The organism is Methylocystis sp. (assembly GCF_051061285.1).
GTDB lineage: Bacteria > Pseudomonadota > Alphaproteobacteria > Rhizobiales > Beijerinckiaceae > Methylocystis.
This window is the reverse complement of record NZ_JBPFEA010000015.1, coordinates 1-56,020: the sequence shown is the minus strand read 5'-3', so window position 1 is coordinate 56,020 and position 56,020 is coordinate 1. Positions and strand designations below refer to the sequence as shown.

Here is a 56,020-nt window from a genome sequence, read left to right as displayed (position 1 = left end):
ATCTGCGCGACCGCCGCGGCAAGTCCGCTCGCATCGCCGAGCGCATCGACACCAAGCCGAAGGCGGCCGCAGGTAAATAACGACAGTTTTCGCAGAATGCCGCCGTCCGCAGCCGCCCGGTTTCGGGCGGCTTTTTTTAGGTCTCCAGCGGCGCGTTGAGGATCCAGCGGTGGCCGAACGGGTCGCGCAAGGAGGCGTAGCGCGTCCCCCAGAAAGAATTGGTTGGGGCCGTCTCGACTTTGCCGCCGAGCTTGGTGGCGCGGGCGCAGATGTCGTCGACGTCCTGCGCCTTGTCGTATTCGAGGCTGATCGAAACGGTCACGTGTTCGCCGGGCATGGGCACGCGGGTCTGGCCAAATTCGGGAAAGATGTCGGCAAGCATCACCGAGCCGCCGTTGATCAGAAGTTCGCAGTGGGCGATGCGCAGCCCGTCGACCGACGGCATGAGGGCCCGCTGCTGCGCGCCGAAGGCGCCGGTGTAAAAAGCGATGGCTGCGGCGGCGGGGCTGACGGTCAGATAGGGCGCGACCCTCGGACGTGGCTGTTTCATCAAATTTCCTCCGCCGGGGCGCGCAGCGGATCGCCCCAGTCTTTTTTCCTGATCTTTTCGTAGCGCGCCTTGTCGCGCTTGGGAATGAATGTCTCTTCGAATGCTTTATCAGCGCAGAGCCTTAGGGAAATTCCGGCCTTGCTGACGCGGGGCGGGGCAATGACGCGCGCCCATGGCCGCGTCCCGCCGGTCCGCCCCGCGACGAGATAGGCGAACTTCTCGTCCTCGAAGGGCGCGTCGGCGCCTTTGACCAATTTGTGCGCGCGCCGCCGTGGCAGCCGGACCGAGAAATGGCACCAGTCGTTCGCCGGCAAAGGGCAGGGCGCCTGGTGCGGACAGGGCGCGAGAATATTCGCGCCGAGCGCGATCAGCCGGCTGCGGACGATCATCAGCCGGGCATGGTCGCGAGGCGTCCCCGGCTCGACGATGACAAGCGCGCCGCTTGTGCGCGACCAAAGCTGTTCGATGACGACGGGGAGGTCGGATTCGGCGATTTCAGTAAGCGCGTAGCCGACGACGACGAGGTCGAAAGGGGCGTCTTCGCCCGCCTGCGGCTTGGTGAAATCGGCCAAGATCGCCTCGACCGCTGCGGCGACGCCGCTTTCCTGCATCAGACCGGTCGCGAGGTTCAGGAAGAGCGCGCTGCGGTCAATAAGCGCGATCTCGGCGATGCTGGGCCACACTGTCGCGGCGGCGTAGGAGCCCGCGCCGAGACCGCAGCCAACGTCGAGCACCCGCTTTGGCGCAAATTCGGGGCGCTCCTCGTCGAGCCGTCCGAGCGCCCTGACGATGGCGGCGTAGGTCGCGGGCATCCGCGTCGCCGCATAGGCCAGGGCGTCCGCCTCGTCGCGGATCGTTTCGATTGTCGGTTTGCGTGACCGATAGCGCTCCGACAGTTGTCTGGCTCTGTCGCGCAGCATGCCTTGTGCGCGGCCCTCAAGCCGCGCCTCGATCGCCGCCGAAAGCGGCGCAGGAAGCTCTGGGGAGGGCAGGCTCATCGCTTATGGGCTCGGGGAGGGCTGCGCCTTGAACTCTCTTCCATGCAGCTTGCGTTACGGGTAGAAGAGCCTCAATTCAAGGGAGACGATGAGAGGCGGCCAATTGCAGTCGGCCTCATGCTGAAGAGGCCGGAGTGGTCTCGAAGCACGAGGGCGCCGCCCGTGATGTCCTTGTCCTTCGAGACGCGGCCTGCGGCCGCTCCTCAGGATGAGGAAATCACATCAGCGAGCCGGATCGCGAGAAGCCAGCAAGAGGAAGAGATAAATGTCCAAAGCCGCGCCCCGCACCGTTTACGACAAGATCTGGGACGACCATGTCGTCGAGCGCCAGGATGATGGCGCGTCCCTGCTCTATATCGATCGCCACCTCGTGCATGAAGTGACGAGTCCGCAGGCCTTTGAAGGTTTGCGCATGATGGGCAGGTCGGTGCGCGCCCCGCAAAGGACGCTCGCGGTCGTCGATCATAATGTGCCGACCACCGATCGCTCTTTGCCGATTGAAGATTCCGAGAGCAGGGCGCAGGTGGAACAGCTCGCGCTGAACGCGCGCGAGTTCGGCGTCGAATATTACGACGAGCACGACCGGCGCCAAGGCGTCGTGCATATCGTCGGCCCGGAGCAAGGCTTCACTCTGCCCGGCATGACGATCGTCTGCGGCGACAGTCATACTTCGACTCACGGCGCTTTTGGCGCGCTTGCGCATGGCATCGGCACGTCGGAAGTCGAGCATGTGCTCGCAACCCAGACGCTGATCCAGAAGAAGGCGGCCAATATGCTGGTGCAGGTCGACGGCAAGCTCGCCGACGGCGCCACCGCGAAAGACATCATCCTCGCGATCATCGGCAAGATCGGCACGGCCGGCGGCACCGGACATGTCATCGAATATGCAGGCGAGGCGATCCGCGACCTGTCGATGGAAGGCCGCATGACCGTCTGCAACATGTCGATCGAAGGCGGCGCCCGCGCTGGGCTCATTGCGCCGGATGAGAAGACTTTCGCCTATCTGAAGGATCGCCCAAAAGGTCCAAAGGGCGAAGCGTTCGACATGGCCCGCAAATATTGGGAGACGCTGTATACGGACGAGGGCGCGCATTTCGATAAGATCGTCAGGCTCGACGCGAGCAATCTGCCGCCGATTGTGACCTGGGGCACGTCGCCCGAAGACGTCGCGACCATCGATGGATTCGTGCCCACCCCCGACAGCGCGAAGACGCCGCAAAAGCGCGCCGCCATCGAACGCGCGCTCGACTACATGGGGCTGAGGGGCGGCGAACGCATCACCGACATCGAGATTGATCGCGTGTTCATCGGCTCCTGCACCAACGGCCGTATCGAAGATTTGCGTGCGGCGGCGAAGATGGTCGAGGGAAAGAGCGTCGCCGATCGCATCAACGCGCTGGTTGTGCCGGGATCGGGTCTCGTAAAGGCGCAGGCGGAAGCGGAGGGTCTCGACAAGATCTTTACCGCCGCCGGCTTCGAATGGCGGGAGCCGGGCTGCTCCATGTGTCTGGCGATGAATCCCGATCGTTTAGCGCCGGGCGAGCGCTGCGCGTCAACGTCCAATCGCAATTTTGAGGGGCGACAGGGCTTCAAGGGCCGCACGCATCTCGTTTCGCCGGCGATGGCGGCGGCGGCGGCGATCGCTGGACGCTTGGTTGACGTTCGCGGCTGGCGATAAGCTGGCGACTCTACCGCAAACGGGATCAGTCCTTGTCCAGACCTGTCCCTTCTTCGTCCCAATCGGGATTGCGGCGCCACTCGTCCTCGCTCCACGGACGCGGATCGCGCCAGGAGGGACCGCCGCGACCCCACCACTCGCCCGGGCGCTGCTGATCAGCGCGCTCGTCTGTCTGGTCCTGCTGGCGATCGTCCGCCTTCTGCGCGACGCGTTCGGAACTTAGCGGCAGGCGGCCCAGGGCTGGAGCGAAAGTTGCGGAGCTCACGAAGCCGACGCCGCCAAGCGCGAGCGCAGCGATCAAGAGCTTGTTCATGAGTATCTCCTCCAACAATGATACTTGCCTGAACATTGCATCCCAGCAGATTGTTCCTGCGCAGCCGCGCGGTTTCGCGCGCAAGGTGACTGACGATGACTCGACAGGAATGTAGTCGTCTAAGAGCGCCGACGCTTGCCGATATCGAAGCGCTCGCCGACGCGGCCTACGCCGCTCTGCCGCAACGCTTCACGCGACTGTGCGAAGGTCTCGTCATCCGCGTCGAGGATTTCCCTGACGATGAAACGCTCGACGACATGCAATGCGAAAGCGAATACGATCTTCTGGGCCTTTTTCGCGGGCGCGGCCTGACGCAGGGGGCGCATCTTTCCGAGACGGGCGAGCAGCCGAATATGATCTGGCTCTATCGACGGCCGATACTCGACTATTGGGCCGACAGCGAAGACACGCTCGAAGCGATCGTCACCCATGTGCTCGTGCATGAGATCGGCCATCATTTCGGATTGACCGACGACGATATGGAAGAGATCGAACGGCGCGCCGGATAGTTAGGGCGCGGGTTCGGCGAGCAGCGTTCCGATGATGGCGCCGAGCGCCATGTCGTCCTCTTGTCCAAAGCCGTGATGACGAATGCCGCCGTCGCGGCCGATCAGGATCGCTGTTGGCGTTCCGCGCATGTCATAGCGCGCCATGGTGAGGGGAATCGGCTCGTTCTCCGCGGGCTGATCGACGCCGATAGGAAATGTCAGCCGATATTCATGGATGAAGGCTTCGAGCGACACGGGCGTCATCGCCGCGTGATGTTCGAACACCGTGTGCAGGCCGATGACGGCGAGGTCGGAGTCGCGGAACAACGCATGCGCGCGCTGCGCTTGCGGCGTGCCATGCGCGACGCAACCGGGACACAGCATTTGAAAGGCATGCAGCATGACCACGCGCCCGCGGAGCGCCGCGAGCGTGATCGGCGCCGGCGTATTGAACCAGCGCGACACAGCGAGTTCCGGCGCTTGCACTGATGCCTCCTTTGCGCGCTCGTCTTAGGGCGCTTTTCGCGCAGTGATAAGACGATCACGTCCGACGATCGTCATCCAGGTCTTTTCCGATTTCGCTTTGGCGGCGCCGTCCGCGCTTCAGCTCGCAATGCCGTCGATATTCCGCTTGCGCATTGCCGCGATTGCAGAGGCGCATAGATATTTGCTTTCAAGACGCCCGCCATGGGGTTCTCGATAGAAAGATCAGAGCGTTCCCCGATGAGTCCCACAAGCGTCCTTAGGGTCGCGCTGAGCAGCGTCGCGTTGTCGTTCTCGTGCTGCGTCCTTCCCGCAATCAGCCAAGAAAGGATCAGCCAAGAGAGGATTGTCAACGTTTTGGGCTGGGGGGACTACGTCGATCCCCGTGTGCTCGCGGATTTCACCCGGTGGACTGGCATCCAGGTGACATACGAAAGCTATAGCTCTGACGAGAGCTTAGAAACAACGCTTCAGCCCGGGAACCGCGCTTTTGACGTCGTGATCGTATCGAGCGGCGTGTTGCGAAAGCAGATCGCCAGGGGGCTCTATCAGAAGCTCGACAAGAGCAAGCTTCAAAACGCCGTCAATCTTTGGCCAGAGATTATGGAGCGCCTTGCCACCTATGACCCCGGGAACGAACACGCCGTCAATTATGCGTGGTTCGCGATGGGGGTCGCCTACGACGTCGGAAAGGCCAGGGAGCTCATGGGCAAGGCGCCGCCGTCGGCGGATTTCTCGTTCGACTCATGGGGCCTGCTTTTCAAGCAGAAAAATTTGAAGAAATTGTCGAGCTGCGGCGTGGGAATACTGGACAGTCCTGAGGATTTGTCTGCAGCCGCGCTGCAATATCTGTGGTCCAACTGGCGACTTTCGCCGGGTTTGGATCGACGCACGGACGTCGTGCGCGCCGCCGAGCTTTTGACTGCCCTGCGGCGCGACGGCAAACGCCTTGACTCTCGCGACTATGTCAACGCGCTGGTCAACGGCGACGTCTGCGTCGCGGTCGGCTATTCCCTGGATAGCCTGCGCGCCCGCCACACAGCCGGCATGGTGGAGGAATTCGTCGAGATCGACTTTTTCATCCCCCGGGAGGGCGCTCCTATTCGACTCGACAATCTCGTGATACCGACGGACGCTCCACATGTCGAAGAAGCATACAAATTCATCGACTTCCTGCTGCAGCCTGAAATCGCGGCCCGCAATACGAATTTCATTGGCGTCGCCAACGGCGTCCTCGCCTCGAAATCCCTGGTTGATGGGAGCATCTCAAGAAACAAGTCGATATACCCGGACGCCGCCATGATGAAGCGTCTGGTCGCGCCTCAATTTGACGACGGCGCGCCCGCGACCGGACAGACGATCAGTCGCGAAGGAACGCCGATCGGAAGGGGAGTCACGATGTGGGGATTAGGCCGGCGTGTCTCCAAGCCGGCCAAGTCAGCTACCTTCTAAAGGCCAGCCACGCCGTCATCGCCTACCGGCCTCAGTCGGCTGGTTTTTCAGCACTCTCCGCGGGTTTTGGCGCCGATGTCGAGAGACACATCGTTGGACGAAGCTTTTCGATCGTCACGATGGCCTTCTGCGAGGCCTGCATTTTCTCGTTGAGATCGAAAATCTGTTGTCTTGTGGCGGCGACATCCTTCAAGTCAGCCTCAAGTGTGTCGTTCATCGACTTCAATATGTCCGCCGAGTGGGGCATATCGCCCAGATTCACCTGTTTCAAATTTTGCTCGATTTTCATGGCGCAGCTGATGCGCCGGTCATATTCGGTTCTCAAGTCCTTAAATCGAGCGGCGAAAGTGCCCGCCTTTGTCAAATCCGTCGAAAGCGCGTCGGGCCTGATGCGACAGATCGCATCGACGCTGCCGACCGCGGGATATTTAGCCTCGATGATGTGTCCGTACTCGCTGTTGAGCTTTTTGGCTTCATCCAAGAGCGTATTAAGGCTGCAAACGAATTGCTCGCGTCCGCGATAGCAGCTGTCCAATCTGATCGCGCCCTTGGCGCCTGGCAACGTTAAGCTTGCCGTTCCATTCGAGTCCTTTTCGCAGGAGGCCAGCGCGGCCGCCAGAGCCCCGCTGTTGCTTGCTGAGTTCACGTCTTCTGGGGCTTCTTCATTAGCTCCATCCTCGGACGGCGAACGGCGTACGCCATGATGGCGATATTCGCGCCGAGCGATCTGTTGCGGCTCATAGGCCGGTTCCAAAGCCCAAGCGGCGCTTGGCCCGCGTTCGGCGGACGGAGGGCCGATCAGCACAAGAAGAGCGGTTCCCGCCACGAGCTGCGCCGCCTCAAGAGTTTTTCTGTTCAGAATGGCCATCATCGGGCCCTCTCGCATTTTCAACGCCCGACGAACTCAGGCCATACTGCAAACATCGTCTTGCTCCAGCAAATGGCAACACATCGCGCTTGCGCGAACCAATTGATATTGCCGTCAAAGGACGTGTCCCACATCCAAAGATTTTTGCCGCCGTGTCCGGGGAGAAGCGCAGGGCGCGTTGAAATCAGCCCGCGAGGCGGCTCCATCGCTGGGACGGGCGCGACGCCACGATGCCGGGCAGGCGCTCGCCTTCGAAAAATTGAAGTTTGGGAAGCGGCTCTGCTGTCCGCCGGGCGCCAGGCCTGCGCATCAGGACCAAGCCCTACGGATGCGCAGGGCAGAGCCTAGGGCGGGGACGCCATTCGCGTCACGCCGCGCCTAACCGGCGAGGCGGATTTCCTGCGTCGAACTGGCGGAGCTGAGAACCCCGCCGCCCGATTTCACAAGTGATGGTGATGATGATGGTGAAGATTATGATGATGGTGGTGATGATGATGGACGACGCCAGCCGATCTCGCCATCGCGGGAGCCGGTGAAGGGGTGACAGGCATAGCCGTAGTCTTTCCCGTCACGTTGTTGAGCACGTTCGTAACTGCCAGTCCCGCCTCGGCCCCCACGCGATTCACTCCAGAGGCAAGCTCTGAAATAGGATTTTGGGCTCTCGCTGCTTGAGCAGTGAGAGCAAAGCCGACCATCAGGCCAAACACCAACCCAGCGTTCTTAAAGCACGCCATGCGAACCTCCCTGTTTCTCTCTGCAAAAGGGTCCTCATCAATAGTTGGCGGCCGCGGCCGAGCCAATGCCTTTGCGCCGGCGACGACCGAGTTTTTTTGCGAGCCGCTGGCCGAGCGCATTTCACCGCGCCGGTTGGCTTACCTCGGCGGAGCTTAGCGAAGGATATTCGCGCCTAACCCACAATTTTCAGGGGCGAAACGAAGGCTGGCTGAGGTCTGCGGAAGGTCTTCTGGCTCCCCGAGTAGGACTCGAACCTACGACCTAGCGATTAACAGTCGCGTGCTCTACCAGCTGAGCTATCGGGGAATGCGGTCCCGCGTATACAAGGCGGGCGACGGTTTGCCAAGCCCGCCTCGGCGACTCCGTCGTGCATAAATGTCGGCGTCGTTCGGGCGGATTGGGTCGCCGCGACGGATGGGCTCAAACCGGGCTGAGCGCGTCCGCCGGCGCAAAGGCCGCGAGCGCCGCGGCGACGTCGTCGGGGGAGGGCAGTCCCGCCTCATTGCCGAGATGCTGGATTTTATGCGCCGACGCCGCGCGGGCGAATTCGAAGTGTTCCCGCCAGGGCGCGTCCGGCCGCTCGAGATAGGAGGCGCAATAGGCGCCGTGAAAGACGTCGCCGGCGCCGGACGTATCGACGATGAGCTCGTGCGGCACGGCGAGCGAGGCCATCTGCGAAATCTCGCCCTCCTCATCGTACCACAACATGCCCTTTTCGCCGGTCGTCACCCCGCCGATCCGGCAGCCCTTGGATTTCAGCCAGCCAAGCATGTCGAGCTCCGACAAGGACATTTGCTCGCAGAGCTTTTCAGCCACCACCGCGACGTCGACGTAACCGGTCAGCTCCTCGATGCAGGGCCGCAGCGCGCCGCCGTCAAGCGAGACGAGAGCGCCGCGCGCCCGAGCCCCCTTCGCGTAATGGAGCGCGGCGTCGGCCATATGCCCGTCGAGATGCAGAAGTCGCGTTTCCGAAATGTCGAGGCGCGGAACGCCCTGCAGATACGTGTCGTCGCGCGCGCGCAGGATCGCCCGCTTGCCGTCATTGGGCCAGACGAACGACAGCGACGAGCGCGCCACCCGTCGCGGATGGACATCGATCCCATAGGTATGGGCCATGTCCATGAACATGTGGCCGAGCCAGTCGGGCGCGAGCGTGGTCAAGAGATCGACGGGATGGCCGAGCTTGGCGCAGGCGAAGCCGGCGGTGACGGCGTTGCCGCCGAAACTCACCGCATAGTCGCGCGCTAACGCCTTCTGGTCGCCCAAAGGCATGCGCGGGGCGCGCATGGTGACGTCGATATAGGCATGGCCGATAAAGAGAGCGTCCAAGGCTGAAACTCCCAAGATGGCGCAGAGCGCTCGCCGCACGACTCCGCAGCAGCGTGGCGCACGCCCGCAACCGAGGCTGTGGCGTCAGACTGAAAAGCTGGTGCCGCAGCCGCAGGAGGAGACGGCGTTGGGATTAACGACACGGAAGGACTGTCCCATCAGATCGTCGACAAAGTCGATTCTGGCGCCGACGAGAAAGCCTATGGACGCGGGGTCGATCGCGACCCGGGCGCCAGCGTGCTCAAGAAGAGCATCCTCCGCGCCCGGGGCGGGCTCCACGGCGAAATGATATTGGAAGCCGGAGCAGCCGCCGCCCTCGACTGAAACGCGAAACACCGCGCCGGGCGACTCATTGGCGAGGATCGCGTGAATGCGCCGCGCCGCCTGATCGGTGAGCGCGATATCGCTTGCCGCCGTCGTCATCCGTTTCTCCGTCACTTGCCTGCGCGGGCCGTCGCGAGTTACTGCGGGCGGACGCCCGATCGAAAGAAACTCGCCCGAAATTTTAATTTCGGCATATCCCCTCTACGGCGGCCCGGCCGCTTGCGGGATATGCTGCCTGTTGCAAGATAGGTCCAAACCTGAGGCGTTTCAATGAAAGGCGCGCATATGGCGGTTCGTGGCCCTCTCGCGGCCTACGCCAGCGACGCCGCGCGCTCGCGCGGCCGACTTTACGCGGAGGCGCCATCGCCGACGCGCAGCGAATTCCAGCGCGATCGCGACCGAATCATCCACTGCACCGCCTTTCGCCGCCTCGCGCATAAGACGCAGGTCTTCGTGCCGCTCGACGGCGATCATTTTCGCACCCGCCTCACCCATACGATCGAGGTCGGGCAGATCGCCCGCGCGCTCGCCCGCGCGCTGCGCGTCGACGAGGATCTCGCGGAAGCCGTGGCGCTCGCCCATGACCTCGGCCATACGCCCTTCGGCCACGCCGGCGAGGGCGCGCTCGAGGCCTGCATGGCGCCCTTTGGCGGGTTCGATCACAACGCTCAGGCGCTGCGCGTCGTGACGCTGCTCGAGCGCCGTTACGCGCGCTACGATGGTCTCGATCTGACCTGGGAGACGCTCGAAGGCATCGTCAAGCACAATGGGCCGCTCTTGAAGCGCGATGCAGATCCCGATCCATCTTTCCCTCATCCTGAAGAGCGAGCGAAGCTCGCGTCTCGAAGGACGAGGGAAAGAAGCCATTCAGAATCGGAGGGCTCCTCGTCCTTCGAGACGCGCCTTTCAGGCGCTCCTCAGGATGAGGAGCCCGCGGCTGACGTGGCGCATCGTCATCGGCTTTCCGGCTACATCGCGGCGTTCGACGCCATCTTTCCGCTCGATCTCTCGACATTCGCCGGCATCGAGGCGCAGGCTGCGGCGCAGGCCGACGATATCGCCTATATCGGCCATGATATCGACGACGGCCTGCGCGCCGAACTGTTTTCGCTCGACGACATCGCGCGCACGCCATTCATTGCGGGGGTGCTCGCGCATGTTCGCGGCGAATATCCCGGCCTCGAACGGCCGCGCGTCATCCATGAGCTGGTGCGCCGCGTCATCACCGCCTTCGTCGAAGATTCGATCGGCGAATCGCTGCGGCGTTTGGCGCGCGCGTCGCCGGCGAGCGCCGATGAAGCGCGGCGGGCGGGCGAAGCCCTTGTCCGTCTCTCGCCGCCGATGGCCGAAGCCGAGCGCGACATCAAGGCTTTCCTCTTCGCCAACATGTATCGGCACGAGAAGGTCATGGGCGTCTGGGAGCGGGCGCGCGACGCGATTTCTCGGCTCTTTCCTGCCTTTTTTGAGAGCCCTGAGCTGATGCCGGCGGAATGGGCGGCGCAGGCGGTGGCCCTGGAGGACGCCGATCGGGCTGTGGTGGTCGCCGATTATATCGCCGGCATGACGGATCGATATGCGCTGAATGAAGTGAAGCGGGTGTTTGGGGGGTGAGGTCGACCATAAGAGCCTCCGCTCGTCGAGCCCTGCGGACGGGGTGATTTCCCCGGCCCAAGCTGTTAAACGGGCGGCCGACCTTGTACGCCCGGACCTCCATGAACATTTTCGACGACTTTCACGCTCGCATCGCCGCCATTCTCGATCGCATCGCCGCCGACGGCCGCCTGCCGAAGCTCGATCACGCGCGCTTCGTCGTCGAACCGCCGAAGGACGCGACGCTCGGCGATCTCGCGTCGAACGCCGCCATGGTCTTCGCCAAGGAGGCGAAGCCGCATTTCGCCTCTCCGCGCGAATTGGCGATCGAAATCGGCTACGCGCTTGCGCAATCGCCGGACGTCGCCGCGACCGAGGTCGCCGGGCCGGGTTTCATCAATATCCGGCTGAAGCCCGAGATGTTCACGCAGGTTCTGCGCGCCGTGTTGCGCGATCCGCAGAATTTCGGCCGCGTCGCCAAGAGCCGGTCAAGCGCTCTGCAGGGCAAGGTGAATGTCGAATATGTCTCGGCCAATCCGACGGGGCCGATGCATGTCGGCCACGGCCGGGGCGCCGTCTTCGGCGACGCGCTGGCAAATCTCTTGGCCTTTTCGGGCTGCGAGGTGACGCGCGAATATTACATCAATGACGCCGGCGCCCAGGTCGACGTGCTGGCGCGCTCCGTTTTTCTTCGCTACCGCGAGGCCCTGGGCGAGGCGATCACGATCCCCGAGGGGCTCTATCCGGGCGACTATTTGAAACCCGTCGGCGAGGCGCTCGCCAAAGCGCATGGCGCGGCGCTCGCCGGCGAGGCGGAGAGCCAGTGGCTGCCAAGCGTTCGCGCCGCCGCCATCGACGCCATGATGGAGATGATCCGCGGCGATCTCGCCGCCTTGAACATCACCCATGAGACGTTCTTTTCCGAACGGGCCTTGCACGCGGAACAAGACGGCGTTTCGGCGATCGACGCCGCGATCGACTGGCTGCGGGCCAAAGGCCTCGTCTATGAGGGCCGCTTACCCCCGCCAAAAGGGCAATTGCCCGACGACTGGGAGGATCGCGAGCAGACGCTGTTCAGATCGACGCTGTTTGGCGACGACGTCGACCGCGCCTTGAAGAAATCCGACGGCTCGCCGACCTATTTCGCGGCGGATATCGCCTATCATAAGGACAAGATCGATCGCGGATTCGACACGCTTGTCGACGTCTGGGGCGCCGATCACGGCGGCTATGTCAAGCGCATGACGGCGGCGGTCGCCGCGCTCTCGGACAAGCGGGTGACGCTCGACGTCAAGCTTTGCCAGCTCGTGAAGCTGATGCGCGCCGGCGAACCGGTCAAAATGTCGAAGCGGGCCGGGGACTTCGTCACTTTGCGAGAGGTCGTCGAGGAGGTCGGCGTCGACGCCGTGCGATTCATGATGCTCTACCGCAAGAATGACGCGCCGCTCGACTTCGACCTTGCCAAGGTCATCGAGCAATCGAAGGACAACCCGGTCTTTTACGTCCAATACGCCCATGCGCGGGGAAAGTCGGCGCTGCGCCAGGCGCTCGCCGCTTTTCCCGACATTGACCTCTCGGCCGTAAGCTTGGCCGAGGCGAATCTGGCGCTTTTGGCGGACGAGGGCGAACTTGCTTTGGCCAAGATGATCGCTCAGTATCCGCGGGTGATCGAGGCGGCGGCGGCCGCGCATGAGCCGCACCGGGTGGCCTTTTATCTGCATGAACTGTCGAGCGTGTTCCATTCGCATTGGAATCGCGGCAAAGATCAGCCGCACTTACGCTTTGTTAAGTCTGAAGAGAGAGAGTTAACCATCGCTCGGGTTGCGTTGGTTAGCTCTTTAACGATCGTCCTGGGGTCAGGCTTGAGGCTGCTCGGCGTGAGCGCCCCCGACGAGATGCGCTAATCGACGCCTTGAGCGGCCACGGCCAGGCGTAGGACGCGCTTATCAATTTGCTTCGCGCCCCCCAGGAATCAATGAGCGAGGTGCATCATGCGCGAGACTTCCGTTAGAGGCCCGGCGATCGATCTCGGCGAATTCGAGCGGCGGCTGCGTGGGTCCGAACGCGCCCCCCGAGCCGACGATCCGCTTAGCGAACTCGCGCGGCTGGTCCATGCCGAGGACCGCGTCGCCACGGATCCTTACAGCCAAATTCTCGCGGAGGCGCGCGACGCTCGCGTTCAAGCCGCTGAACTGCGGGGATCCTATGACGCCGCGCCGCCAGTGGCGGCTGAACCGCCCTATTATCCAGAGCCGTCGATGGAGCAGCCTTTGGAGCCTGCTTATCCGGTGGATCCCGACTATCGCGATTTGCCGCCGGGCTATAGCCCGCAGCAAGGGGCCGGATACGAGTCCGCCTATCAGGAAGCCGAGGCCGGCTGGAGCGATGATTCGCAATATCTCGATTATGGCCAGAGCGATGAATATTATGAGGATTCTCACAGCTGGCGGTCCTGGTTCCGGCCGTGGCACGCCGTCGTCGCGATTTCGCTCGTGGCCGTTCTGAGCATCGGCTTCGCTTTCTGGCATCGCAGCGGCTCCAATAGCTCACGCGAGATCGCAACCATCGTCGCGCCGGAAGGACCGGTGAAGGTAAAGCCAAGCGTCGAGGCCGAAACTACGGCGCCAGACGCCAGCGCCGCTGTCGTTCTGGACCGCAGGGAGCAGGCGCCGGTTCAGAAGCTTGTCACCCATCAGGAACAGGCGGTGGATCCATCCGTTACGCCGCATGCGGCGCGGCTCGGCGACGGGCCTGTCAATTGGCCGCATGAGCCTCCGGCTCCCGCCACGGCCGCGCCAAGGAGGGTGAAAACCGTCACCGTGCGGCCGGACGGCAGCCGGGTGGAAGATGGCGCTCTGCCGCCGGCCGTCGCCATGGCAGGCCGGCCCGCTGCCGAGACGGCGGCGCAGCCAGCCGTCCCCGGCGCCATCGGCGCGGCGACCGCGACGCCGCCGACGCAGGCGAAGCCAACGGCGACGCCCCCGCGAATCGCCAAGCCGAAGCCTGCGGCGCCGAAAGTCGCCGCAGTAGAAGAGTCGCCCGATGCGGACTCCGATCAGGCGACGCCCGCGAGCAAAGGCGGCTTCGCCGTGCAATTTGGCGCCGCGGACAGCGAGGCCGCCGCCCGCGAACTGCTGAAGACCGTCGTCAGCAAATATCGCTCACAGCTTGGCGGCTTGAAGCCGACCTTCAAAATGGCGACCGTGAATGACAGGACCGTCTACCGCGTGCGCGTCGCGGGGGTGAGCAAGGAGTCCGCGAACGCGATCTGCAGCAAGGTGAAAGCGACCGGCGGCGCCTGCTTCGTCGCGGGCAATTGACGCGACGACATGCGCGCCTTCATCTGCGGATTAAAGGGCCTCACGCTCGAGGCGGAGGAACGTGCGTTCCTGCGCGAGGCCGCGCCTTGGGGCGTGATCCTCTTTCGCCGCAATGTCGACGCGCCCGAGCAGATCACGCGGCTGACCGCCGAAATTCGGGACGCTCTCCGCCGCCATGCGCCTGTTCTGGTCGATCAGGAGGGCGGCCGCGTGCAGCGTCTGGGTCCGCCGCACTGGCGCGCCTATCCGGCCGCGGCGCGCTTTGAGTTGGCGGCCGCCAACGCCGGGCAAGCTGAGCGACTCGCTTGGCTCGGCGCCCGGCTCATCGCCCATGATCTGCGGTCAGTCGGCGTCGACGTCGACTGCCTGCCGGTGCTCGATGCGCCCGCTGAGGATTCCCACAGCATCATCGGCGATCGCGCCTATAGCCGCGATCCGGCGCGCGTCGCCGCGATCGGCCGCGCAGCCGCCGAAGGGTTGATGGCGGGCGGCGTCGCGCCGGTGATGAAGCACATTCCCGGCCATGGGCGCGCCCGCGCCGACAGCCATTTGGAGTTGCCGGTGGTCAAGGCGAGCCGCGAGGACCTGGAGCTTATGGATTTCACGCCGTTCAAGGCGAACGCCGATCTGCCGATGGCGATGAGCGCCCATGTTGTTTACACCGCGATCGATCCAACGGCGCCTGGAACGCTCTCGAAGGCGGTGATCCGCGACATCATACGTGGCCATGTCGGCTTTGACGGTCTCCTCATGACCGATGACCTTTCGATGAAGGCGCTTTCCGGGAGTTTTCGCCAGCGCGCCGAGAACGCGATCGGCGCCGGATGCGATATCGTGCTGCATTGCAACGGCGACCTTGCGGAAGCGCGGCCGGTCGCCGAAGGCGCGCCGCCGCTTGAGGGCGCGGCGCTCGCGCGCGCCGAAAAGGCGCTCGAATGCGTGCGGCGGCCCGTCGAACCCTTTGATGTCGCGGAGGCGACGCGCGAGTTCGACGCGGCGATGCGGGCCGTAGCGTGAAAATGCCCGATGGCTTCAGTCGCTGAGGCCGCTGTCGCGTAACGCGCGCAATTCCTCACGACAGGCTTGTTCCAGCAGGCCAAGATCGATCCGCGCCAATTTCCATATGATGGGAGCGGCGACGCTCTCATAATCGTGACGCAGCACATTGCCGATGCCGGCTACCTTTTTCCAAGGAATTTCGGGATGCCGAGTCTTGACCTCATCAGAGAGGTGAGGGCTGGCCTCCGAAACGATCTCAATGCCGCGCTCGACGACCCACTGCCTTTGCCAATCCGTCTCTTAGGCGTCGAGCGATAGGTCCGCCATTACGATTTGCACGCGCTCAATCGCTTCGATTATGTCCAGCAGACGGAGAGCAGACGAGCGCGGGTTCATTAAAAGACGCGAAGCGCTGTCGCCTCAATCTGCGGCCTTAGGCGCTTATGCAGGCTGTCGCGCGTCATGATGTCAACGCGGCCGCCGAGAATGCGAGCCGCAAATTCCTTCACGTCCATCAATTCGAAGAGGCCGAAGCGGCCTTTTTCATAATCGAAAAACAGATCGACGTCGGAACTCTCTCCCGCACGGTCTTGAGCGGTCGAACCAAACATATACAAACTCTTGACGCCAAGCTTCTGCAAATCGGGCTGGCGTTTCCGCAATCGATCCACCGCGTCTTCACGTTTCATACGCGGACCATAGCAGCTTGCTGCCGGGTCCTCTATGGGAGGCTTTCCCGCTCTCCTGTGGACTGGCCTTCCCAAAGCGCCGGCTGCGCTTGCGATAGCGGGCCATCGGGGCCACTCTCGCGCCGAAACGCTCGGCCACGCCGATTCGTAAAGGAAACAGGCGCAATTCGGGAATGGCCCAGGAACTGACCTTCGAGCTGGATGAGCCCCGCGGCGACGCCGAAGAGGCCTTTCTCGTCGATGTTGACGGGTTCGAAGGCCCGCTCGATTTGCTGCTCGAGCTTGCGCGCCGGCAGAAGGTCGACCTCGCCCGCATTTCGATCCTCGCGCTCGCCGAGCAATATCTCGCCTTCATCGAGGCGGCGCGCCGCGTGCGCCTCGAACTCGCCGCCGACTATCTGGTGATGGCGGCCTGGCTCGCCTTCCTGAAGTCGCGGCTGCTGCTGCCGGATCCGCCAAAGGGAGACGAACCCTCCGCCTCCGATCTCGCCGCCGCGCTCGCCGAGCGCCTGCGCAGGCTGGAGCTCATTCGGCGCGCCGCCGACAGGCTTACCGAGCGCGCGCGGCTCGGGCGCGACATGTTTTTGCGCGGCGGCCCGGAAGGCGTTGAGACGATCTCGCACCCCAAATTTCAGGCGAGCCTCTACGATCTTCTCTCGGCTTACGCCCGGCAACGCCAGAAGACCGCGACGTCGCGGGTGGTGATGCGGCAGCGCGCGGTCTGGTCTTTGGCCGAGGCGCGCGAAGCCCTCGAACGGCTCGTCGGCGTCGCGACGGAATGGACCGTGCTCGACGATTTTTTGCTGCATTACTGTGTCGACATGCAGACGGCGCGCACCGTGCGCGCCTCGGCCTTTACCGCTTCGCTCGAAATGGTGCGCGAGGGGCGATTCGACATACGTCAGGACCGGCACTTCGCCCCGCTTTGGGTGCGGCGGCGGGCGCCTGAGGAAGCGGAAGAGACCGCGGGCGCGTCATAGCCCCGGAACTATAGGAGGCGTCCGGTGGCGCAGGCTGCGGAGAAGATCGAACTTTTTGACGTGAACAGCGACGACCAGCTTGCGCGTCACGAGGCTCGGCTGCGCGAAGCGGAGCGCATCATCGAGGCGCTGCTCTTCGCCTCCGCCGAGCCGCTTGACGAAGCGGAAATGGCGCGCCGCATCGAGGAGGGCGCCGATCTCGAGCGCGTTCTTGAGCGGCTGCGCGCCCATTATGCGGGCCGCGGCGTCAATCTCACCCGCGTCGGCAAGAAGTGGTTTTTCCGCACCGCCGCCGACCTCAACTGGATTCTCGCGCGCGAGCAGGTCGAGGAGAAAAAACTCTCTCGCGCCGCGCTGGAGACGCTGGCGATCATCGCCTATCACCAGCCGACGACTCGCGCCGAGATCGAAGAGATTCGCGGCGTCGCCATTTCCAAGGGCACGCTCGACGTGCTGCTCGACACCGGCTGGATCAGGCTGCGCGGCCGCCGCAAAGCGCCGGGCCGGCCGATCACCTATGGCACGACCGACGCCTTCCTGATGCATTTCGGGCTTGAGCAGATCGGCGATCTGCCGGGGCTCGACGAACTCAAGGGCGCTGGCCTTTTCGATGGCCGGCTGCCGAAGGGCTTCGGCGTGCCGCAACCTTCTGATGACGCCGCGTTGCGCGAGGATGAAGAGCCGCTTGAAGACGACGCGCCGGAGCTTCTCGAAATGGAGTTCCCGGACGAGCCCGAGGCGCTGGAGACGCCCGAGGCCGCCGACGACGAGGAGTTTTGACGGCGCCGCCGAGCGGCTCGGTCAAGTGACGCGAATTTCCACGTCCCTTAAGGAGTCCGCGGCGTGCATCTGCGCGCCAGCGTCCTTGTTTTTAAGGCGAGGGGCGCATAGTTTCCGGGCAAACGCCGGTTGACCCGGCTTTCTCTTTACGAAGGGTGCGCGCCATGGGCGGTTTGTCGATCTGGCATTGGATCATTGTCGGCGCGGTCGTCTTCATTCTCTTCGGCGGCAAGTTCAAGATTTCCGACGTGATGGGCGACGTGGCCAAAGGCATCAAGGCCTTCAAAAAGGGCATGTCGGACGACGATGTCGCGGCCGATGTGAAGGAAACGCCAAAGACGCTGCAGCATCAGGCGGCGGAGCAAGGCGACCAACAGAAGTCTTCGGAAACGAAAAAAATATAGCGCGGATACCCTCCCCTCGAGGGGGAGGGTCGCGCTGAAAGCGCGGGGTGGGGTGAAAGCGCCCCTGCACCTCGCCGTCGTCACCCCACCCCGAAGCGCTTCGCGCTTCGACCCTCCCCCTCAAGGGGAGGGTGCAGGGCGCCCGAGCAACACGAATGTTCGATCTCGAACCCGGCAAGCTCATCGTCATCGCCATCGTCGCGCTTATTGCGATTCCCTCGAAGGATTTGCCGCGCGTTTTGCGCTCGCTTGGGCAGTTTTCCGGAAAAATGCGCCGCATGGCGGCGGAGTTTCAGGGACAATTCATGGAGGCGATGCGCGAGGCCGAACTCGATGATTTGCGCAAGGAGGTCAGCGAGATGAGGGACGCCGTCAAGGAGAGCGTGAAGCTCGACGGCGCTTTCGATCCGATGGCCGAAGCGCGCAAGCAGATTACGAATGCAATCGAGGGCGAGAAGCCGTCGCCTGTGCAACCGCCTCATGCCGAGGAGCCGCGTAGCGGCGGCGTCCAATCACCTCATCCTGAGGAGCATGAGGACGCGCCAACCGCATCCTTCGAGACGCGGCCTTCGGCCGCTCCTCAGGATGAGGATTCTGGTCTTCCTGTCGGCGAGCAGGTCGATTCGCCGAAGAAGGCCGCCACATGAACGAGGCCGACGAAGCCGAAATCGAGGCCAGCAAGGCGCCGTTGATCGAACATCTGATGGAATTGCGCGAGCGCCTGATCAAAGCGCTCCTCGCCTTTCTCGGGATGTTCGTGCTCTCCTTCTTCTTCGCCAAGGATATCTACAATCTGCTTCTCATTCCCTACACGCAGGTCGCAGGCCCTGAGGCGCGGCTGATCTACACGGCGCCGCAGGAATATTTCTTCACCCAGATCAAGGTCGCGCTGTTTATGGCGGCGTTTTTCTCCTGCCCGATCGTGCTGTCGCAGATCTACGCCTTCGTCGCGCCCGGGCTCTACAAGCATGAGCGCAGGGCGTTCCGGCCCTATCTTTTCGCGACGCCGATCTTCTTCGCCTTCGGCGCGCTCGTCGTCTATTTTCTGGTGATGCCCAATCTGCTGCGTTTCTTCATGGGGATGCAGCAGGCGAATGAACCGGGCAAGGCGCAGATCGAACTGCTGCCGCGCGTCTCCGAATATCTTTCGCTGATCATGACGCTCGTGCTCGCCTTCGGCATCGTGTTTCAATTGCCGGTGGTTTTGACGCTGCTGGGTCAGGTCGGCATCGTGACGTCGGATTTTCTGAAAGAGAAGCGGCGCTACGCCGTCGTGCTTGTCTTCATCGTCGCGGCGGTTTTGACGCCGCCGGACGTGTTCTCGCAGCTCGCGCTCGCCGTCCCCGGCGTGCTGCTCTACGAGGCGTCGATTTACGCCGTGCGCATGATCGAGAAGAAGCGGGCCGCGGCGCAGCAGCCCTCCGCTTGACCCCTTCTCCCGCTTGCGGGAGAAGGTGGCGCGCGGAACGCGCGACGGATGAGGGCGGTTCGTCACGCGCTTTTCCGTCTTTTCCCTCATCCGACCCCGCTTCGCGGGGCCACCTTCTCCCGCTAGCGGGAGAAGGGAGCGGCGGATCGTTCACTCATGTACGACATCAAATGGATTCGCGAGAACGCCGAAATTTTCGATTCTGGCCGCGCACGACGCGGGCTGGAGCCGATCTCAACGCAGCTTCTCGCCTTTGACGATTCGCGGCGCGCGGCGATCGGCGAATTGCAGCGCGCGCAGGAGCGACGCAACGCGGCCTCGAAGGAAATCGGCGCGGCGATGAAGGCGGGCGACAGCGCCAAAGCCGAAGCGCTCAAGGCGGAAGTCGCACGGATCAAGGAAAACTGGCCGGCGCTCGAAGAGGCCGAGCGCTATGCGATCGCCGAACTCGACAACGCGCTCGCGAGCATTCCCAACACGCCGCTCGACGAAGTGCCCGATGGCGCCGACGAGAACGACAATATCGAAGTCGCGCGCTGGGGCGAACCGCGCACATTCGACTTTACGCCCAAAGAGCATTTCGAAATCGGCGAAGGCCTTGGGCTGATGGATTTCGAAACGGCGGCGAAAATTTCCGGCGCGCGTTTCGTCGTCAACAAGGGCGGTCTGGCGCGGCTGGAGCGCGCGCTCGCGCAATTCATGCTGGATCTGCATACGAACGAACATGGCTATATGGAAGTCAGCCCGCCGCTGCTCGTGCGCGGCGACGCCATGTTTGGCACTGCGCAATTGCCGAAATTCCAGGAGGATCAGTTCGCAGTTTATGCAGGTCCAGCCGGCAGCTATGGTTTTCTTAAGCAGATCGCGACTGCTGGAAATGTTGGTGAAGACGCGGTGATCGCCAATCCGTTTTGGCTCATCCCTACCGCCGAAGTGCCGCTCACCAATCTCGTGCGCGAGTCGATCCTCGACGAAGCGCAATTGCCCATGCGCATGACCGCCGGCACTTATTGCTTTCGCGCCGAAGCGGGCGCGGCGGGCAAGGATACCCGTGGCATGATCCGCCAGCATCAGTTCTACAAGGTCGAGCTCGTCTCGATCACGACGCCGGAGCAATCCCTGGAAGAGCACGAGCGCATGACCGGCTGCGCCGAGAAGGTGTTGCAGCTTCTCGAATTGCCGTACCGCAAGGTCGTGCTCTGCGCCGGCGACATGGGCTTCGCGAGCCAGAAAACCTATGACCTCGAAGTCTGGCTGCCGGGGCAGGGGAGATACCGCGAGATTTCCTCCTGCTCGGTCTGCGGCGACTTCCAGGCGCGGCGCATGAACGCCCGCTATCGCTCGGCCGAAAGCAAGGGGCCGCGTTTCGTCCATACGCTGAACGGCTCCGGCGTCGCGGTCGGCCGCGCGATGGTCGCGGTCTTGGAGAATTACCAGCAGGCCGACGGCTCAGTCGACGTTCCGCGCGTCCTTCGGCCTTACATGGGCGGGCTCACGCGCATCCCGAACTGAGCGCCGTCGGTGGACGCAGCGCCCGCGTCTCGCAGGCTCTTCACAGTAGGGCTCGGGCGACGTCCCAAAAAACGGCGTCCAGCCATAGCCGTAGTCGACGCGCGGCGCATAGCCGTCGCTGAGCAGATCGCGGGCCGCGACAGGCAGCGCCACGGGAGCGGCCAGAAATCCCAAGAGGCCGGAGCCGGGCGCGGTCGGCGGCGCGCCGGGGATGACAAGCGGCGCCGGGACATAGCCCATGGTCCCGCCATATTGCACCTGACACCAGCGGCCGCAGCCCAGGACATTGAAGGGAATATTCGCCGCCATGGTCGTGACGGGCCGCGCATCCGAGCTCGGGCTCACGCGCAGCGGCATCACCGCCGCCACATAGGCCTCAAAAGCGGCGGCGCAGCCGGGAAGGGCGGCGAGCGACGCCGCCGCGAGCAAAAGCGCAAGTCGTAAGCGCATCAAAATTCCTCCAGAGAATGGGGCGAGCCGATATAGGGTCATTGTGGACGTTCGGCGTCGAATCGTCCAAAGAAACTCGGGCTTCCTCAGGCGCCCGTCCACTCGAGGCGAACCGCTGTAAGCATGCGCATTCTCATTACCAATGACGACGGCATACACGCGCGCGGCCTCGCCATCGCGGAGGCGATCGCGCGCGCATTCACCGACGATATTTTCGTCATCGCGCCGGAATTCGAGCAGTCGGGCGTCTCGCACTCGCTGTCGCTCAACGATCCGCTGCGGCTGCGGGAGATTTCGCCCCGCCACTTCGCCGTCAAGGGAACGCCGACAGATTGCGTCATCATGGGCCTGCGCAAGCTGATGCTCGATCATCCGCCCGATCTTCTCCTTTCCGGCGTCAACTGCGGCCAGAATGTCGCCGAGGACGTCTCCTATTCCGGCACCATCGCCGGGGCGATGGAGGGCACGATTCTCGGCGTTCCGTCGATTGCGCTCTCCCAGGTCTATGATTTTTTCGCAGACCGCCGGACGGTCCACTGGGAATGCGCGGCGACGCACGGCGCCGAGGTTGTGCGCCGCCTGCTCGCGGCGGGCATTCCCAAGAACGTGTTGATGAATGTGAATTTTCCGCATTGTGCGCCCCAGGACGTCGCGGGCGTCGCGATCACCATGCAGGGTCGGCGCAGCAGCGACATCATGCGGATCGAGGACCGCAAGGACGGCCGCGGCAATCCCTATCACTGGATCTCCTTCCAGCGCGGCGACTTCAAGCCGGGCCAGGGCACCGACCTGCTGGCGCTCGAAGAAAAGAAAATCTCCGTCACCCCGCTGCAGCTCGATTTCACCGATCACCCGACGGTGACGCGCCTCGCAGCGGCGTTCGAGGGCAAGGAATGACCGAGGAGGCCGGCGCGCGCCAGGCCAGCCAACAAATTGAGGAGCGCGCGGCGCTGCTGCTGACGCTGCGTCAAGCGGGCCTGCGCGATCTTTCGGTTTTGCGCGCGATGGAGGCGACCCCGCGGGAGGCGTTCGCGCCCTACCGCTTTCGCGATCTCGCGAATCGTAATCTCTCGCTGCCGATCGGCTGCGGGCAGACCATGTCGCGTCCGGTCGAACTTGCCAGACGGCTCGAGGCGCTCAAGATCGGCCGCGGCCACCGGGTGCTCGAGGTCGGGGCGGGGTCCGGCTATGGCGCGGCGGCGCTCGCGCAGCTCGCAAACGAGGTCGTAAGCCTCGAACGCTTCGAGACGCTCGCCATCGAGGCCTCGCGCCGGTTGGCCGCCCACGGCGCTGCAAACGCCAAGGCGATTTTCGCCGACGGCCTCGATCCGCCTCACGAGCTTGGACGCTTCGATCGAATCATCGTCCAGGCCTCGGTCGGCGCCGCGCCTGCTGCGCTCATCCAAATGCTCACGCCGGGCGGCGCGTTGCTCTTCGCCCGAAGGGAGCACGCGAAGGCCGGCGCGCGCGCAAAGGAACGATTGATTAAGCTTGATCGCAATGAGGACGGCGAACTGCGGGAGACCGATCTAGGCCCGTGTCGCCTGGGGCCGGCGATCCCCGGACGGGCGCAGGCGCTCTAAGACATCGTGACCGAATGCTGAAAATTTTCACGGCCGCGCGCGCTTTGCGTTCATCTTAAACGGCTCCTTAACCGCCGCGCTGTTACCCATAAAGCCGTTCAATGTTGCGTTCGGGTGGGTCGCGTCATGGTTACCAAGCATCATATTGCTTATTCCCGCGCCGCAGTGCGGTTCTTGGCGGCCGTTGGCGTCGCCGCCCTTGTCGCCGGCTGCTCGGACGCCTCCCGCTTCGGAGGCGATACCTTCTCCGATCCCTTCACCGACCCCTTCTCAGGATCGGCCAAGACCGCCTCGCACGGCGTCGACCGGGCGCCTGTTGGCGCGATCGCCGACGCGCCGGCGCAGAGCCCGTCCTCCACGACGGTGGAAACCCGTCCATTGCCTGCCCCCTCGGCCAGCGCGTCCGCTCAGAGCGGCGGCGCTTCCATGGCGCGGACCTCTACGCCAGCAGCGCAGCCGTCGCCGACGCGCGTTGCAGCCGCCGGCGCCAGCGGCCACTGGAGCGCCGAAGGCGGCACGCCAATCGTTGTCGCCCAGGGCGAGACCGCGGCATTGCTCGCCACCCGCTACGGCGTGCCCACTGACGCGCTGCTGCGGGCCAATGGCTTCAACATTGCGTCCCAGGTTCAGCCAGGCTCTCGTCTGGTGGTTCCAGTCTATCGGGCCGGCGGCGCTCCCGTCGTGGCGACGCGCGTCCCCGCCGGTCCGGCCAAAGCGGCAGCCGCCGTCCCAGCCGCGAAGCCTGCGCCGCTGGCGAAGACCGTGGCCGCCGCCAAGCCGGTGGAACAGGCGAAGCCGGTGCGCAAGACCGAAGCCGAACCCACGAAAACCAAGCCGATCGATAAGTCGAAGGCAGTGGCCAAGACTGCGCCGGAGAAGACGCTCGTCAAGGCGGAGCCGCGCATCGCCGCGACGACGCCGGCGCGCGCCGTCAAAACCGAGCGGATCGCCCGTGGGCCGTCCTCTCACGAGGCGTCGGAAGCGGAGTCCAAGATCGCGGACGCGCGCAGCAAGCCCGTTGTCGCCGAAACGCCGAAAGAAACGCCTAGCGCCCGCAAGGTCGATACGACCGCGACCGCCTCCATTCCCCCGGCGACTGACGCGAAAGCGGTGGCTTCCGACGAAGGTCGGCCCGAGTTTCGCTGGCCCGCCCGCGGCCGCATCATTCAGGGCTTCACATCGGGCGGCAACGACGGGATCAACATCGCGGTGCCTGAGGGAACTCAGGTCAAGGCGGCCGAAGGCGGGGTCGTGGCCTACGCCGGGAGCGAGCTCAAGGGCTACGGCAATCTCGTGCTCATTCGGCATCCCAATGGCTTCGTTTCGGCTTACGCCCACAATGGCGAACTCGACGTCAAGCGCGGCGATCAGGTCAAGCGCGGTCAGACGATCGCCAAATCCGGCCAGTCGGGCAATGTCGGCTCGCCGCAGCTTCACTTCGAACTGCGCAAGGGTTCGACGCCCGTCGATCCCACCCGCTATCTGGCGGGGTTGTAGGCATCGACGCGAGAACGCTCCGGCGTCCGCGAGACAAGGCGCTGGAGACTTCGGGGCGGCGGGTCCAAAGAAAGGCCCGCCGCTCTCGTCTTTTGGCGCCTCACGGGCCGATCAAAATGCTATATGGCGCGGGTCGTAACCGGAGATCCCGCGCCAGTGAAGCATCGTCTAGCTTTCGTTTTCCTGCTCGCCGCCACGCCGGCTTTCGCGGTGGATCCAACCGGCGTCCCGCAGTGCGACGCGCTGCTCAAGCGTTATGAGGCCTGTTCGGGACACCTGCCGCCGTCTCAGGTGCATGCCGCGCAAAAGGAGCTGCTCGATGGCGCGGTCGGCATTCGCTCCGCGGCGACCGATCCAGCGAAACGGCCGGATCTCGAACGCTATTGCGCCGATCGGTTCGAATTGATGAAACGCGCCAGCGACATCAAGGACTGCATGTCGAAGCCATGAGCGCGGCGCGGGCGTCGATGTAATCTTTGCTCCGCATTTCGATCAGGCGCGACGCCGCGCGCTCGAATTCGCGCGCCTCGGCGCCAAAGCCCGCGCGGTAGAGTTCGGAAGGCTCCGCCGCGGCGGAAACGACCAGCAGGATGCGCGCCTCGTACAGAACGTCGACCAGCGTGATGAAGCGGCGCGCTTCGTTCCGCTGTTCTGGCGCCAAGGCCGGAACGTCTTCGACGATCACCGCGTCGAATCTCTCAGCGATCGCCATATAATCCGCCGCTGACAGCGGTTGACCGCAGAGCGCCGCGAAGCTCAGACGCGCGACGCGGCCCGCCGTTTGCGGGATCTCGATGCGGCGTCGCTTGACTTCAATTGTCGCAGGCCTTTCCCCCGCGTCGCCGGCGAGCGTCGCATAGAGCGCGTCAATCGCTGATCTCGCGCGAGAGTCGGCTGGCGTGAAATAGACCTGTCCGAGATCTTCGCGCCGTTGCCGATAGTCATTCGGCGCGTCGAGACGCAGGACGTCCATTCGCTCCTGCAAGATGGCGATAAAGGGCAGGAACAGATCGCGATTGCGGCCGCCTTCATAAAGCCGCGAAGGCTCGACGTTGGACGTCGCGACAATGATGACGCCCGACGCCAGCAGTGAAGAAAATAGCCGTGCAACGATCGAAGCGTCCGCGACGTCGTGCACGGCGAACTCGTCAAAGCAGAGCACACGGGTTTCTTGCGCGATGTCCTGCGCCACGCAGCTCACCGGATCGGCGTCGCCACGATGCGGCTTCTGACGCAGCCGGTGCAGCCGATCGTGCACGTCCGCCATGAAAGCGTGAAAATGCGCGCGCCGCTTCTTTTCGACAGGAAGCGCGCCGAAGAACAGGTTCATCAAGAAGGTTTTGCCGCGCCCGACCGATCCCCAGAGGTAGAGGCCGCGCGCCGGCTGCGCCCGAGGGCGAAAGGTCGCAAGGAGCGCTTGCGTCACGCTGGCGCTTTTCGGCCTGCGGCCTGCGAGAGCGTCGGCGAGCGCTTGAAGCTTCTCGATCGCCGCGCGCTGCGACGCGTCGCGCTCCAACGCGCCTTGCGCGACGAGCGCGTCGTATTTCTCGACGATGCTCTGCGCGCGCGCAATCATATGCGCCGCATCCTGCCGCTCGCCTCCGAGAGCGCGCCGGGGCGGAGTTCGCAATAGAGCAGGCGCTCCGGGTCCACGGGACCGGGCATCGTGATTTTGCCCTGCGGCACGGGCGCGAATCCCAGCCGCGCATAATAGTCCTCGTCGCCGACGAGCAGGACCAGCCCATGGCCGGCGTCGCGCGCCGCGTCCAGCGAATATTTGACGAGCGTCTCGCCGACGCGCTGCTGGCGAAACGCCGGCTCGACAGTCAACGGACCAAGCAGAAGCGCGGGCGTTGACCCGACGAGGATGGGCGTCATGCGGTTGGCGCCGACAAGCAGCGTCCCGATCCGCGCGACAAAAGACAGCGAGCGGTCGGGCTCGACGCCTTCGCGCAAGCGATAGGCCGTACGCGCATATCTGCCCGGACCGAACGCGCGTTCGTCGAGCTTTTCGAGATGCGCGTCGTCTGCGGCGGTCAGCGGCGCAAATTTTACGGCGAGATCGATCATGTTGTGGCTTGACCCTGGGCGCAGGCCATATCACGCGCCGTCTGCGCGGCAAAACCTCTCGTTGCGCCGCGACATGCCGCCATGCGACGCTATGGGCGGAGAGGGGCCAATGGCGGAGTATCGCTTGCGCCGGGCAAGCATTGAGGACGCCCGATCGATCGCCGAACTCCACGCCAAGGCCTGGCGGGAGACCTACCTTGGGGTGATGCGCGCGGAGGCGCTGGCGTCGATTGATCTCGACGATTGGACGCGGCGCTGGCTGCAGCGGATAGGCTCGAGCGAAGGCGCCCAGGCCGTGTTCATCGCCTGCGAGGGCGAGACTCCGGTTGGTTTCGCCCGTTGCAGTCGCCTGTCCAGTCCAAAGCTCGTTCCGCTTGGCTTTGCGGGCGAAATCGCGTCGATTTACCTGCTGCTGCGCGCCCAGCGCCGGGGACTAGGCAGGCGCTTGATGGAGCGGCTCGCGACGCATCTGATTTCCGCCGGCTGTCCGAGCGCCGCCGTTTGGGTCTTGCGCGACTCGCCGAAGGCCCGCGGCTTTTATGAAGCGCTTGGGGCGGAGCCTGTCGGCGTCGAGGGCGTGTGGGAGATTGAGGGCGTCGTCCTCCCAGACATCGCTTATGGCTGGCGCGATCTGCGCGCTTTGAGCGCCGGAGCCGCCTCCATCACGCGTTCACCAATAAGGTGAAACAGGCGTGTTCTGCAGCGCCTCGGACAGCCGCGCCCGCGTCCCTGCGGTCGTATCCGCTGGCAGAGCGTCGAGCGCGAAGAAGTCCGCCTCTGCGATCTCGCGATCAGGGGGGCGCGGCTGCGTGAGGCGGAACGCGCGCACGACGTAAAGCGCGACGTGGTCGCGCATCGAGAACCGCCGATTGAAATACATGCCGAACAGTTCAGGCGGCGCATCGAGCAGGACATTCGCCTCCTCGCTCAGCTCGCGCTCGAGCGCCTCGACAAGCGTTTCGCCGCTTTCGACGCCGCCGCCGGGCAGATAAAAGCCGTCCACATAGGTATGCCGGACCAGCAGCACGCGGTTTCTTGCGTCGAGGACGAGGCCGCGCACGCCCAGGGTCATCGGACGCTGAAAGCGTGCGCCCAAAGCGATCAGTCGCGACGCAAAACGCGTGCGCGTCGATGGCGCCGCGCGTCCTTCTTCAGGCTTCGTCAAAACCGCCTCCGATCGCCCGAAACTATGGCAAATGATGCGCGAAAGCACTAGTGTCGCTGACCCATCCCGATGCGGAAAGCGCCGCGCGGCGCACTCGGCCGTCAGAGAGGATTCTTGAACTTCCGGCTCGCCCATCTTTCCGACGCGCATATCGGCCCAATTCCTCGGCCCAATCTCGCGGAGCTCCTTGGCAAGCGCGTCACGGGCTATGTGAACTGGCTTTATAAACGCGGCGATCAGCACGATATGAGCGTGCTTGGCAAGATCGTCGCGGACATCAAAGCGCAGGCGCCTGATCATGTCGTCATGACCGGGGATATCGTCAACATCGGACTTCCCGGCGAAATCGCGCTCGCCAAAGACTGGCTCGCCTCTCTGGGCGCGCCTGGCGACGTGAGCTTCACGCCCGGAAATCACGACGCTTATGTGGCGAGCGTGACGGATCTCGTTCACGAGGTTTTCGCGCCTTGGATGAGCAGCGAGAGCGAAGGCGCCGGTTTTCCCTATTTGCGCCGGCGCGGCGGCGTCGCGCTGATCGGTCTAGACACCGGCGTGCCGACGGCGCCTTTCGTCGCTTCCGGGCGGCTCGGGGCGACTCAGCTGGCGGCGCTCGCGGATCTGCTGGAACGCGCGAAAGCGCAAGGACTTGCGCGCGTCGTCTGCCTTCACCACCCGCCGCATGTCGGCGGCGCGCGGCGGCTGCGCGGGCTCGAAGACGCGGCGGACTTCGAAAGCGTCATCGCGCGCCATGGCGCCGAGCTCATTCTGCATGGGCACAATCACAAGCCCAGTTTGCATCGTCTGACGGGGCCCGGCGCCGCGACGCCGGTCGTGGGCGTCGCGTCGGCTTCGGCCCGGCCCGGCGGGCACTATCCGGGCGCCGCCTATAATCTTTATCAGATCGAGCGCGAAGCTGACGGCGTCAGGATTTCGCTGCGCAGGCGTGGATTGAACGACGCTGGCGAGGTCGTTGAACTCGAATCCGTTGAGCTGTGAAGCCTAGAGCGCGCTCTAAACTTTGGGAATCGATCACGTCATCTGCATTTGGGCGATTTCGCCCAAATGCAGCGTGATCTAGCCTGCGAGATAGGCGCGATAGATCCATGCCGCCAAGACCGCCAAGAATGCGAAGAAAGCGGTTGCGCCAAAAAACTCGGCGATGAACGCGGCTGCGCGAGTCGTTTTTCCGGTGACCGATTTGTCGTTTTCGCGTGCGTTGGCCCTCTCGCGCGCCGCGGCGACCTTGACGCCAAGCGCCTGCGCCGCGCCGCCGCTCGCGTAATCCACCGCCAGCGCCTTTTCGCGCTCGATCAGGCGATGCGCGATGTAGCTGGTGATCGCTTCGACGAGGTCGTCGATGCTGTCGCTTTCGCGAAGCGTCACCCGGCCGTGGCGCGTATCCTGGAGAAAGCGATAGATCCGCCTGTCGCGATCCATCTCGACGAAGCCGATCTGGTCGATGAACAGGCGCGGTCGCTCCGCCGGCGCAACGCCAACGTCGAAAATATCGCAATCGCGCGGCACCTGCGCCAAAACCGGCGACAGAGCCTCGCCGAGCATCTCCAGCCGGGCGATTTCCGCGGCGCGTAGATCAAAAATCGCGGCGGAGCGCTCCGCGTTCTCGAGGCGCGCGCGGCGCAGCGCGCCGGACAGACTGGCCATACGCTCGTCAAGCGAACCTGCCGGTCCCTTGCGGGCGACTCGCTCGCGCTCCACAAGAAGCGATAGACGCTCGGCGGGCGTTGTGGACGCGTGTGGCTGGTCGGCGTCGCGAGTGTCGGCTGGCGGCGCGGGCAGGGGCTCTTCCATGTCGTCCACTCGCTGTGGCCCTCGCTGCGCGGCCGGGGCATTAAAGCATTGTGGACTATAGCGGCTCTCGGCGGCGCTGCGAAGCGCAAGCGCGACGAAGTGAGGCGGGAGTCGACTTTTTCTCCCGCCTCCGGCAAGGGATTCCATACGATAGCCGCTGATTCCGGCCATTAACGTTAAAAAACGCCGGATTCAACAAAAGGCGCGGAGGAAATCCATGGCCGTCAAACGCGGCGAATCGGACGTCAACAGCGCATTGTTCGAGCGCATCATGATCGGCATGGGCTTTGCGGTCTTTGCGGCGCTGGAGGCGGCTGGCGGCGGCGAGCACGCGATCGTGGCCGGGTTTTTCGCTGGGGCGACGATTTTCGTGCTCCGCCGCTCCTCGGAAAGCGCGCGCCAAGCGGCCGATTTCGCCGTGGATTTCCTCGCTGTCGCGACTTTTACGCTGCTGTGCGACCGCGCCGGCCTGTTGTGGCGATCGCCGGAAACCTTCGCCGAACTGTTTCGGCTCTCGCCGGTCGGCGCGGCGACCGCCACCCTTCTCTACCTCGCCGGGGTCGTCACGCTGAGAGCGCGTTCGCGCATGGCGGTGCGCGCGGCGCTTTTCGTTTTGCCGCTGCAGTTCAGCCTGTTGATCGCTCTCGGCTCGCCGCCCGTCGCCCAGATTGGCGGCGCGCTGCTCCTTGGCCTCGACGTTCCGGAGGCCTTCAGAAAAATCGTCGGGCATACGCTGGTCCTGTTTCTGCTCAACGAATCGATCGTCGTCGGCATCCCCCTCGCGCTCGGTCGTTTTCTGCCCCGACAATGGCGTCCGCATAGCATTCTGCTCGCTTCGGCCTTCGTCGCCTCGCTGACGCCTTACATCGCGACCTCGGTCTCGTCTTTCGTCGCGCCTTATTTGCCCTATCCGGTGACGGCGCTGGTCGCGACGGTGGCGGCGGCGCTCGCGCAAGCAGGATTATGGGGCCAAACCTATCTCGTGACCCAGGCGATGGCTGGCCTTTTGCGCGCGACGCCGTCGCTGCAGGTCGTGGTGTTCCATGATTGGCGGACCGGCGCCGAAAAGGGCGCCGTCTATGGCTTCGTGTTCATGGCGCTGCTGCTCGCGGCTGGACTGGTCGTGTCTTTTGCGCCGGCCGTCGCCGTCATTTCAGCCTCCGGCCCGATCGGCGGCGCGCTGATCGGCGCCGCGCTGTTTCCGCTCGCGCGCGCCATCGTGGAGAGCACCGATTCGACTCCGCCCTTCTTTGCGCGCGTCGAAGAACTTTATCTGCATCCCTCCAACTATTTTCGCGGCGCGGTCGCCGGCGCGGCCATCGGATTGGCCCTGATGATTGGGCTTCCCGAGGCGAGTGGGAGCGGGCGGTTTCTGTTCGGCGCGGTCGCGGGAGCGCTCGCCTATGCCGGCGTCGATGCGGCGTTTGATTTCGCGGCGCTGACGCAAGGGCGCCGGCAGCATCTGCGCAGTTGGCGCGTCTATTCGCTCGGCGCGCTTCTCGGCGCGCTCGTCGCCGGCGCCGTCGCTTGGTATCTCGACGCGGGACAGGTCGAGAACATCACGGCGAAATTCTTCGCCTACACGTCGCTCGACTATGGCGCGGACGGACGCCCCATCACCGAATATGTCATTCGTCCGCTCTTCTCGAAGTGGGGCGCGACGGATCTCGGCAGGGTCGACGGCGGCGTGAGGCTGCTGTTCGACGAGTCGCTCTCGGGCGTTATCCAATGGGTGTTCGCCGCGCCGCTCTTTTCGATCAATCTTTTCTTCCTTACAGCGCTCGTTCAGCGCAGCCTGCAGCCGCTTCGCCAACTCGCGAGCTGGCAAGGCCTCGACATGCTCATTGAAAACGCCGTGCGCGTTTTGCGTTGGGGCCTGTGGATGGCGCCAGTGATCTATTCCTTCCTGAAAGCTTCGCCCGACCCCGCCTGGTACAATCAGGACGGACTCATCCGCACCGGCGTCGCGAGCTGGATGAGCTACATCCTGCCGGACTCGGATTTTCGCGCCTGGAGCCTCGATATCTTCACCGCGCTTCTCGCCTATGACGCGCTGCGGGTGCTGATCTGGTTCGACCACATGGGCTTGCGCGTGGCGACGCTCGTCAATCTGTCCTTCGTCGGCGGCGACGTCGCCGATGAGAAAGCCGCGCGCTTCCTTGGAAAGGCGCAAACAAGCCGCGCGATCCCCGAAGGCATCCGGCGCTTTGGCACCTGGGCGCCGCTGCTGTTGCCCTTCTATATTCCGCGCGGCGCCGAATGGGACAAGGCGTGGAGCGCCGCCGAGCAGATGTCGCAGACGCGGCCGCCGTCCTACGCCTATCTGGTCAGCGGATATCTCATCTACGCCGGCGTTGTCGCCTTCGGCCTTGTCCTCTTCCTTCTCGGACGGCTTGCGCGCGCGCAGAAAGTGACGATTGAAGGCATTACCGGCGCGGGCGGCGTGCCGGGCTCGCGGCCGTTGAAACTGACCAACGGGCTGATGATCAGCGAGTGGTTTCAGGACGGGCAGGGGGCCATGCGCATTGAAGGCGTGGCGCGCGGCGGCCCTCCGATCGACTTGACGCGACGCCCGGACGATCACGCCCACCCGCGCGGACGTTTCCTTTTTCTGCGGGAAGACGGCGGCGAGCTGTGGTCGATCGGCGAGGCGCCGACGCGCTGCAGAGCCACTCAGGCGTCGCTCACCGACGCCGGCGAGAACTGCCTGTTCTTCATGGCGGAGCGCAATGGATTCGCGATCGAAGCGCGAGTCTCGCTCGCCGCCGACGAAGCGGTCGAGATCACCCGACTGAAGATCGTCAATCTTGAGCAGCGCCATCGCAAATTGATGTTGGCGTCGCTGCGTGAGTGGGTGCTCAACGAGACCGGCGTCGAGCTTCGCGACGCCGCGTATAACGCGATTCACATCGGCACTTGGTACGTCCGATCGCTGAACGCGATTTTCGCCCAGAACCGTTTGCTCAAGGGCGGGGCGCGGCGCCAATCCGATCGCCGGCTATCCCCGGAGATCGGCTTTCACGCTATCGGCGCCGGCGCTGACGCGAAGATCTCCGTCGTCGGCTATGAGGACGTGAAGTCGCGTTTCTACGGCATGGGATCGACCTATGCGCCGGACAGCCTGCTTGGACTGGCGGCGCCCCGTGATCCGAAGGACGAAGGTCTGCTCTATGGCTTCGAGCCCTGCGCCAGTCTGCGCGTCGAAGTCGAACTCGCGGCCGCCGGCGCGACGGAACTGATCATGGTCGACGGTTGGGCGCGCGACATGGGACGCGCGACGGATTCCATTGCACGGCATCTGGGGATCGCTCCCGTTGCGCCGGAGACGCTGAACAGGGCGTTGTCGCGCCGCCGCGGGCTCATCCTGCCGCCCCCGCCCAAGAAGCCGCGCTACGCCTTTTCTCAAGACGGCCGGAGCGTCGCGCTTGCGCCCGGGACTCCGCGTCCCTTCGGCCACGTCATCGCCAATGCCTTCGGGCAGGGCGCGGTGCTCACGAATGACGGCGAAATTTTTTCCTTTCACGGCAATTCGCGACTGAACAGCCTCACCCCGTTTCGCATGGGCGAGGGGCGGATGGCGCCGGCCGGGCAAAGGATCTACGTCTATGATCTCGCCCGAACCGACGCGCATAGTCCGACCTTCGTTCCGCTGCGCCGTCGCGACGCGGAATATCAGGTGACGTTTTCGCCGGGCGTCGCCGTCTATCGTTCCGAGCGCGATCATCTTCAGCTCGAGATGACGGTATTCGTCAGCCCCACGCAGCCGATCGAATTCAAGATCCTAAAGATCCGCAACAAGAGCGACCACGAGCGTCTGCTGCAGATCACGCCGTCAATGGAAATCGTGTTGGCGGAAACGCCGAACGAAAGTCTCGGCCTGCTGGAATCGATCATCGACGAAAATGTGCATTCGATCTACTTCCGCAATCCTCGCAACAATTTCGTGCAGGGCTGGGCCTTTGTGACGACATCGATCCCGGCGGAATTCGCCGAGACGTCGCGTCGCCGCTTCTTGGGGCATGAGAGCCGCGACCCTTACCTGCCTTACATGGTCGAGCACGGCCATCCGGACGCGGGCGCGCCCGCGCATGAACGGAAAGTCGCGGCGTTCAGCGGCGCGATCGACGTGCCGGCGGGAGAAGAAGCGGTCGTCGTCGTGGCGCTCGGACAGACGACGACGATCGAAGACGCGAAGCGGCTCGCCGATTATGCGCGCGATCCCCACCACGCCTATGCCGAACTCGCGGCGAATGCGCGCTCATGGGACGATCAGTTGTCCGTATTGCGCATCAAGACCAATCGTCCCGAGTTCGATCGCCTCGTCAACGACTGGCTGCCCTATCAATTGCTCGCCGCGCGCCTGTGGGGACGCACGGGTCCTTCACAGCGTTCCGGCGCCACCGGCTATCGCGACCAGCTGCAGGACGTCATACCCCTTATCCATCTCGCGCCCGAGCGCGCCCGCGCTCAGATTCTACTGCACGCCGCGCATCAATATATCGAGGGCGACGCCTGCAAATGGTGGCATCGCGCGCCCAACGGCGGCACGGGCCTCGCGGACCGCACGCATTCGTCGGATCCGCATTTGTGGTTGCCGTATGTGACGATTCGCTATGTCCGCGGGAGTGGAGACTACGCCATCCTCGACGAGGTCGAGACCTTCCTCGAGGCAAGTCCTGTCCCGAAAGATCAGGAGGGCGAAGCCACCGTGCCGCTGACGTCGCGCGACAGGGATACGCTGCTCGGACACTGCGCGCGCGGCATCGACTGGACGCTCGACCGTTTCGGCGCGCATGGCCTGCCGCTGATGGGATCGGGCGACTGGGACGACGGCATGAATCTCGTCGGCGAGGAAGGCCGCGGCGAGAGCGTTTGGCTTGGCTTCTTCCTGCACGGCATCCTCCTCGACATCGCGCCGCTGTTCGAGGCGAAGGGCGACGCCGACCGCGCCGAGCGCTATCGCGAACGCGCCACGAAGCTTCGGACCGCGCTTGATAACTGTTGGCGCGGCGACCGCTACATCCGCGCCTACGCCGATGACGGCGAGGAAGTCGCGCCGATGAGCGCGATGACGTCCTCCTGGCCGACTCTGGCGCGCGCCGTCGACGCCGCGCGCGGACGCGAGGCGATCGAGAACGCCTTGGCCGTTCTTGGTCTCGGCGATCGCGTATTGCTCGTTCATCCGCCTTTTGACGAACACTCGCAGCCCTATCCCGGGCGCAGCGCCGAATATCCGCCGGGCGTGCGGGAAAACGGCGGCCAGTATTCGCATGGCGTTTCCTGGTTCGTCGACGCGCTGGCCAAGCTTGCCGCGCAGGCGCAACAGGACGGCGATTCGCGCGCCGCCGACGAGCTGTTTCGCAGAGCGTTCGAGACATGGATCGCGATCTCGCCGATCTCCAAGCTCGCGACGCCGGCCGCCGCCGACATCTACGGGCTGCCGCCGCATCAGCAGCCGGCCGACGTCTATAATGGCGAGGGCTATGAAGGGCGAGGCGGGTGGAGCTGGTACACCGGCGCGGCGGCGCGCATGTTGTCGGCCGCATATGCGCTGCTTGGCCTTGAATTCGAGAACGGCGAGTTGCAGCCGCGCCCGGACGCTTTCCTTCCTAAGGGCGACCTGCGGCTGGAGCGCGTGGTCTACCTAGGAAAGACGTTCGAAGCGGAGAAGCGTCGCCGCGTTTGGTAGCGGCCTGGAGGCTGAGGGGATATGGCCGATCGCGTCGTTACGCTTAACGCCGGGTCTTCCTCGGTGAAATTCGCCCTGTTCGCGGCGGACGCCGACTGGCCGCGGCTGATCGTTTCTGGCGCGGTCGAAGGGCTCGGCGCGAAGCCGCGCTTTCGCGCGGCCATTGTCGATGGAGACGCAAGCGACAGGCGGCTCGCCGCCAAGCTCACTCACAAGCAGGCGATTGCAACGATCTTCGAATGGATCGAAGACGCTTACCCGGCGGCGGCGGTAAGCGCGATCGGGCACCGGGTCGTGCATGGCGGGCTGAGCTTCGCCGCGCCGATTATTGTCGATGCGGAAGCCATCGCGGTACTGCGCGAATTGATCCCGCTGGCGCCGCTGCATCAGCCGCATAACCTTGCCGGGATCGAGGGCGCCAGGGAAGCCTTTCCGCATGTGCCGCAGGTCGCGTGTTTCGATACGGCTTTCCACCGCGGACACGCCTTCGTCGACGACGCCTATGCGCTTCCCTATTCCTACTACGAGCGTGGGTTACGCCGTTTCGGATTTCATGGGTTGTCGTATGAATATATCTCCCGGCGCCTCCGCACGATTGATCCGATCCACGCCGAGGGCGGCGTCATCGTCGCGCATCTTGGCAATGGCGCGTCGCTGTGCGCGATGAAAGGCGGGCGTTCGATCGCCACCAGCATGGGCTTTTCGGCGCTGGAAGGCCTGCCCATGGGCACCCGCTGCGGACAGATCGATCCTGGACTGCTGCTTTATTTGCTCCAGAGCGACGCGATGACTCCCCAGGAGCTGTCGCATCTTCTTTATGAGCGCTCGGGTCTTCTTGGCCTCTCCGGCGTCTCGCACGACATGCGCACGCTCGAGGCGTCCCAAGAAGCCCGCGCCCAAGCCGCGATCGCCTATTTCATTCATCGCATCAAAATGGAGATCGCGGCGCTCGCGGCGGCGATCGGCGGATTCGACGCGCTCGTATTTACGGCCGGAATTGGAGAGAATTCGCCGCGCGTGCGGGCCGGCGTGGTCGAGGGACTCGGCTGGCTGGGGCTGACGCTCGACACGGCGGCCAATGCGCGCAACGACCGGGTCATTTCGGCGCCCCAATCGCGCATCCCTGTGTTCGTGACGCCGACCGACGAGGAAGCGATGATTGCGCGCCACACGATTGAAGCGGCAGGATTGATGGTTGCGGCCAGGTGATTGCGACTCGGCGCGCGGCGGTCGCTGCGCCAAGAGCAAATGGAATCGCTCTGGCTCTAAGAGAATAGCGCCGCTGACGATAGCGATGATGAATCATTGAACGACGACCAGATCGGCTAAGGCTAAGTTGGACGCCGGAAAAACCACGCTTTAGCGGCTTCCGTCGCGGCGATGTAGCCAATGACGATCGCGCAGATCGCGCCGAGCAAAGAGACCGAAAGAGGGGCGAATCCGAAAAGAGCGCTCAATTTTCCGAGAAAGGGCGTTGCAAACGCCAAGACGCTCACGACGATTGTCGAGGACAGGAGCAGCGCGCTTGGCCGGCTGTTCAATGAAAACTTATGGGTGCGGAGCACAAGCACGACGGCAAGCTCGGTGAGCAGCGAGGTGACGAACCAGGATGTTTGAAAGATCGGTTCCTCTGCGTGAAAAAACTGCAGCAGCACAATGAATGTTATGACATCGAAGATCGAGCTGATCAGACCGAACACGATCATGAAACGTTGGATGTTCGCGATGCTCCAGCGCTGAGGCAGCGTCAGGATGTCGGCGTCGACGTTATCCGTCGAGATCGCGATAGACGGCAAATCCGAAAGAAAGTTGTTGAGAAGCACTTGCTTTGCGGCGAGTGGGAGGAACGGCAAGAAGGGCGTCGCCAGCGCCATGCTGACCATGTTGCCGAAGTTGGCGCTCGTCGTGATGGAAATATACTTGAGCGTATTGGCGAAAGTGCGCCGCCCGTCTTCAACCCCGATGCGCAAAACGCCGAGATCGCGGTCGAGCAGGATGATGTCCGCGCTCTCTCGCGCCACATCGACAGCGCCCTCGACGGAAATGCCGACGTCGGCGGCGTTTAGCGCGGGCGCGTCGTTGACGCCGTCGCCCAGATAGCCCACGGCATGGCCGGCATGTTGCAGAGCGCGAACGATCTGCTCCTTTTGCTGGGGATCGATCTCCACAAACAGATCGACGTTTGGCGCGCGATGCCAGAGAGCCTCGGCGGTGAGCGACGCCAGTTGATCGCCGGTCAACATCGATTTTGGATCGAGGCCGATGGATTGCGCCAGATGCGCCGCGACGTAGCGATTGTCGCCGGTAATGACTTTGATGCGAACGCCAAGCGCCGCAAGATCGCCGATTGTTGATTGGGCGTCGGCTTTGGGCGGATCGTAGAAAACAAGGAATCCCCGGAACGTCATGTCCGTTTCATCGCTATGCGCATAGGCGGCGCGCGCGGGAACGCGACGCGTCGCGACAGCGAGCACGCGAAAGCCTTCGGCGCTCCTCTCCTTGAAGATTCTCTCCAGCGCGTCGCGCCGCACGGCGTCCAGCGGTTGTTCTGCGCCTCCGATGTCCAGCGTCACGCATATGGCGAGCACATTCGCGAAAGCGCCCTTGGTGACGATGAGATGTTCTGCGGCGTTCGCGGCGTCGAACACCACGACCGTGAGTCTGCGCCGTATGAAATCGTAGGGAATTTCATCGACTTTCGAAAAGCCCGCAGTGCTCAATCCAGCGCTTTCGGCCGCCGCGATAATCGCGGCGTCGAGCGGATTTTCGATGCCTGTCTCGAAAGCGGCGTTGAGATTGGCGAGTCGGCGAACCTCGTCCGAACTTTGGCCTGCAGGATCTAGCGCTTCGCGAAGGACAATGGCGCCTTCCGTCAGCGTGCCGGTCTTGTCGGTGCATAGAACATCCATGCTGCCGAGATTTTCGATCGCGTCGAGACGGCGAACGATCACGCCGCGCCTGCTCATCGCGCGGGCGCCGGCGGAAAGCGTCACGGTGATGATCGCCGGCAGCAATTCCGGCGAAAGCCCGACCGCCAAAGCGACGGCAAAGGAGAGAGACTCAAGCGCGGGCCGGCGAAGCAACAGATTCACCGCCAAAACGAAAAGAACGATGAGCACCATGACCCGGATGAGCAAATAGCCGAACTGTCTTACGCCGCGCGCGAAATCCGTTTCTGGCGGCCGTCCCGCCAGTCGCGCTGCGATCGCGCCGAATTCGGTTCCGCGGCCGGTTCGCACCGCCAGCACCTTCGCCGTTCCGCTGCGCACCGACGCGCCGAGAAACACGGCGTTGGTTCGCGCCGCGAGCGGCGCGTCGGCCCGCACGACGCCCGGGCGCTTTTCAACAGGGAAGGATTCCCCTGTCATACTTGCTTCGCTAACAAGAAAGTCCGCGGCCTCAAGCACCAGCCCATCGGCGGGAATGAGATTGCCTGCCGACAGCAGGAGGACGTCTCCAGGAACGACGGACGCGAAGGGCGCCGAGCGTTCGACGCCGTCTCGAACGACTCGAACCATGAGCGCCAGGCGGCGCTTGAGCTCCTGAACCGCCTGAGACGCCCGATATTCCTGAAAGAACCCAAGCAGCGAACTGCCGAGAACGATCGCCAGAATGATCGCGGCGTCGACCCATTCGCGCAATATGAGCGAGATCGCCGCGGCGAAAACCAGAATCAGGACAAGCGGGCTTTCGAACTGCCGCAGCAACAGACGAAGCGCGCTGAGGGGAGCGGCGTCCTCAACGGCGTTGGCGCCAACTTCTCGCAGCAATGCGGCCGCGTGTTCAGACGACAGCCCTGTCGGTCCAGAGCCGAGCGCGGCCATCAGCGTTGAGGCCTCTTGGCTCCAATAGGCGGGCGGGTCGCCGACCTGGTCCATCTCGATCTCTCCCGTGTTGGGCGCATGCGGCGGCGCTCGCGAGAATGAATTTCAACGACAGAAGCGACGGCGGCAAGAACAAGCGCAATTGCTGTTGCAGAAAAGGCACATCCGTCGCGAAACGGCGTAAACGCGCGGTCGAAGCGAAAGGTTCGAATTGCGAAACGCCTCTCGCCTTGCTCATTTGCCCTCATTCTGGAGTTCTTCACGGCGAGGACAATGATGGTCCATAAATTCTTGACAGGCGCTGTTATGGCGCTGGCGTTCGCAACGGGATCGGCGATCGCCGCGGATTTGCCCTCCCTCAAGGCGCCGCCGGCCTATCTTCCGCCCCCGCCGCCGGCGTGGACCGGTTTCCACGCCGGTTTGAATGCGGGCGGCGCATGGAACGCAAGCACGGGGACCAATTTCGCTTCGGCGCCCTTTCTCATCAATGGCGCCGACAATGTCCCGTGGGCGGCGGCTGCAGCCATCGCTGGAACGGGCAGCGTCTCGACGAATGGCGCCGGCTTCATTGGCGGCGGCCAACTCGGCTATGATCTGCAATTCAACGGCGCGTTTCTCGCTGGAATAGAAGCAGACATCCAGGGCGTCGCCGGCTCGAACGGCGCCGCCGCGGTCGTGACGCCCGCGCCCGCGCCAGCGCCGGGTCTCAACCTGCTGACGAGCGTTGCGAGCGGCAAGTCCCTCGATTTTCTCGGCACGGTGCGCGGTCGGCTCGGCTATCTCGTAACGCCGACACTGCTTGCTTATGCGACGGGCGGACTGGCTTACGGCCAGGCGACGTCCACGACGAGTTATTTGCAACACGTGCCGAATGATTTCTCCGGCTTTTTGTTGCTCGGCGCCAGTCAGGGACGATTTTCGCAGACGCGGGTCGGCTGGACGGTCGGCGGCGGACTGGAATGGATGTTTTGGCCGCAATGGAGCGCCAAGATCGAATATCTCTTTTACGATCTCGGCGCCGCCGCCTATCCCGTCGCGATCACCACCGATTGGCAGTCGACAAATCTATTGCTCGCCAACGCCACTCAAGCGCGCACGCGCTTCGACGGTCACGTCGTCCGCGTCGGTCTGAACTATCATTTCAACTGGGGCGTCGTTCCGGTCGTCGCGAAATATTGATTCGCCCGAAAGGGACGCCAGCAGAGGGGCCGCGTCAAAATGCTCACCTCCATCGCCGGTCGGTCGGTCATCGTCACCGGCGGCAGCCGAGGCATCGGCCGTGGCGTCGCGCGCGTTTTTGCAGCCAAGGGCGCGCAGGTGCTGGTGGTTGGCCGTGACCTCGCGCAGGCCGAGGCGACGGCGGCGGCGATTCGGGCGGAAGGGGGACGCGCCAGCGGGTTCGCCGCCGATGTCGGCAATCCCGGCGATGTCGAGCGGATGGCGGCCGCGGCGCTCGAGCGGCACGGCGGCGTCGACATTCTCTGCGCCAACGCCGGCGTCTTTCCGGCTGCCCGTCTGATGGAGATGACGCTGGAGCAATGGAACGAGGTGTTGTCCACCAACCTTGCCGGCGCCTTTCTGAGCGTGCGGGCCTGCGTGCCTGCGCTGGCGCGCAGCGGTCGGGGGCGGATCGTGCTCACCTCCTCCATCACTGGCCCGATCACCGGCTATCCCGGCTGGACGCATTACGCGGCGAGCAAGGCGGGACAACTCGGCTTCATGCGCACGGCGGCGCTGGAACTGACGCCGCTCGGGATCACCATCAACGCCGTTCTGCCGGGCAATGTGCGCACCGAAGGACTCGACGCGCTCGGTGAAGACTATTTGGCGCAGATGACGGCCTCGATCCCACAACGCCGGCTCGGGCGCGTCGAGGACATCGCCTACGCCGCATTGTTTTTCGCCAGCGACGAAGCCGGCTACATCACCGGCCAGACGCTGGTGATCGATGGCGGGCAGGTGTTGCCTGAGTCGCTGACGGCGCTGCAGGAGATGGGGCAGTGAGCGGCTTTGGCCGCAACGCGTCGCAGACTTGGTTGAGTTGATCGAAAGGCCATACCAAATACGCTGACAGCTATGCTGACAGGGCGGTTTGGGAGACGAGGGATCCGGGTCGTCGCAAGAGAAGGCCCTGACCGTCGATGCATTGCGGGGTAGCTCCGCGCGTTACTTTATGCGTGCTCGCCGCAGAGGAGTGCGGCAACGATCAACGGCCTCCAGCGCAAGCGCCTGTCCAATGGCGGATGCCGCGCGCGGCTTCGACTGCGCTATTGGTCTGGAAACAATTGCCGACGTGGTGCATGGCGGCGCCTGCATCCATCTCTGAGGGCGCCAGGGCGTAATACTCGGTATAGCGGGCTTGCGCTCGCGCCGCCCGGCTTGCGGCCGCAGCCGGCGCAATCGAGGCGCTGAGAACGGCGACGATTGTAAAGGCCAGGGTCGCTGGCCAGAGGAGACCGCTTTTGTCCATTTCATTCCCCTGCATCGATGGAAGCCTGCCGCCTCCGTGATCAATGTGAGCCTACTGAATCAGCAGACTGCATAATAATTATTCACACGCTTCTGCTGAGCTAAAGGGCCACGCGGGAAGAAAATGGTGGAGCCAGTGCTGGCGGGATAGGACGTCCAGCGACGCAGGAATGGAGAAAGCCTCGTAGTGACAGACAATTGACGAGGAGATGGCGCGTCGATATTGGGAGCGTTTCGCCGCCCGTCAGCGCTCGCGCGATAAATGATCGATCTTCAAGGACGCAAGCTCGTTCCGCCCAATTTCGCGGCGCTAGTCGACGCACGCATGCGCTTTTCCGCGCGGCAGGCGTCGCGGAGATCCACGTTGAGGCAGTCGCATATGTCTCTTCAGCGCCCAATCCCGTGCGACCGATCCTGCTCGATTTCGTCAACAATATTCGCGAGAAGATGATCGAGCAGGGCTTCGCTGGCAGCGCGGCGCTTGAGAGCGACATCGCCGCGCGCGAGCGCTGTCCACTCCCGAGTTGCTGGCGACAATCACTGCTTTTCTATCAGCTGTCGGGACGCGTTCCGCAATAGTGCTGGTTGCAGAACGAGCGGGTCGGGGCCAGGCTGCGGCGCCAACGCAGGGGCCTTATTTTTGATTGACGCTCCGACCTTCGCCAAGCAACACTCTTGAATATTGGGGCGGAGGCGTTGTCTTGAGGCTTTTAAATGCGCGCAAGTTGCGACTCGACGCGGTTTCGCGGCTTATCCTCTTCGCCCTTTTGTTTTCTGCCATACCTGTTGGAAGCGCCGCTGCGGCCGGAGCGGCGGAAAGCTACAGAGGCCATGATCCCGACTCCTACGAGTGCAGTGAGGACTTCAACATCCTGAACAGATTTTCCGCGCCCCGGCGCGCTTCGTTGCTGCGCTCGACAAAATACGCGGACATTAAGTTCACCTTGGAAGGCAACGTCATCGCGGTTAAGCGATGTGTCCAATTCAAAGGATTTTGTGTTTATAACCGTCGACGAAAACACGAAATATTGTGCCTACAAAGAAGTAGAATTGTATGATCGTGGAAAAGAATATAAGCCGAAATATGATCACGCTGTGGAATGTGCAATCAAGTATTTCGTTTTCCGTATGAAGATTGTAATAAACCAGGAATTACCCGTTATACCGTTTTCTTTGCCTCGCCCGCCGAATTACAGCTGGGATGAAGAAAAAATGGATCATTTTGACAGAATGGATCATTTTATTGATATCAATGTATACCGCGCAGTTGATAGCAAAAAGAAGAATTCTTCGGCGCGCTGCAATGAAGTCGGTGAAAGCCCGGACGGGCGTTTCTTTATTATCAGTACTCTCGGTTTGATGACAAGCAATAAATCAACCGTCAATATAATTCAAGAATTGCCTGAAAAACTTCTAAATGGTGAACACTATTCTAGAACTAGGCTTGGCGATGTCTTGAAGGAGCGGCCGGAGTCTTCCGGGCCGTAGTAGGAGGTCAATCACTCCAGCGCCCCGCGGCCAAAGCTTGATTTAGGCAAAATGCGCGTGCGCCGCGCCTTGCTTTGCTCGACGATCGTGAGCCGATGCAGTCATGAACGGCTTTTCCGGAGCCTAATGACCCGCGGCGCAATGAGGACCAGCAGTGTTCCGATGCCGAGCCAAAATAGAAATCCAAGCATGAATGTTAATGCTTCGACGATGCATTCGTCCGCGAATACATCGCAAATAAGTCGTTTGGATTCTCTCGTTAGCTCGGCTATCCGTTTTGGTGGGAGTTCGCGTTGCAGACGATCCTTCAACGCAGATGCATTTGCCGACAATTCATCACGAAGTTTTATTTGATTGGCTTCTAAATTTGGTGCTCAAGATCGCTGCTCCAAAGAGGCCATTGGAGGTATTTCATGGCGAAAGGCAGAATAAACAAAACGAACGTTGATCGGTTGGCGTGTCCAGCGGACATGTCGATGGAGGTGCTTTGGGACGACGCTCTGCGTGGCTTTGGCGTCATCGCATTACCATCGGGTCGCAAAACCTTCGTCGTGCAATGCAAGCGAAATGGCCGCTCTCAGAAAGTTAAGATTGGTCTCTTCGGGCCGATGGCGCCGGAGCAAGCGCGCACCCAGGCGCTGAATCTGCTGGGGGCGATCGAATCTGGTGCTGACCCTGTCGCTGAGCGTCGCGCCGCACGTATGGTTCTCACGCTTTGGCCGAACGTGATGGCACAAGCTGACAGGGGATCGAAATGGCCCGCCCGACGCACTCGCTCTCGCGATGAGTTTTTCCGCTGGCGGGCACAGGCGTCTCTGCGGAAGGAGCCTTGTGTCCGTCCTCGCTCGACCAGGCCTCGATTAGGTCCGCTCCGTCGTAAAGTTCGACCCGGTGATTGTCGGTGGAATTTTTATAGCGCGCCACAACGCCGCCGAAATTGCTGCGCGCCCGGCTGGCGTCGCGATCTCGTAACGTTCCGAGTTGTTTCGCGCCTTTCCAGACGACGATGTTGAAACGTGGTTCACTCGATCGATTGGCATTCATTTTTGTAGCCCCGATTTCGAATCGCCTATGTCAATGCTTGCATGGCCCGCCGGTTATGACGATGGGGACTCGGCAGCTTCCTTGGCGCGCCATCACAACCCGCCACGCTCACCGCTCACCTGATTGACTATCACATGCACTCACCCGCGCCTTCGCTGAGTATGACCTTGATATAATTGCGTTTACGCGCCATCTCGCGTTCCTGTCTCGCCGACGGCGAAACGATCAGTCGTCAGACGTAATGTAATTTCAACTCCTCTAAACCGTTCCTGCTTAGGCGGATGACGAAGAAAAGCTTATCGAAGGTTTCAAAAGCGACGACGCAACTGGCTTTTGGCAGCGTCACGCAATTTCGCAAAACCTCGATCGCTCGCGATGAATCTCTCCAGCATTGGCGCAATGAGTTGGTTTGTCTCGACCGGCTTTCCCATTTCCCTAGCGAGAATCTCCGCATATGCGACCAAGTTGCGATGAAGCGCGGGTGGCAGGGAGACAGCGAGTTTTACGGGCTTGTCGTCGTCTATTGAGGCGAGTTTCAGCTTGGTCATGGATTAGCTCGCTTTGTAGTAATAGTTGCGCGCTCTTGGTACGGCGCGAGGACCAGGTCGCGCGTGACGACCCCCCGCACTGGAAAACCCGGCCTGATGGTCAGCGTCGGCTGCATATTGAGGTTGCGGCCGACGATCTGCTGGCCGGTTTGATTAAGGCTTTGCGCGCCGCCGCGGCGCAGCGCCTGGATCAGTGCGCTTTCCTCGCCTGTGGTTCCAAGCTGCGTTCCAACGCCGAAAATTGTCGACAGCGCCGCAGCGCCAGCGAGACGCGGCCAATGATGATCAACTTCGTAACGCGAAGCCGATTGTTCGAGCCGGTCGCGGCTCATGGTTCTGCGGTCGGCCGGCGCATTTACGAAGGCAAGTTTGCGATCCTGCATATTCTGAATCGCGCCAGGATCGATGGGCGCTGGCTCCGTGGTGGTGAAGGGCGCGCTTTGAAATTGGGACTCGCCGTCGTCGGTTTGACCTTGATGTGGGTCTTCCTCGATGCGCCCACGCCGCTTTCCGTATCGCCGATGATCCAGCGCACCGTGTGGCCGGCGGCGACGGGGCCAGAGCCGACAAGCTGCTCGCCCTCCTGGAGTGGGATATCGGTGATCGCTCCGGACGACGCATAGACCTGATAGAGCGCGCCTTCGGTGAATGGATAGATCTGGACCGCGTTGATATAGCCGGCGCATCGGGGCTGCACCCGTGCCACGGCGTTCGCCTGCGCCACCCTAACTTTGGGATCGGGCGCTTCCGGCGTCTCCTTGAACTGCAGATCGATAAACTCGGCGAAGCGCAGGCCGTCGCCTGTGATCGCCGACTACCGGCCAACCGACGCGCAGATCGCCTGGCATCTCGCGCGCTGCATCGAAAATGTCCGCGCCATTCCAGCGGATCCGATCATCGTCCGCCACGACCCAGGGAACGATAGAGCCGCGCGCGCTTTGCCAGACGAGCGCTGATGCTAGTCCTCCAGCGAGGATCAGATTACAGATCGCAATAGGTCGCCAGTTCTTGGCCTGTACGCGCGCCGAGCCGATGCGCTCGTCCCAGACCTGCGCGGCCTTCTGGTAAGGGGTGAGGCTGTACGACAATGCTCGTGCGGAGCTTCCCGCGCCCGATACTGTAACAGCACCGCGGGAAAGGGCTCGGCCGGGAAACCCAGCGAAGGCTTTCAACCCGTAGATGAAGCGAACGCCGGATGCTGACGCGCTTTGGACATTACGGCATAAATTATGGAATGCGCTGCAAAGTCACCGTCGCTGTGCCGGTATTGTTTGTATAAAAGCCTTGTGGCGTCTTACCCCAAGGGAAGAAGGTGACATCATTGACGAACAGAAAGAGTTCGCCCGTCTCTTCTGCCACGAAGTCGGACTGGACCGTTCGCCTCGGGTACGTTGACCGACACTCCACGCCGCGAAAACGAGAGACGCGCGTTTCCCAAGCTGCGGTAGCCAATCCGAGTTCCTCCCTCGGCAGCGGATCGCCAAGTGCGAGCCGGGCTGCCAAATCGAAGCACGCCTTCGGATTGGGCTGCGAACTGCAATATTCCTTGTGTTCTTTCGTCTCGCTATAGCGGCGAGGCAGGGCCGTACATTTCCCTTCGCGCGAAGAAAGCGGCAGATCATGTGTGGTTGGAATGAGCGGCCATTCGACGGCGCCCTTGGCGCCGATACGTGCAATAGGCTGGAACCACGCTGAGAAGGGCCAACGGCGAAACACCGCCGCCGCTGTAAAAAGGAAGCCAAAGCTGTCGAAGCCCTTCACATCGGTCATAATCAATTGATCGAACCAGGGTTCATCACCGTTCTTGGCGTTGATGTCGAGCGTAAGGCGATAAGCCGCACCGCGCTCGACCACAAAGCCGCTGGCCCAACAGGGATTGTTGGCGGCAAAGCCATCCGGTTGCTGTTTGGAATAGCCGGGCTTGCTTCCGCTCCCGCCCGGCTCAATCCACGCGAGCTTGCCCTTTTCGGTTCCCCAGCAAACCAAACCGCCGCCCACTAGGCCGTTGAACCAAAGGCGGCTCACCAAAGCAAGCGCAAGACCAAATAGCAGTACGGAATAGATGAGTGGCAGCGCCCATTCTTTGGACTGCCGATGGATCCATGCCGAAATAGGACTGATACGCATATGACGCGCAAAACTGTTCAGCCACGCGCGGGAGGGAGCGCCGCCAGTAACCCACGCTTGACGCGCCAGATCGTGGATCGTTCCTGTCAGTACGTCGCTTCGGCGCTTCAACCACCATATTGAGCCGATAAGCAGCGCACCGATTAAAGGATGCCCCAGGATCGCCCGCACGAACGGCTGAATATAAGCGGGAGTGATCGATAGCACAGGCTCGCCGAAGCCTTTCACAACATTGCCTACCGGACCGGAAACGTTGTCGATTTGGTCGGTCGATTGCGAGTTGACCGCGCCAAACAGCTCCTTTGCGCCGTCCTCTAGCCATGCGCCCGTGAACGGGAGCGACACCAGCAACACCAGAAGGCCCACAAGAGCAAAATAGTTGACACGCCGCCGCCAAACGAAATCCAAGGCGTCATTAAGCAGAGCGCGATTGGGCGCAGGTAAGGCCTTAACGTCAGCGAGAGCTTTGGTCTGCCGCTTAGCGAGCAGTGTCGAATTGATCGGGGGCAGAGCAGCCGCGGGTGGACGAACTGCGCTCCAGCCGGCAGCCGCATATGCGAATAGCGAGCGGTCGGGCAATAAAATATTGGCGTTGCTCGGTAAGACGACCGGCGCATACGCGCAACTAGGTGCGATCATTCGTTCAACTACGGAATGATGAACGATGGTCGGACCGTACGTCATAATTGTTGGCGCCTCGATTGTACGAGGGTCATAACGGTATAGAACTGCCGCTCCGGAACGAGAATCATGCAACGGCGCGAAGAACGAGGCCGCATTGCGAAAATCGTCGAGCGCCCCGGCTTTCAGAATTGGTCCTTGTCCCCCCGGGTTGGCGGGCGCGAGGCGTTGCACTTCTTCGAGCATCCACACCAGCGGGGCGTAAGCCACCGCGTCGTCGGGATATCCGCCGCCGACGTCCGAATGGACGCCAGAGAACCAAACCTCTTCGATGCGGGAAACGCTACGCGGCTGCGTGCTTTGATCGATGCGGATCGGATGGAACGACGTCCGCTCGTCGTCCAGTGAAAGCGCGTGCCGGACGAACTGCACCGCCGGTGAAATCTGGTGATCATCACCAAAGGAGATTGGGGTCACGAATGTATTGATCGCTGCTCGTAACTCCTCGATTGGCACCCCATAGGCTTCGACCGTGTCGAATAGGCCTGCAAAGGTTATTGCGACATGCGCTCCTTTGGGCGGCTGCACGCTTTTCCGACCAAGTCTGCGCAGCCACACCCAGATGTTTTTCAGGCGCGAGTCGTCATTTTTTTTGTAGGATTTCCACGCGGCCAGCGCGTTGCGGTGCATTTGCTCGGTGGTCGTAGGGACGGAGCGGAGTCTTCCGGGTTGCAGTCCTTCTTTGTAGATCAAATCAATCAGCAAGCGGATCGTGAAGGCCCCACGACTGAAACCAAACATGTAGATTTCATCGCCGGGCGACCAATTCCAGCTCAAGAAGTGATACAGCTTGAGCACGTTTCCCGGCACGCCGATTCCAGTTGCGCCGTCGAACATCGCCCAGGGCTTAAACTCTGACGTGCCGACCCCAGGAATATAAAGAGAGATCTGATCTGCTGCGGAGGGATCGAGCGACTGATAAATCCGCCACACGTTGGATTCTTGCGTCGTGATGGCGTTGCCGGTACCGTCTGCAAAAAGCAATATCTTCATCAAGGTTGACCATTCGACGAAAATTAAACCGCGACAGTTCCCTATATCGAGGGCGGCGATCAGTCTTTTTTCGTCTTTTCCCGGCGCAATGACAAGTGGAATTATATAACGTGTTGTGAAGGCGAACGGTGTTGAGCCATGCCGTCAGCGCTTAGTCGAGGAAGGCCGTCGCGCCCCCATTTAGATGGGCTTGTCGCCACCAGGAACGCAGCAAGCGTTTTTAAATTTATGAGGGCATATCTGCCCAAGACCGCAACGGCCCAGCGGTCAGTTGGCGACGCACATGTTATTCCTTCGCTGCCGCCAAAGCGGCCTCGAGCAACACCCGCCATGCCTAATCACTGGACGAACGGCCAAGTTGAAAAAATCATCCGAACGGCCATAGCGCTTTGGCGCGATGCATAGACGGTCCATCTACGGTCCGTTTCTGGGGCTGAGCTGACTCTCAGACACCAAACCTTTTTAGGCTTCGATCAATCACCTCAGTCATTGGCGCCCGGTTGGTGCAAGCAATGCGGAAGCGGCTAAACCGCGTTGAGCTGCGCAATCTAAAGCGCTCCCTCGAGATTTGGGTTTGCGAGCGCGGCGGAAATGTTCGTGTCGCAACTGAAGCAGCGTTAGCCGATTTCCGCGCATCCTCACCAATTTGCATGATCACAACCGCGCTGAGCGAACTAAGATGTGTCAGTGGCTCACGAGCGGCGTGAAAATGAGAGGACGAGGGATCGTGACGCAGGTCGCAGTAAGCATGAAAACGATCGACCTCCGGAAGGCCGAACTGCGGCCAGTCGCGGGCGACGACATCAAGACGCTGCAGGCGTTACTTAATCTCTTCCTCACCGCTGGCGATGTCGGAGAGGATGGCAGTCCGATTCCGCCCCTGATTCTGGACGGGACAGCCGGCGCGAATACCAAGCAGGCGCTGCTCGCCTTCCAAACGGCGGCCCATCTCGCCACGGACGCCATCGTGGGCCAGCTGACTTGGAGGAAGCTCATCGAGCAGGACTTCTAAACGTGAGCGACCGATGAACGAGGGGAAACTCGACATGCCGGCGACGACCAAGTTAGGCGATACCGGAGATGACGTGAAGCGACTTCAACGAGTCTTCGCGCGCAACAAGGTCTTGGGACCAGACGAGGTCGACGGGGTCTTCGGACCGCGCACGGAACAGGCGGTGAGGGATTTCCAGCAATCGAACGGGCTGGCGGTAGACGGCGTCGTCGGGCCGATCACATGGAGCCACGTGCACCCGTATCGCGAGGCGTCGCCGACGCTTCAGGCCGGGTCCCTAGGGCCGGTGGTGGCCATGCTGCAACGCGTGCTCAAGACGGGCTTTGGTTACGCCGGCGCGATCGACGGCATGTTCGGCCCCACGACCGACAACGTCGTCCGTCAATACCAGACTAACGCCGGTCTCCCCGTCACGGGCGTGATGGACGAACGGACATGGATGGCTCCCGCGGGCGCCGCCGGAGCAACGCTCGAGAGCCTCTCTGGTCTTATCCTTTAACCCGCTCATGTCGCGATTCGGAGCGCGGGCTGCGTCGACCGCCACCGTCATCTTCAAGCAGGGCTCTAATTTTTGTTCCATTAATATTGCGGGGAGGCGTAAATGTCTGGCAACATCAGCCCTTGGCCGGTGGTCAAAATCGGCTCAAGCGAACATCCCATCAAAACGCTGCAATATCTGCTGCGGGCGCGCGGACATAGCGCTGTCGCTGACGGCGTGTTCGGTCCGAAGACCGAAGCTGCGGTAAAGGCATTTCAAGCAAGCCAGGGGTTAACGGCGGATGGGATCGTCGGGCCGATTACTTGGGCGGCTCTTGTCGTGCAGGTCAAAAAAGGAAGCCAAGGCGACGCGGTTAGGGGAGTGCAGGAAGAGTTTCAGTTTCGCAACCTGTCTGGCGATCCAAGCAAAGGACCGCAAGTCGATGGGATCTTCGGACCGGTCACAGACGCGGCGGTGCGTGGTTTTCAGCAAGCCCTTTCGCTCGACATCGCTTCCGTGAAAGTGGACGGAATTGTCGGTCCCGTTACCTGGCAGGCTCTGGTGAGCGGCATGCTTTCTTTTTAGCGTCGGCTTCAAGGCGGTCCGGAGGCCAACCGGGCTCACGTTTTTTGACAGGACGGCACGCCATGGCGGAACCGATATTGAAGAAAGGATCTAGTGATCCCGCCGTGCGGGATCTGCAAGAGGCCCTTAAGGCTCTCGGATACGATGTCGGCTCCGTTGATGGAGTCTTCGGGGCGAAAACTGAGAGCGCCGTTAAGAAGTTTCAGCAGGCGCGGGAGATCGCGGTTGATGGCGTGGTTGGCCGAATTACGTGGATCAACATTGACGAAGCGGATCAAAGCCATCCGGTGCTGAAGGTCGGCTCGATTGGCCTACCCGTTCGTCGTTTGCAGAGCCGTATGAGCGCAGTCGGTTTCAACACAGGCGGAGTCGACGGGCGCTTCGGGGCCAAGACGGAAGCCGCAGTCAAGAAGTTGCAGCAAGACTATCGCCTAAGCATGGACGGCATCGTTGGTCCGCAGACTTGGCAAGTCGTCGACGCCCTAGAGAATGAGGGTGGCGCAAGCTGATCTGATCACGATTTGGCAGCCATTTCGCGTCCTCCAACCCTCACTATCTACCCGGCGCGAGACGCGCCGCCAACCAGGGCAGCTTCGCAGCGCTCTATGTCTTTCGCCCCCAAGGGGAGTCTCAACCCAAGGGGAGTCTCAAACTGGAACCGTCTGCGGCCGTTACACGTTCGTCTAGTAGACCCGATGAAGAGTGGATCCGCCGCGAGCGGCAGCTGCTGGAGGGATTATTATGGCCGTAACGATTCAGGGCGACTGGAGTGTCAAGGTCACACTCAAGAACGCGGCCTTCGACCAGCGCTTCATCGTCTCCGGTAGCATTGTCAGCGACGGCGTCTATCCGGGCACCATAGGTACGCGCATACAGGCGGGCGGCGCCAACTGGATGATCCGGATTCAGAACCGCGCTTCGGCCAGCAACCCCTGGGTCGATTCCGACATGAGACTCGGTCCAGAGACGCCGAGTGGGATCTCGGTCATTAGAGTGGTCGAGTCAAATGACCAGGGCGCCGACCAGGACTTTGACGACCTCGTGCTCGAGCTCCGCAAGAAGCAGAACCCAATCATCTCAATCGTGCAGCGCCCGTTCGCCATTGATCCGCGGTCACTGATCATGAACCCCGACGGGATTTTCTACGGAGGGGGGAGTGCGCAAGTGATGGCGGTGCGCGTGCGAAACACCTGGACGCGCACGATGCCGGCCGACCAGGCGCTCGACATCTCCAACCTCGGCCGGCTCCAGCTCGCCGCTGCGGGCATTCAGGTGGTGGACGCCTGGACGGCGCGCGAGCTGGAATCTTTCGGGCAGACGATGCTCGGGCCGACGCGCATGCCGGTGATCGGGCCGCTCGCGGTAGGCGAGGAGCGCACCGTCTACTTCAAGCTCGACTGCTCCGCAGCGCACGCAAGCGCGCCGGAGGTCGAGTTCATCGCCCGTCGCTCGGTTCCCGAGCCGGACCTGGACGATCCGGCGCGTCTCGCCCGCCGGAAGATCTTCGTCACGAAGGTGGGCTACGATCCCGCGACGCGGGAGGTGACAGCGCGGACGCCCGAGGGAATCTTGCGCCTCCAGCTCAAGCAGATCTCGCTCGACCCGCACCGCTATAACGAAATGCGCGACTGTATCCGAGGCGCGCTCAAAGCAGGTGGCCCACGCGGCGCCCAGGCGCGAGAACTCCGCATCCGCGCGGAGCGGCTGCTGCGCGATCTTCGGGCCGGCCGCTGCGACCCTGCTTGCTGCGGGAGCTGAGCGAGCTCTGCTGCAAATGTGCTGGCGACGACGGTGGGGGCGGCGGCGGCTCGGCCGGGAACAATAGCTGCCCCTTCCCCTGGCTACCGATCCGTTTCTCCTACACGGTGGAAGCGCCGTTTTCGGGGCAATACGGGCCCGTTCCTTTCCAGGACCCCTGGTGGAAGGTCATAGCCTGGATAATCTGCGCGGCGCTCCTCATCGCGGCGGCGATCGTCGACATTTTCGACGAGGCGCACGAGAACGAGGAGATCGTCATCGGAGAGGTCGCCCGCTTCTCCCGGGACAATGTCGATTGCTCGATCGCCTCGCTCTATGGCGTGCGTGGGGTCGAGCTGGGGGTGCTCGATGCGCTGAGCGGAGAGCCGAACACCAACGCGCGAATTGCTGTCGACGGCATCGTGCCGATCGTCCGCGCCGTCGCTCCGGCCTTCGTGGGGATGAAAGTCTATAAGTCGGGAGCCCGCACCGGGCTCACGCACGGCCTCGTCACGAGCATCGTCGCGACGACGAATCAGTGTCGTGGCGAGTTCGAAGACTCGACGGGCACTTGTCATCCCGACCCGGCTACTCCGAACTTGGTCATGACGAACCAGATCCGAGTCGGAACCAGCGCCGACTTTCCCGCCGAGCCGACGACCGACCACGGCGACTCCGGCTCGCTCTGGCTGAGCGACGAGCCGGCGACACGCGACCAGGTCGTCGGTCTCACCCATTCCGGGCGGATCGGCTCCTCGGACGCCAACCCGATCAACGACGTGTTGGCCGCGCTCGATGTGCGCCTAACGCCATGAGGGGGACCCCATGCCTCTGAACCCACGCAATCCCGACGACCTCGACCGTGTTGAACACGTCGCCGCGCGCCTGCGCGATGAATGGGTGGACGACCCGAACGTCGTCGCCATTGGACCTGGTCTGCGGATCGTTGGCCGCCGCGCCGTGCCCGACGAGCTGATCATCACCTTCTTCGTCCGGCGCAAGCTGCCGCCGGAGGAGATCGCGCGGCGGGGGCTGCGAACGGTCCCGGCTGAGGTGGACGGTATCCCCACCGACGTCGAGCCCACCGGCGCGAACGCGCTCTACTCCGGTCTAGAGAAGCGGCGCGAGCGGCGGGACCCGCTGCTGGGCGGGATCGCCATCGGCAACTCGCAGATTCACTTCTGGTACGGGACTCTCGGCGCGATTGTCTTCGACAACGCCACCGGGGAGCCGATGGCGCTGACGAACGAGCATGTCCTGATCAACAGCAACAAGGGACATGTCGGCGATGAGGTGATCCAGCCCGCGCCGCCGCGGATCTCGGACTTCATCGACATCGACTTCACCCCGGACTGTTGTCCTACCGGCGGCATCATCTTCGTCGAATCCCCGGGGCCAATCACCTCGACCCTCACGACGCTCGCGGGGATGGCCGCGATCGTCGGGTGCGCCGACGTGCGCGACCCGACGCGGCGCGGGCAGGACGCCACCGTTCCGGCGCCGGGAGAAGTGACGGTGCGCGAGCGCGTCGACGTCGAGCTGCGCTACCCCGACTTCCCCATCCCGGGGACGCCGCACACGGTCAAAGCCGATTGGCGTTACACGCGCGAGACCACCGGCGCCTCCTATTCGCATGCCGTCGCCGAGGCGAACACCAATGAGCACGTCCTCCTCCTGCAGCGCCTTCAAACCGACCGCAAGGAGTACAAGCGGGGGGAGATCATCCACCTTCTGGCGACACTCGTGGCGCCGAAGGAGCGCGCCTGCAGCTCGCACTACGTCATCTGCTACCTGGTGCCCGGCGCGCCGGGACAGCAGGGCCGATCCCACATGCTGGTGCTGCGTCCGGTGAGTGGGAAGGCGCTGGCGGAAGTGGAGCGCCTCTTCCCCGGCCTGGAGCATCCCGACCGCGCGTGCTTCTACTACGGCCGCATCGGCGTGGAGACGATCGACCCGTTGGGGCCCTGGCGCACCCACCTGTTTGCGCAGACGGTGAACGACGTGCCGGCCGGCATGGACCCCGAGGCCGCCGCGCCGACGATCGGCGGGATCCCGGTCACGCGGAACTTTGAGTTCATCGGCCAGGGGCGGTTGTCTCCGGGCGGCGCCGAGGGATGCATGTTTCGGCCATTCGTTGACGGAGATTACACGGTGACGCCGTGATGAGAGGCTAAGACGATCGACGCGCCGGAAGGAAGTTGAGAGTCTTGTCGAAGCTCCGGGAAGCTACGCATAAAAATGCAACGCATCTGTCGGCTCGTCGCAAAGCTCATTTAGGCGCGAACTCATCCTGTCTATGAGCCGCGCGCCGACGGAACCGGTCAATTTCCACGAATTCTCCTATGTGAGAAACCGCAAAGCCGGATCACGCGCATTGCGGAATTCTTCGGGAGTGGTCCCCTTCTGGCGCATCCATGCCCTTCGCAAAGGCGACAGGATTGACCTGGGCTTTCTCGACTCGACTTCGGGCAAGACCCGTAGGGAGCAAGTCAAAGTTGCTCACGGCGGTTGTCGGCAAGTTTCTCACACCTCGGCTACTGACGCTCTGCCGCCGTCGCCTCGCGTAGGCGGACGGCGTGTGGGGTCGTTTCAACTCGGCGGCAGAGAGATCACGAGCCGAGATATTCTTAGCCGCGCCATCCCAGCTATTCGTCATCACTCTCGCTCGACGACAACTTGAAGCAAGACCGTTTCAGTTAGAGGATTTGCTGTGTTTCCAGCATTTTTTGAGAGGCTTGACAAAACTCTTGCCGTCTTCAGCTGATTGAGGAGATTCAACGCAAGACTCATCCGCCTCTGGTTGCAGCCCGCCTTCTTTCAAGCATCGTTCAACGTACTCTCCAATTGCAACATGCTTTCTTTCGTCCGTTAGAGGCGAATCCGCCAGCGCATAATGAGCCGACATCTGGCAATCCGTAATTAAACGTCCGAGGGCTTCATCCTTTTCGCCACTGCCGCACGCGGATAGGGATATTGCGCTTGACATGAAAACGAAGCCACATATTTGGGCTGGCTTAGGATACATGTCACCCTCCCTTAATTTTCTGCTCGCTGATTTTTCGGAGCAATGGCCGAAGTTACCTTAGAGGGTTGAACACTGCTGCAAGAACTTTGCGCCGCCATTCGGGGTCCCCGAAGCGTCCGCTTTGGCGCCAAGCAGCAGGCGGACCGTCCTTGGCGCGTCGTTCGTGCGCTATGAGCTAATTCCAAGAACTGACTGGCGTTGTAAGTTATTATTGCTTATAGCCACCCTTGCGTATACTAAATAAAACTCACATATCAATTCCGCAATCTTAAACGGGAAGGGCACACAAATCACTATGAGCGATAAGACCACCGATAAGCGTGTCAAATATGGTTTCGGCGAGTTCAGTCTGGGCGACGCGTGGCGCTACTACAATGTGCCGCTGGAGCGCGTCCGCAGCGCCGCCAAAATGTTCGGTCAGCGCCATGGCATGAAGTTCCGGGTCCGGCAGAGCGCCAAAGCGGTGCTGGTGGAGCGGCTGGCGTAAAGACCTCCAAAGCTGGAGACCATCAACGGGCCCGGACCATGCGTCCGGGTTCTTCGTTGCATGCGCCTGCGATAGACAAGCCGCCTTTGGTCTGCCCCCTGAAAAGTGATCCTCCGTGAAGTATGGCTTTGAGCCTATGAGGAGGATTTGAGATGGGCAGGAAACGGCACAAGCCCGAGGAGATTGTCGCGAAGCTTCGTCAGGTCGACGTGCTGACGACGCAAGGGCATTCGGTTGCGGAAGCCATTCGATCGATAGGCGTTACGGAAGTGACGTATTACCGCTGGCGCCAGGAATATGGCGGGCTGAAGAGCGACCAGGTCAAGCGGCTGAAGGAT

At 62.7% G+C, this 56,020-nt stretch carries 54 protein-coding genes, 1 tRNA gene and 4 pseudogenes (1 of these 59 cut by a window edge); 36 read left to right on the top strand and 23 right to left on the bottom strand.

The features are described from left to right. Positions 1-80, top strand: the 3' portion of a protein-coding gene (gene rplS / locus ACR65T_RS05400; protein ID WP_305648692.1) for a 50S ribosomal protein L19. Its footprint begins 307 nt before the window's first position; 80 of the gene's 387 nt are visible here — the last part of the coding sequence; its start codon lies off the left edge, out of view; its stop codon occupies positions 78-80. A gap of 56 nt (positions 81-136) precedes the next feature. Here the strand turns inward: rplS and ACR65T_RS05395 are convergent, their stop codons facing one another. Both ACR65T_RS05395 and ACR65T_RS05390 read right to left on the bottom strand, forming a co-directional pair. After that, positions 137-550: a VOC family protein gene (locus ACR65T_RS05395; protein ID WP_434494556.1), complete on the bottom strand. Its 414-nt coding sequence runs from the start codon at positions 548-550 to the stop codon at positions 137-139. Next, positions 550-1,548: a small ribosomal subunit Rsm22 family protein gene (locus ACR65T_RS05390; protein WP_434495522.1), complete on the bottom strand. Its 999-nt coding sequence runs from the start codon at positions 1,546-1,548 to the stop codon at positions 550-552. The genes ACR65T_RS05395 and ACR65T_RS05390 overlap by 1 nt, the downstream gene beginning before the upstream one ends. A 265-nt stretch (positions 1,549-1,813) precedes the next feature. On the opposite strand from ACR65T_RS05390, the gene leuC reads away from it, so the two are divergent. After that, on the top strand, positions 1,814-3,226 hold the full coding sequence (gene leuC / locus ACR65T_RS05385) for a 3-isopropylmalate dehydratase large subunit (RefSeq protein ID WP_434495521.1): 1,413 nt from the start codon (positions 1,814-1,816) through the stop codon (positions 3,224-3,226). Positions 3,227-3,251: 25 nt separating this feature from the next. Here leuC and ACR65T_RS05380 read toward each other — a convergent pair whose 3' ends face one another. Continuing rightward, the gene (locus tag ACR65T_RS05380; protein ID WP_434495520.1) at positions 3,252-3,539 is read right to left on the bottom strand and encodes a hypothetical protein; all 288 of its coding nucleotides are present in this window, start codon (positions 3,537-3,539) and stop codon (positions 3,252-3,254) included. A gap of 95 nt (positions 3,540-3,634) precedes the next feature. Between ACR65T_RS05380 and ACR65T_RS05375 the strand changes: the two genes are divergently transcribed. Beyond that, positions 3,635-4,048, top strand: a complete 414-nt coding sequence (locus ACR65T_RS05375) for a metallopeptidase family protein (protein WP_434495519.1) — start codon at positions 3,635-3,637, stop codon at positions 4,046-4,048. Here the strand turns inward: ACR65T_RS05375 and ACR65T_RS05370 are convergent, their stop codons facing one another. After that, complete coding sequence (locus ACR65T_RS05370; protein ID WP_434495518.1) at positions 4,049-4,513, bottom strand: peroxiredoxin family protein; 465 nt, start codon at positions 4,511-4,513, stop codon at positions 4,049-4,051. Positions 4,514-4,795: 282 nt separating this feature from the next. Between ACR65T_RS05370 and ACR65T_RS05365 the strand changes: the two genes are divergently transcribed. Further along, positions 4,796-5,962 carry an extracellular solute-binding protein gene (locus ACR65T_RS05365; RefSeq protein WP_434495533.1) on the top strand — a complete coding sequence of 389 codons (1,167 nt, stop codon included), beginning with the start codon at positions 4,796-4,798 and terminating at the stop codon, positions 5,960-5,962. Between the two features lie 31 nt (positions 5,963-5,993). Here the strand turns inward: ACR65T_RS05365 and ACR65T_RS05360 are convergent, their stop codons facing one another. From ACR65T_RS05360 to ACR65T_RS05340, 5 genes are all read right to left on the bottom strand, one after another. After that, positions 5,994-6,833 carry a hypothetical protein gene (locus ACR65T_RS05360; protein WP_434495517.1) on the bottom strand — a complete coding sequence of 280 codons (840 nt, stop codon included), beginning with the start codon at positions 6,831-6,833 and terminating at the stop codon, positions 5,994-5,996. Between the two features lie 437 nt (positions 6,834-7,270). Further along, positions 7,271-7,684, bottom strand: coding sequence for a hypothetical protein (locus ACR65T_RS05355; protein WP_434495516.1), 414 nt, complete (start codon positions 7,682-7,684; stop codon positions 7,271-7,273). Between the two features lie 111 nt (positions 7,685-7,795). Continuing rightward, positions 7,796-7,871 (bottom strand) — tRNA-Asn (locus tag ACR65T_RS05350). 114 nt (positions 7,872-7,985) lie between these two features. Beyond that, on the bottom strand, positions 7,986-8,894 hold the full coding sequence (locus ACR65T_RS05345) for a sugar kinase (protein ID WP_434495515.1): 909 nt from the start codon (positions 8,892-8,894) through the stop codon (positions 7,986-7,988). An 84-nt stretch (positions 8,895-8,978) separates the two neighbouring features. Further along, a complete protein-coding gene (locus tag ACR65T_RS05340; RefSeq protein WP_434495514.1) occupies positions 8,979-9,317 on the bottom strand; it encodes a HesB/IscA family protein in 339 nt (112 codons plus the stop codon). Positions 9,318-9,503: 186 nt separating this feature from the next. Here ACR65T_RS05340 and dgt point away from each other — a divergent pair, with 186 nt between their 5' ends. The 4 genes from dgt to nagZ all read left to right on the top strand — a co-directional run bounded on the left by dgt (position 9,504) and on the right by nagZ (position 15,145). Next, positions 9,504-10,829, top strand: a complete 1,326-nt coding sequence (dgt, locus tag ACR65T_RS05335; protein ID WP_434495532.1) for a dGTP triphosphohydrolase — start codon at positions 9,504-9,506, stop codon at positions 10,827-10,829. A 101-nt stretch (positions 10,830-10,930) separates the two neighbouring features. Next, complete coding sequence (argS, locus tag ACR65T_RS05330) at positions 10,931-12,712, top strand: arginine--tRNA ligase (protein ID WP_434495513.1); 1,782 nt, start codon at positions 10,931-10,933, stop codon at positions 12,710-12,712. Positions 12,713-12,799: 87 nt separating this feature from the next. Next, on the top strand, positions 12,800-14,128 hold the full coding sequence (locus ACR65T_RS05325) for an SPOR domain-containing protein (protein ID WP_434495512.1): 1,329 nt from the start codon (positions 12,800-12,802) through the stop codon (positions 14,126-14,128). 9 nt (positions 14,129-14,137) lie between these two features. Beyond that, positions 14,138-15,145, top strand: a complete 1,008-nt coding sequence (gene nagZ, locus ACR65T_RS05320; RefSeq protein WP_434495511.1) for a beta-N-acetylhexosaminidase — start codon at positions 14,138-14,140, stop codon at positions 15,143-15,145. Positions 15,146-15,160: 15 nt separating this feature from the next. Here the strand turns inward: nagZ and ACR65T_RS05315 are convergent. Further along, positions 15,161-15,412 (bottom strand): annotated as a pseudogene (locus tag ACR65T_RS05315) (HepT-like ribonuclease domain-containing protein); the annotation flags it as partial. Positions 15,413-15,522: 110 nt separating this feature from the next. Then, the gene (locus tag ACR65T_RS05310; RefSeq protein WP_434495510.1) at positions 15,523-15,816 is read right to left on the bottom strand and encodes a nucleotidyltransferase family protein; all 294 of its coding nucleotides are present in this window, start codon (positions 15,814-15,816) and stop codon (positions 15,523-15,525) included. A 173-nt stretch (positions 15,817-15,989) separates the two neighbouring features. Between ACR65T_RS05310 and ACR65T_RS05305 the strand changes: the two genes are divergently transcribed. The 6 genes from ACR65T_RS05305 to serS all read left to right on the top strand — a co-directional run bounded on the left by ACR65T_RS05305 (position 15,990) and on the right by serS (position 20,921). Next, a complete protein-coding gene (locus ACR65T_RS05305) occupies positions 15,990-16,796 on the top strand; it encodes a segregation and condensation protein A (protein WP_434490930.1) in 807 nt (268 codons plus the stop codon). A gap of 24 nt (positions 16,797-16,820) precedes the next feature. Next, positions 16,821-17,576, top strand: coding sequence for an SMC-Scp complex subunit ScpB (scpB, locus tag ACR65T_RS05300; protein ID WP_434495509.1), 756 nt, complete (start codon positions 16,821-16,823; stop codon positions 17,574-17,576). A 164-nt stretch (positions 17,577-17,740) separates the two neighbouring features. Then, the gene (locus ACR65T_RS05295; protein ID WP_434495508.1) at positions 17,741-17,980 is read left to right on the top strand and encodes a twin-arginine translocase TatA/TatE family subunit; all 240 of its coding nucleotides are present in this window, start codon (positions 17,741-17,743) and stop codon (positions 17,978-17,980) included. A gap of 155 nt (positions 17,981-18,135) precedes the next feature. Continuing rightward, positions 18,136-18,627, top strand: a complete 492-nt coding sequence (locus ACR65T_RS05290; protein WP_434495507.1) for a preprotein translocase subunit TatA — start codon at positions 18,136-18,138, stop codon at positions 18,625-18,627. Beyond that, positions 18,624-19,409: a twin-arginine translocase subunit TatC gene (tatC, locus tag ACR65T_RS05285; RefSeq protein ID WP_434495506.1), complete on the top strand. Its 786-nt coding sequence runs from the start codon at positions 18,624-18,626 to the stop codon at positions 19,407-19,409. The genes ACR65T_RS05290 and tatC overlap by 4 nt, the downstream gene beginning before the upstream one ends. Positions 19,410-19,565: 156 nt before the next feature. Beyond that, a complete protein-coding gene (serS, locus tag ACR65T_RS05280; RefSeq protein ID WP_434495505.1) occupies positions 19,566-20,921 on the top strand; it encodes a serine--tRNA ligase in 1,356 nt (451 codons plus the stop codon). Here serS and ACR65T_RS05275 read toward each other — a convergent pair. Beyond that, positions 20,859-21,371 (bottom strand): SH3 domain-containing protein, encoded by a 513-nt coding sequence (locus ACR65T_RS05275; protein ID WP_434495504.1) that lies wholly within the window; start codon positions 21,369-21,371, stop codon positions 20,859-20,861. The genes serS and ACR65T_RS05275 overlap by 63 nt on opposite strands. 123 nt (positions 21,372-21,494) lie before the next feature. Here ACR65T_RS05275 and surE point away from each other — a divergent pair, with 123 nt between their 5' ends. The 4 genes from surE to ACR65T_RS05255 all read left to right on the top strand — a co-directional run bounded on the left by surE (position 21,495) and on the right by ACR65T_RS05255 (position 24,901). Beyond that, entirely contained in the window at positions 21,495-22,268 is a 774-nt protein-coding gene (gene surE, locus ACR65T_RS05270; RefSeq protein WP_434495503.1) for a 5'/3'-nucleotidase SurE, read from the top strand. Further along, positions 22,265-22,954 carry a protein-L-isoaspartate O-methyltransferase family protein gene (locus ACR65T_RS05265; RefSeq protein WP_434495501.1) on the top strand — a complete coding sequence of 230 codons (690 nt, stop codon included), beginning with the start codon at positions 22,265-22,267 and terminating at the stop codon, positions 22,952-22,954. The genes surE and ACR65T_RS05265 overlap by 4 nt, the downstream gene beginning before the upstream one ends. Positions 22,955-23,080: 126 nt before the next feature. Further along, positions 23,081-24,451, top strand: coding sequence for a peptidoglycan DD-metalloendopeptidase family protein (locus ACR65T_RS05260; protein ID WP_434495500.1), 1,371 nt, complete (start codon positions 23,081-23,083; stop codon positions 24,449-24,451). Positions 24,452-24,607: 156 nt separating this feature from the next. After that, complete coding sequence (locus ACR65T_RS05255) at positions 24,608-24,901, top strand: hypothetical protein (protein ID WP_434495499.1); 294 nt, start codon at positions 24,608-24,610, stop codon at positions 24,899-24,901. Here ACR65T_RS05255 and zapE read toward each other — a convergent pair. Together zapE and ACR65T_RS05245 are read right to left on the bottom strand one after the other, a co-directional pair. Further along, positions 24,876-26,027 (bottom strand): cell division protein ZapE, encoded by a 1,152-nt coding sequence (gene zapE, locus ACR65T_RS05250; RefSeq protein WP_434495498.1) that lies wholly within the window; start codon positions 26,025-26,027, stop codon positions 24,876-24,878. The two genes, ACR65T_RS05255 and zapE, sit on opposite strands and share 26 nt — an antisense overlap. Beyond that, positions 26,024-26,521, bottom strand: a complete 498-nt coding sequence (locus tag ACR65T_RS05245; protein ID WP_434495497.1) for a GNAT family N-acetyltransferase — start codon at positions 26,519-26,521, stop codon at positions 26,024-26,026. Before ACR65T_RS05245 ends, zapE begins: the two co-directional genes overlap by 4 nt. Before the next feature lie 109 nt (positions 26,522-26,630). Between ACR65T_RS05245 and ACR65T_RS05240 the strand changes: the two genes are divergently transcribed. After that, positions 26,631-27,206: a GNAT family N-acetyltransferase gene (locus ACR65T_RS05240; RefSeq protein WP_434495496.1), complete on the top strand. Its 576-nt coding sequence runs from the start codon at positions 26,631-26,633 to the stop codon at positions 27,204-27,206. On the opposite strand, the gene ACR65T_RS05235 is transcribed toward ACR65T_RS05240, so the two are convergent. After that, positions 27,192-27,686 carry an NUDIX domain-containing protein gene (locus ACR65T_RS05235; protein ID WP_434495495.1) on the bottom strand — a complete coding sequence of 165 codons (495 nt, stop codon included), beginning with the start codon at positions 27,684-27,686 and terminating at the stop codon, positions 27,192-27,194. The genes ACR65T_RS05240 and ACR65T_RS05235 overlap by 15 nt on opposite strands. A gap of 114 nt (positions 27,687-27,800) precedes the next feature. On the opposite strand from ACR65T_RS05235, the gene ACR65T_RS05230 reads away from it, so the two are divergent. After that, positions 27,801-28,682, top strand: a complete 882-nt coding sequence (locus tag ACR65T_RS05230) for a metallophosphoesterase family protein (RefSeq protein ID WP_434495494.1) — start codon at positions 27,801-27,803, stop codon at positions 28,680-28,682. A gap of 78 nt (positions 28,683-28,760) precedes the next feature. Here the strand turns inward: ACR65T_RS05230 and ACR65T_RS05225 are convergent, their stop codons facing one another. Next, the gene (locus ACR65T_RS05225) at positions 28,761-29,495 is read right to left on the bottom strand and encodes a hypothetical protein (RefSeq protein ID WP_434495493.1); all 735 of its coding nucleotides are present in this window, start codon (positions 29,493-29,495) and stop codon (positions 28,761-28,763) included. 217 nt (positions 29,496-29,712) lie between these two features. On the opposite strand from ACR65T_RS05225, the gene ACR65T_RS05220 reads away from it, so the two are divergent. Beyond that, a complete protein-coding gene (locus tag ACR65T_RS05220; protein ID WP_434495492.1) occupies positions 29,713-35,184 on the top strand; it encodes a GH36-type glycosyl hydrolase domain-containing protein in 5,472 nt (1,823 codons plus the stop codon). Positions 35,185-35,205: 21 nt separating this feature from the next. Next, on the top strand, positions 35,206-36,393 hold the full coding sequence (locus tag ACR65T_RS05215) for an acetate/propionate family kinase (protein WP_434495491.1): 1,188 nt from the start codon (positions 35,206-35,208) through the stop codon (positions 36,391-36,393). A gap of 122 nt (positions 36,394-36,515) precedes the next feature. On the opposite strand, the gene mgtA is transcribed toward ACR65T_RS05215, so the two are convergent. Further along, on the bottom strand, positions 36,516-39,062 hold the full coding sequence (mgtA, locus tag ACR65T_RS05210) for a magnesium-translocating P-type ATPase (RefSeq protein WP_434495490.1): 2,547 nt from the start codon (positions 39,060-39,062) through the stop codon (positions 36,516-36,518). 252 nt (positions 39,063-39,314) lie between these two features. Here mgtA and ACR65T_RS05205 point away from each other — a divergent pair, with 252 nt between their 5' ends. The 5 genes from ACR65T_RS05205 (at position 39,315) to ACR65T_RS05185 (ending at position 43,978) form a co-directional block, all read left to right on the top strand. Next, positions 39,315-40,187 (top strand): outer membrane protein, encoded by an 873-nt coding sequence (locus ACR65T_RS05205; protein ID WP_434495489.1) that lies wholly within the window; start codon positions 39,315-39,317, stop codon positions 40,185-40,187. A gap of 39 nt (positions 40,188-40,226) precedes the next feature. Continuing rightward, positions 40,227-41,012 carry a 3-oxoacyl-ACP reductase FabG gene (gene fabG / locus ACR65T_RS05200; protein WP_434495488.1) on the top strand — a complete coding sequence of 262 codons (786 nt, stop codon included), beginning with the start codon at positions 40,227-40,229 and terminating at the stop codon, positions 41,010-41,012. 867 nt (positions 41,013-41,879) lie between these two features. Next, positions 41,880-42,056, top strand: a complete 177-nt coding sequence (locus tag ACR65T_RS05195; protein ID WP_434495487.1) for a hypothetical protein — start codon at positions 41,880-41,882, stop codon at positions 42,054-42,056. A gap of 417 nt (positions 42,057-42,473) precedes the next feature. Then, positions 42,474-42,965, top strand: coding sequence for a hypothetical protein (locus ACR65T_RS05190; protein ID WP_434495486.1), 492 nt, complete (start codon positions 42,474-42,476; stop codon positions 42,963-42,965). Positions 42,966-43,378: 413 nt separating this feature from the next. After that, positions 43,379-43,978 carry an Arm DNA-binding domain-containing protein gene (locus ACR65T_RS05185; protein WP_434495485.1) on the top strand — a complete coding sequence of 200 codons (600 nt, stop codon included), beginning with the start codon at positions 43,379-43,381 and terminating at the stop codon, positions 43,976-43,978. 339 nt (positions 43,979-44,317) lie between these two features. Here the strand turns inward: ACR65T_RS05185 and ACR65T_RS05180 are convergent, their stop codons facing one another. The 5 genes and pseudogenes from ACR65T_RS05180 to ACR65T_RS05160 all read right to left on the bottom strand — a co-directional run bounded on the left by ACR65T_RS05180 (position 44,318) and on the right by ACR65T_RS05160 (position 48,358). Next, positions 44,318-44,557: a DUF2274 domain-containing protein gene (locus ACR65T_RS05180; RefSeq protein ID WP_434495484.1), complete on the bottom strand. Its 240-nt coding sequence runs from the start codon at positions 44,555-44,557 to the stop codon at positions 44,318-44,320. Continuing rightward, positions 44,554-44,976 (bottom strand): annotated as a pseudogene (locus ACR65T_RS05175) (TrbI/VirB10 family protein); the annotation flags it as partial. The pseudogene ACR65T_RS05175 and the gene ACR65T_RS05180, both read right to left, overlap by 4 nt. 41 nt (positions 44,977-45,017) lie before the next feature. Then, positions 45,018-45,317 (bottom strand): annotated as a pseudogene (locus ACR65T_RS05170) (TrbG/VirB9 family P-type conjugative transfer protein); the annotation flags it as partial. A 133-nt stretch (positions 45,318-45,450) separates the two neighbouring features. Beyond that, positions 45,451-45,645: pseudogene (locus tag ACR65T_RS05165) on the bottom strand (VirB8/TrbF family protein); the annotation flags it as partial. 139 nt (positions 45,646-45,784) lie between these two features. Continuing rightward, positions 45,785-48,358, bottom strand: coding sequence for a DUF2235 domain-containing protein (locus ACR65T_RS05160; protein ID WP_434495483.1), 2,574 nt, complete (start codon positions 48,356-48,358; stop codon positions 45,785-45,787). Between the two features lie 727 nt (positions 48,359-49,085). Between ACR65T_RS05160 and ACR65T_RS05155 the strand changes: the two genes are divergently transcribed. The 7 genes from ACR65T_RS05155 (at position 49,086) to ACR65T_RS05125 (ending at position 54,333) form a co-directional block, all read left to right on the top strand. Next, positions 49,086-49,370 (top strand): peptidoglycan-binding domain-containing protein, encoded by a 285-nt coding sequence (locus ACR65T_RS05155; RefSeq protein ID WP_434495482.1) that lies wholly within the window; start codon positions 49,086-49,088, stop codon positions 49,368-49,370. 13 nt (positions 49,371-49,383) lie between these two features. Next, a complete protein-coding gene (locus ACR65T_RS05150) occupies positions 49,384-49,869 on the top strand; it encodes a peptidoglycan-binding domain-containing protein (RefSeq protein WP_434495481.1) in 486 nt (161 codons plus the stop codon). A 102-nt stretch (positions 49,870-49,971) separates the two neighbouring features. Beyond that, entirely contained in the window at positions 49,972-50,433 is a 462-nt protein-coding gene (locus ACR65T_RS05145) for a peptidoglycan-binding domain-containing protein (RefSeq protein ID WP_434495480.1), read from the top strand. A gap of 62 nt (positions 50,434-50,495) precedes the next feature. Beyond that, positions 50,496-50,942, top strand: a complete 447-nt coding sequence (locus ACR65T_RS05140; RefSeq protein WP_434495479.1) for a peptidoglycan-binding domain-containing protein — start codon at positions 50,496-50,498, stop codon at positions 50,940-50,942. 232 nt (positions 50,943-51,174) lie between these two features. Then, entirely contained in the window at positions 51,175-52,191 is a 1,017-nt protein-coding gene (locus tag ACR65T_RS05135) for a hypothetical protein (protein WP_434495478.1), read from the top strand. Continuing rightward, positions 52,176-52,985 carry a hypothetical protein gene (locus ACR65T_RS05130; RefSeq protein ID WP_434495477.1) on the top strand — a complete coding sequence of 270 codons (810 nt, stop codon included), beginning with the start codon at positions 52,176-52,178 and terminating at the stop codon, positions 52,983-52,985. The genes ACR65T_RS05135 and ACR65T_RS05130 overlap by 16 nt, the downstream gene beginning before the upstream one ends. 10 nt (positions 52,986-52,995) lie before the next feature. Beyond that, positions 52,996-54,333, top strand: a complete 1,338-nt coding sequence (locus tag ACR65T_RS05125) for a hypothetical protein (protein WP_434495476.1) — start codon at positions 52,996-52,998, stop codon at positions 54,331-54,333. A gap of 529 nt (positions 54,334-54,862) precedes the next feature. Here ACR65T_RS05125 and ACR65T_RS05120 read toward each other — a convergent pair. After that, a complete protein-coding gene (locus ACR65T_RS05120) occupies positions 54,863-55,195 on the bottom strand; it encodes a hypothetical protein (protein WP_434495475.1) in 333 nt (110 codons plus the stop codon). A 295-nt stretch (positions 55,196-55,490) separates the two neighbouring features. On the opposite strand from ACR65T_RS05120, the gene ACR65T_RS05115 reads away from it, so the two are divergent. Both ACR65T_RS05115 and ACR65T_RS05110 read left to right on the top strand, forming a co-directional pair. Next, on the top strand, positions 55,491-55,682 hold the full coding sequence (locus tag ACR65T_RS05115; RefSeq protein WP_434495474.1) for a hypothetical protein: 192 nt from the start codon (positions 55,491-55,493) through the stop codon (positions 55,680-55,682). A gap of 152 nt (positions 55,683-55,834) precedes the next feature. Then, on the top strand, positions 55,835-56,020 hold a 186-nt coding region (locus ACR65T_RS05110), incomplete at its 3' end, for a transposase (protein WP_434495473.1).

Coding starts and splice junctions, on each gene's coding strand:
- ACR65T_RS05395 (WP_434494556.1), bottom strand. CDS start 550: ATGAAACAGCCACGTCCGAGGGTCGCGCCCTATCTGACCGTCAGCCCC.
- ACR65T_RS05390 (WP_434495522.1), bottom strand. CDS start 1,548: ATGAGCCTGCCCTCCCCAGAGCTTCCTGCGCCGCTTTCGGCGGCGATC.
- leuC (WP_434495521.1), top strand. CDS start 1,814: ATGTCCAAAGCCGCGCCCCGCACCGTTTACGACAAGATCTGGGACGAC.
- ACR65T_RS05380 (WP_434495520.1), bottom strand. CDS start 3,539: ATGAACAAGCTCTTGATCGCTGCGCTCGCGCTTGGCGGCGTCGGCTTC.
- ACR65T_RS05375 (WP_434495519.1), top strand. CDS start 3,635: ATGACTCGACAGGAATGTAGTCGTCTAAGAGCGCCGACGCTTGCCGAT.
- ACR65T_RS05360 (WP_434495517.1), bottom strand. CDS start 6,833: ATGATGGCCATTCTGAACAGAAAAACTCTTGAGGCGGCGCAGCTCGTG.
- ACR65T_RS05355 (WP_434495516.1), bottom strand. CDS start 7,684: ATGCGCTCGGCCAGCGGCTCGCAAAAAAACTCGGTCGTCGCCGGCGCA.
- ACR65T_RS05340 (WP_434495514.1), bottom strand. CDS start 9,317: ATGACGACGGCGGCAAGCGATATCGCGCTCACCGATCAGGCGGCGCGG.
- dgt (WP_434495532.1), top strand. CDS start 9,504: ATGGCGGTTCGTGGCCCTCTCGCGGCCTACGCCAGCGACGCCGCGCGC.
- argS (WP_434495513.1), top strand. CDS start 10,931: ATGAACATTTTCGACGACTTTCACGCTCGCATCGCCGCCATTCTCGAT.
- ACR65T_RS05325 (WP_434495512.1), top strand. CDS start 12,800: ATGCGCGAGACTTCCGTTAGAGGCCCGGCGATCGATCTCGGCGAATTC.
- nagZ (WP_434495511.1), top strand. CDS start 14,138: ATGCGCGCCTTCATCTGCGGATTAAAGGGCCTCACGCTCGAGGCGGAG.
- ACR65T_RS05310 (WP_434495510.1), bottom strand. CDS start 15,816: ATGAAACGTGAAGACGCGGTGGATCGATTGCGGAAACGCCAGCCCGAT.
- ACR65T_RS05305 (WP_434490930.1), top strand. CDS start 15,990: ATGGCCCAGGAACTGACCTTCGAGCTGGATGAGCCCCGCGGCGACGCC.
- ACR65T_RS05295 (WP_434495508.1), top strand. CDS start 17,741: ATGGGCGGTTTGTCGATCTGGCATTGGATCATTGTCGGCGCGGTCGTC.
- ACR65T_RS05290 (WP_434495507.1), top strand. CDS start 18,136: ATGTTCGATCTCGAACCCGGCAAGCTCATCGTCATCGCCATCGTCGCG.
- tatC (WP_434495506.1), top strand. CDS start 18,624: ATGAACGAGGCCGACGAAGCCGAAATCGAGGCCAGCAAGGCGCCGTTG.
- serS (WP_434495505.1), top strand. CDS start 19,566: ATGTACGACATCAAATGGATTCGCGAGAACGCCGAAATTTTCGATTCT.
- ACR65T_RS05275 (WP_434495504.1), bottom strand. CDS start 21,371: ATGCGCTTACGACTTGCGCTTTTGCTCGCGGCGGCGTCGCTCGCCGCC.
- surE (WP_434495503.1), top strand. CDS start 21,495: ATGCGCATTCTCATTACCAATGACGACGGCATACACGCGCGCGGCCTC.
- ACR65T_RS05265 (WP_434495501.1), top strand. CDS start 22,265: ATGACCGAGGAGGCCGGCGCGCGCCAGGCCAGCCAACAAATTGAGGAG.
- ACR65T_RS05260 (WP_434495500.1), top strand. CDS start 23,081: ATGGTTACCAAGCATCATATTGCTTATTCCCGCGCCGCAGTGCGGTTC.
- zapE (WP_434495498.1), bottom strand. CDS start 26,027: ATGATTGCGCGCGCGCAGAGCATCGTCGAGAAATACGACGCGCTCGTC.
- ACR65T_RS05245 (WP_434495497.1), bottom strand. CDS start 26,521: ATGATCGATCTCGCCGTAAAATTTGCGCCGCTGACCGCCGCAGACGAC.
- ACR65T_RS05240 (WP_434495496.1), top strand. CDS start 26,631: ATGGCGGAGTATCGCTTGCGCCGGGCAAGCATTGAGGACGCCCGATCG.
- ACR65T_RS05225 (WP_434495493.1), bottom strand. CDS start 29,495: ATGGAAGAGCCCCTGCCCGCGCCGCCAGCCGACACTCGCGACGCCGAC.
- ACR65T_RS05220 (WP_434495492.1), top strand. CDS start 29,713: ATGGCCGTCAAACGCGGCGAATCGGACGTCAACAGCGCATTGTTCGAG.
- ACR65T_RS05215 (WP_434495491.1), top strand. CDS start 35,206: ATGGCCGATCGCGTCGTTACGCTTAACGCCGGGTCTTCCTCGGTGAAA.
- mgtA (WP_434495490.1), bottom strand. CDS start 39,062: ATGGACCAGGTCGGCGACCCGCCCGCCTATTGGAGCCAAGAGGCCTCA.
- ACR65T_RS05205 (WP_434495489.1), top strand. CDS start 39,315: ATGGCGCTGGCGTTCGCAACGGGATCGGCGATCGCCGCGGATTTGCCC.
- fabG (WP_434495488.1), top strand. CDS start 40,227: ATGCTCACCTCCATCGCCGGTCGGTCGGTCATCGTCACCGGCGGCAGC.
- ACR65T_RS05185 (WP_434495485.1), top strand. CDS start 43,379: ATGGCGAAAGGCAGAATAAACAAAACGAACGTTGATCGGTTGGCGTGT.
- ACR65T_RS05180 (WP_434495484.1), bottom strand. CDS start 44,557: ATGACCAAGCTGAAACTCGCCTCAATAGACGACGACAAGCCCGTAAAA.
- ACR65T_RS05160 (WP_434495483.1), bottom strand. CDS start 48,358: ATGAAGATATTGCTTTTTGCAGACGGTACCGGCAACGCCATCACGACG.
- ACR65T_RS05150 (WP_434495481.1), top strand. CDS start 49,384: ATGAACGAGGGGAAACTCGACATGCCGGCGACGACCAAGTTAGGCGAT.
- ACR65T_RS05145 (WP_434495480.1), top strand. CDS start 49,972: ATGTCTGGCAACATCAGCCCTTGGCCGGTGGTCAAAATCGGCTCAAGC.
- ACR65T_RS05140 (WP_434495479.1), top strand. CDS start 50,496: ATGGCGGAACCGATATTGAAGAAAGGATCTAGTGATCCCGCCGTGCGG.
- ACR65T_RS05135 (WP_434495478.1), top strand. CDS start 51,175: ATGGCCGTAACGATTCAGGGCGACTGGAGTGTCAAGGTCACACTCAAG.
- ACR65T_RS05125 (WP_434495476.1), top strand. CDS start 52,996: ATGCCTCTGAACCCACGCAATCCCGACGACCTCGACCGTGTTGAACAC.
- ACR65T_RS05120 (WP_434495475.1), bottom strand. CDS start 55,195: ATGTATCCTAAGCCAGCCCAAATATGTGGCTTCGTTTTCATGTCAAGC.
- ACR65T_RS05115 (WP_434495474.1), top strand. CDS start 55,491: ATGAGCGATAAGACCACCGATAAGCGTGTCAAATATGGTTTCGGCGAG.